The 57,671-nt window shown below is 41.8% G+C and carries 58 protein-coding genes (2 of these 58 cut by a window edge); 36 read left to right on the top strand and 22 right to left on the bottom strand.

Features of this window, described 5'->3' with window-relative positions; all coding sequences use genetic code 11:
• The 4 genes from ACOOE0_RS14010 to ACOOE0_RS13995 all read right to left on the bottom strand — a co-directional run.
• Positions 1-370: the 5' portion of a glutaredoxin family protein gene (locus ACOOE0_RS14010; RefSeq protein WP_420399526.1), read on the bottom strand. It extends 65 nt beyond the left edge of the window; the window shows 370 of its 435 coding nt (coding positions 1-370); the start codon lies at positions 368-370; the stop codon falls past the left edge of the window.
• A gap of 425 nt (positions 371-795) precedes the next feature.
• Complete coding sequence (locus ACOOE0_RS14005; protein ID WP_420399525.1) at positions 796-1,977, bottom strand: hypothetical protein; 1,182 nt, start codon at positions 1,975-1,977, stop codon at positions 796-798.
• A 34-nt stretch (positions 1,978-2,011) separates the two neighbouring features.
• Positions 2,012-3,586 carry a hypothetical protein gene (locus ACOOE0_RS14000; RefSeq protein ID WP_420399524.1) on the bottom strand — a complete coding sequence of 525 codons (1,575 nt, stop codon included), beginning with the start codon at positions 3,584-3,586 and terminating at the stop codon, positions 2,012-2,014.
• A 330-nt stretch (positions 3,587-3,916) separates the two neighbouring features.
• Positions 3,917-5,089, bottom strand: a complete 1,173-nt coding sequence (locus ACOOE0_RS13995) for a proline dehydrogenase family protein (protein WP_420399523.1) — start codon at positions 5,087-5,089, stop codon at positions 3,917-3,919.
• A gap of 92 nt (positions 5,090-5,181) precedes the next feature.
• Between ACOOE0_RS13995 and aroB the strand changes: the two genes are divergently transcribed.
• A complete protein-coding gene (gene aroB / locus ACOOE0_RS13990) occupies positions 5,182-6,246 on the top strand; it encodes a 3-dehydroquinate synthase (protein ID WP_420399522.1) in 1,065 nt (354 codons plus the stop codon).
• 93 nt (positions 6,247-6,339) lie between these two features.
• Positions 6,340-6,675, top strand: coding sequence for a hypothetical protein (locus ACOOE0_RS13985; RefSeq protein WP_420399521.1), 336 nt, complete (start codon positions 6,340-6,342; stop codon positions 6,673-6,675).
• Between the two features lie 13 nt (positions 6,676-6,688).
• Here ACOOE0_RS13985 and ACOOE0_RS13980 read toward each other — a convergent pair whose 3' ends face one another.
• The 3 genes from ACOOE0_RS13980 to ACOOE0_RS13970 all read right to left on the bottom strand — a co-directional run bounded on the left by ACOOE0_RS13980 (position 6,689) and on the right by ACOOE0_RS13970 (position 8,917).
• Positions 6,689-7,210, bottom strand: a complete 522-nt coding sequence (locus tag ACOOE0_RS13980) for a DinB family protein (protein WP_420399520.1) — start codon at positions 7,208-7,210, stop codon at positions 6,689-6,691.
• 19 nt (positions 7,211-7,229) lie between these two features.
• On the bottom strand, positions 7,230-7,709 hold the full coding sequence (locus ACOOE0_RS13975; protein ID WP_073176813.1) for an Lrp/AsnC family transcriptional regulator: 480 nt from the start codon (positions 7,707-7,709) through the stop codon (positions 7,230-7,232).
• 101 nt (positions 7,710-7,810) lie between these two features.
• Positions 7,811-8,917, bottom strand: coding sequence for a M14 family metallopeptidase (locus tag ACOOE0_RS13970; RefSeq protein WP_420399519.1), 1,107 nt, complete (start codon positions 8,915-8,917; stop codon positions 7,811-7,813).
• A 280-nt stretch (positions 8,918-9,197) separates the two neighbouring features.
• On the opposite strand from ACOOE0_RS13970, the gene ACOOE0_RS13965 reads away from it, so the two are divergent.
• The 3 genes from ACOOE0_RS13965 to ACOOE0_RS13955 are packed head-to-tail and all read left to right on the top strand — an operon-like array spanning position 9,198 to position 10,816.
• Entirely contained in the window at positions 9,198-9,581 is a 384-nt protein-coding gene (locus ACOOE0_RS13965; RefSeq protein ID WP_420402230.1) for a helix-turn-helix domain-containing protein, read from the top strand.
• 39 nt (positions 9,582-9,620) lie between these two features.
• Complete coding sequence (locus tag ACOOE0_RS13960) at positions 9,621-9,998, top strand: DNA topoisomerase IV (RefSeq protein ID WP_420399518.1); 378 nt, start codon at positions 9,621-9,623, stop codon at positions 9,996-9,998.
• 2 nt (positions 9,999-10,000) lie between these two features.
• A complete protein-coding gene (locus tag ACOOE0_RS13955) occupies positions 10,001-10,816 on the top strand; it encodes a TerC family protein (RefSeq protein WP_420399517.1) in 816 nt (271 codons plus the stop codon).
• Positions 10,817-10,822: 6 nt separating this feature from the next.
• Here the strand turns inward: ACOOE0_RS13955 and ACOOE0_RS13950 are convergent, their stop codons facing one another.
• The 6 genes from ACOOE0_RS13950 to ACOOE0_RS13925 all read right to left on the bottom strand — a co-directional run bounded on the left by ACOOE0_RS13950 (position 10,823) and on the right by ACOOE0_RS13925 (position 18,590).
• A complete protein-coding gene (locus ACOOE0_RS13950) occupies positions 10,823-11,779 on the bottom strand; it encodes a sterol desaturase family protein (protein WP_420399516.1) in 957 nt (318 codons plus the stop codon).
• Between the two features lie 64 nt (positions 11,780-11,843).
• A complete protein-coding gene (locus tag ACOOE0_RS13945) occupies positions 11,844-14,471 on the bottom strand; it encodes a DNA gyrase/topoisomerase IV subunit A (RefSeq protein ID WP_420399515.1) in 2,628 nt (875 codons plus the stop codon).
• Between the two features lie 24 nt (positions 14,472-14,495).
• Positions 14,496-16,355, bottom strand: a complete 1,860-nt coding sequence (locus ACOOE0_RS13940) for a DNA topoisomerase IV subunit B (protein WP_420399514.1) — start codon at positions 16,353-16,355, stop codon at positions 14,496-14,498.
• A 202-nt stretch (positions 16,356-16,557) separates the two neighbouring features.
• Complete coding sequence (locus ACOOE0_RS13935) at positions 16,558-17,013, bottom strand: hypothetical protein (RefSeq protein ID WP_420399513.1); 456 nt, start codon at positions 17,011-17,013, stop codon at positions 16,558-16,560.
• Between the two features lie 221 nt (positions 17,014-17,234).
• Entirely contained in the window at positions 17,235-18,329 is a 1,095-nt protein-coding gene (gene ychF, locus ACOOE0_RS13930) for a redox-regulated ATPase YchF (RefSeq protein WP_420399512.1), read from the bottom strand.
• Between the two features lie 132 nt (positions 18,330-18,461).
• A complete protein-coding gene (locus tag ACOOE0_RS13925) occupies positions 18,462-18,590 on the bottom strand; it encodes a hypothetical protein (protein ID WP_420399511.1) in 129 nt (42 codons plus the stop codon).
• 79 nt (positions 18,591-18,669) lie between these two features.
• Here ACOOE0_RS13925 and speB point away from each other — a divergent pair, with 79 nt between their 5' ends.
• A complete protein-coding gene (gene speB, locus ACOOE0_RS13920; RefSeq protein ID WP_420399510.1) occupies positions 18,670-19,446 on the top strand; it encodes an agmatinase in 777 nt (258 codons plus the stop codon).
• Between the two features lies 1 nt (position 19,447).
• Here the strand turns inward: speB and ACOOE0_RS13915 are convergent, their stop codons facing one another.
• On the bottom strand, positions 19,448-19,801 hold the full coding sequence (locus tag ACOOE0_RS13915) for a 4Fe-4S dicluster domain-containing protein (protein ID WP_420399509.1): 354 nt from the start codon (positions 19,799-19,801) through the stop codon (positions 19,448-19,450).
• 87 nt (positions 19,802-19,888) lie between these two features.
• On the opposite strand from ACOOE0_RS13915, the gene ACOOE0_RS13910 reads away from it, so the two are divergent.
• The 16 genes from ACOOE0_RS13910 to ACOOE0_RS13835 all read left to right on the top strand — a co-directional run bounded on the left by ACOOE0_RS13910 (position 19,889) and on the right by ACOOE0_RS13835 (position 37,055).
• Positions 19,889-20,935: an acyl-CoA reductase gene (locus ACOOE0_RS13910; protein WP_420399508.1), complete on the top strand. Its 1,047-nt coding sequence runs from the start codon at positions 19,889-19,891 to the stop codon at positions 20,933-20,935.
• Positions 20,936-21,017: 82 nt separating this feature from the next.
• Entirely contained in the window at positions 21,018-22,082 is a 1,065-nt protein-coding gene (gene serC / locus ACOOE0_RS13905; RefSeq protein WP_420399507.1) for a 3-phosphoserine/phosphohydroxythreonine transaminase, read from the top strand.
• An 82-nt stretch (positions 22,083-22,164) separates the two neighbouring features.
• On the top strand, positions 22,165-22,461 hold the full coding sequence (locus ACOOE0_RS13900; RefSeq protein WP_420399506.1) for a four helix bundle protein: 297 nt from the start codon (positions 22,165-22,167) through the stop codon (positions 22,459-22,461).
• Between the two features lie 26 nt (positions 22,462-22,487).
• A complete protein-coding gene (locus tag ACOOE0_RS13895; RefSeq protein ID WP_420399505.1) occupies positions 22,488-23,441 on the top strand; it encodes a D-2-hydroxyacid dehydrogenase in 954 nt (317 codons plus the stop codon).
• 72 nt (positions 23,442-23,513) lie between these two features.
• The gene (locus ACOOE0_RS13890; protein WP_420399504.1) at positions 23,514-24,155 is read left to right on the top strand and encodes a DUF937 domain-containing protein; all 642 of its coding nucleotides are present in this window, start codon (positions 23,514-23,516) and stop codon (positions 24,153-24,155) included.
• A gap of 67 nt (positions 24,156-24,222) precedes the next feature.
• Complete coding sequence (locus ACOOE0_RS13885) at positions 24,223-24,681, top strand: DUF6146 family protein (protein ID WP_420399503.1); 459 nt, start codon at positions 24,223-24,225, stop codon at positions 24,679-24,681.
• Positions 24,682-24,711: 30 nt separating this feature from the next.
• Complete coding sequence (locus tag ACOOE0_RS13880; RefSeq protein WP_420399502.1) at positions 24,712-25,227, top strand: DUF6787 family protein; 516 nt, start codon at positions 24,712-24,714, stop codon at positions 25,225-25,227.
• A 55-nt stretch (positions 25,228-25,282) separates the two neighbouring features.
• The gene (locus ACOOE0_RS13875) at positions 25,283-25,588 is read left to right on the top strand and encodes a hypothetical protein (protein WP_420399501.1); all 306 of its coding nucleotides are present in this window, start codon (positions 25,283-25,285) and stop codon (positions 25,586-25,588) included.
• 69 nt (positions 25,589-25,657) lie between these two features.
• Positions 25,658-28,057 carry a TonB-dependent receptor gene (locus ACOOE0_RS13870; protein ID WP_420399500.1) on the top strand — a complete coding sequence of 800 codons (2,400 nt, stop codon included), beginning with the start codon at positions 25,658-25,660 and terminating at the stop codon, positions 28,055-28,057.
• A gap of 12 nt (positions 28,058-28,069) precedes the next feature.
• Positions 28,070-28,663, top strand: a complete 594-nt coding sequence (locus tag ACOOE0_RS13865; protein ID WP_420399499.1) for a type 1 periplasmic binding fold superfamily protein — start codon at positions 28,070-28,072, stop codon at positions 28,661-28,663.
• A 497-nt stretch (positions 28,664-29,160) separates the two neighbouring features.
• Positions 29,161-29,877 carry an ABC transporter ATP-binding protein gene (locus ACOOE0_RS13860; RefSeq protein WP_420399498.1) on the top strand — a complete coding sequence of 239 codons (717 nt, stop codon included), beginning with the start codon at positions 29,161-29,163 and terminating at the stop codon, positions 29,875-29,877.
• The gene (locus ACOOE0_RS13855; protein WP_420399497.1) at positions 29,874-31,280 is read left to right on the top strand and encodes an ABC transporter permease; all 1,407 of its coding nucleotides are present in this window, start codon (positions 29,874-29,876) and stop codon (positions 31,278-31,280) included. Before ACOOE0_RS13860 ends, ACOOE0_RS13855 begins: the two co-directional genes overlap by 4 nt.
• Before the next feature lie 2 nt (positions 31,281-31,282).
• Positions 31,283-32,710: a DUF3526 domain-containing protein gene (locus tag ACOOE0_RS13850; protein ID WP_420399496.1), complete on the top strand. Its 1,428-nt coding sequence runs from the start codon at positions 31,283-31,285 to the stop codon at positions 32,708-32,710.
• Position 32,711: 1 nt separating this feature from the next.
• Positions 32,712-34,928 (top strand): DUF5916 domain-containing protein, encoded by a 2,217-nt coding sequence (locus tag ACOOE0_RS13845; RefSeq protein ID WP_420399495.1) that lies wholly within the window; start codon positions 32,712-32,714, stop codon positions 34,926-34,928.
• A 41-nt stretch (positions 34,929-34,969) separates the two neighbouring features.
• On the top strand, positions 34,970-36,196 hold the full coding sequence (gene alr / locus ACOOE0_RS13840) for an alanine racemase (protein ID WP_420399494.1): 1,227 nt from the start codon (positions 34,970-34,972) through the stop codon (positions 36,194-36,196).
• Complete coding sequence (locus tag ACOOE0_RS13835; protein WP_420399493.1) at positions 36,180-37,055, top strand: alpha/beta fold hydrolase; 876 nt, start codon at positions 36,180-36,182, stop codon at positions 37,053-37,055. Before alr ends, ACOOE0_RS13835 begins: the two co-directional genes overlap by 17 nt.
• Before the next feature lie 25 nt (positions 37,056-37,080).
• Here the strand turns inward: ACOOE0_RS13835 and ACOOE0_RS13830 are convergent, their stop codons facing one another.
• From ACOOE0_RS13830 to msrA, 3 genes are read right to left on the bottom strand one after another with little or no spacing between them, the layout of a single operon-like run.
• Positions 37,081-37,362: a hypothetical protein gene (locus tag ACOOE0_RS13830; protein ID WP_420399492.1), complete on the bottom strand. Its 282-nt coding sequence runs from the start codon at positions 37,360-37,362 to the stop codon at positions 37,081-37,083.
• A gap of 40 nt (positions 37,363-37,402) precedes the next feature.
• A complete protein-coding gene (gene folE / locus ACOOE0_RS13825) occupies positions 37,403-38,002 on the bottom strand; it encodes a GTP cyclohydrolase I FolE (RefSeq protein ID WP_420399491.1) in 600 nt (199 codons plus the stop codon).
• 3 nt (positions 38,003-38,005) lie between these two features.
• Entirely contained in the window at positions 38,006-38,566 is a 561-nt protein-coding gene (gene msrA / locus ACOOE0_RS13820) for a peptide-methionine (S)-S-oxide reductase MsrA (RefSeq protein ID WP_420399490.1), read from the bottom strand.
• Positions 38,567-38,723: 157 nt separating this feature from the next.
• Between msrA and ACOOE0_RS13815 the strand changes: the two genes are divergently transcribed.
• The 3 genes from ACOOE0_RS13815 to mgrA all read left to right on the top strand — a co-directional run bounded on the left by ACOOE0_RS13815 (position 38,724) and on the right by mgrA (position 41,243).
• A complete protein-coding gene (locus ACOOE0_RS13815; protein ID WP_420399489.1) occupies positions 38,724-39,389 on the top strand; it encodes an ABC transporter ATP-binding protein in 666 nt (221 codons plus the stop codon).
• 1 nt (position 39,390) lies between these two features.
• Positions 39,391-40,155, top strand: coding sequence for a TIGR02757 family protein (locus ACOOE0_RS13810; protein WP_420399488.1), 765 nt, complete (start codon positions 39,391-39,393; stop codon positions 40,153-40,155).
• Positions 40,156-40,223: 68 nt separating this feature from the next.
• Positions 40,224-41,243, top strand: coding sequence for an L-glyceraldehyde 3-phosphate reductase (gene mgrA / locus ACOOE0_RS13805; protein ID WP_420399487.1), 1,020 nt, complete (start codon positions 40,224-40,226; stop codon positions 41,241-41,243).
• Between the two features lie 13 nt (positions 41,244-41,256).
• Here the strand turns inward: mgrA and ACOOE0_RS13800 are convergent, their stop codons facing one another.
• Positions 41,257-42,387, bottom strand: a complete 1,131-nt coding sequence (locus ACOOE0_RS13800; RefSeq protein WP_420399486.1) for a Gfo/Idh/MocA family protein — start codon at positions 42,385-42,387, stop codon at positions 41,257-41,259.
• Positions 42,388-42,525: 138 nt separating this feature from the next.
• Here ACOOE0_RS13800 and ACOOE0_RS13795 point away from each other — a divergent pair, with 138 nt between their 5' ends.
• The 10 genes from ACOOE0_RS13795 (at position 42,526) to ACOOE0_RS13750 (ending at position 52,677) form a co-directional block, all read left to right on the top strand.
• Positions 42,526-44,013: a S10 family peptidase gene (locus tag ACOOE0_RS13795; protein ID WP_420399485.1), complete on the top strand. Its 1,488-nt coding sequence runs from the start codon at positions 42,526-42,528 to the stop codon at positions 44,011-44,013.
• A gap of 4 nt (positions 44,014-44,017) precedes the next feature.
• On the top strand, positions 44,018-44,596 hold the full coding sequence (locus tag ACOOE0_RS13790) for a hypothetical protein (RefSeq protein ID WP_420399484.1): 579 nt from the start codon (positions 44,018-44,020) through the stop codon (positions 44,594-44,596).
• Between the two features lie 9 nt (positions 44,597-44,605).
• Complete coding sequence (locus tag ACOOE0_RS13785) at positions 44,606-45,247, top strand: CatA-like O-acetyltransferase (RefSeq protein WP_420399483.1); 642 nt, start codon at positions 44,606-44,608, stop codon at positions 45,245-45,247.
• A gap of 378 nt (positions 45,248-45,625) precedes the next feature.
• Complete coding sequence (locus ACOOE0_RS13780) at positions 45,626-46,315, top strand: SGNH/GDSL hydrolase family protein (protein WP_420399482.1); 690 nt, start codon at positions 45,626-45,628, stop codon at positions 46,313-46,315.
• A 2-nt stretch (positions 46,316-46,317) separates the two neighbouring features.
• Entirely contained in the window at positions 46,318-47,253 is a 936-nt protein-coding gene (locus tag ACOOE0_RS13775) for a hypothetical protein (protein ID WP_420399481.1), read from the top strand.
• Positions 47,254-47,275: 22 nt separating this feature from the next.
• A complete protein-coding gene (locus ACOOE0_RS13770; protein WP_420399480.1) occupies positions 47,276-48,283 on the top strand; it encodes a glycosyltransferase family 2 protein in 1,008 nt (335 codons plus the stop codon).
• Between the two features lie 218 nt (positions 48,284-48,501).
• Positions 48,502-50,424: a BatA domain-containing protein gene (locus ACOOE0_RS13765; protein ID WP_420399479.1), complete on the top strand. Its 1,923-nt coding sequence runs from the start codon at positions 48,502-48,504 to the stop codon at positions 50,422-50,424.
• Positions 50,421-51,674 carry a dihydroorotase gene (locus ACOOE0_RS13760; RefSeq protein ID WP_420399478.1) on the top strand — a complete coding sequence of 418 codons (1,254 nt, stop codon included), beginning with the start codon at positions 50,421-50,423 and terminating at the stop codon, positions 51,672-51,674. Before ACOOE0_RS13765 ends, ACOOE0_RS13760 begins: the two co-directional genes overlap by 4 nt.
• A 4-nt stretch (positions 51,675-51,678) precedes the next feature.
• Positions 51,679-52,008, top strand: coding sequence for a hypothetical protein (locus ACOOE0_RS13755; RefSeq protein WP_420399477.1), 330 nt, complete (start codon positions 51,679-51,681; stop codon positions 52,006-52,008).
• A gap of 9 nt (positions 52,009-52,017) precedes the next feature.
• Positions 52,018-52,677, top strand: coding sequence for an alpha/beta hydrolase (locus tag ACOOE0_RS13750; protein WP_420399476.1), 660 nt, complete (start codon positions 52,018-52,020; stop codon positions 52,675-52,677).
• On the opposite strand, the gene ACOOE0_RS13745 is transcribed toward ACOOE0_RS13750, so the two are convergent.
• Positions 52,674-53,168 (bottom strand): hydrolase, encoded by a 495-nt coding sequence (locus ACOOE0_RS13745; RefSeq protein ID WP_420399475.1) that lies wholly within the window; start codon positions 53,166-53,168, stop codon positions 52,674-52,676. The two genes, ACOOE0_RS13750 and ACOOE0_RS13745, sit on opposite strands and share 4 nt — an antisense overlap.
• A gap of 5 nt (positions 53,169-53,173) precedes the next feature.
• Positions 53,174-53,938, bottom strand: a complete 765-nt coding sequence (locus tag ACOOE0_RS13740) for an MBL fold metallo-hydrolase (protein WP_420399474.1) — start codon at positions 53,936-53,938, stop codon at positions 53,174-53,176.
• A gap of 88 nt (positions 53,939-54,026) precedes the next feature.
• Between ACOOE0_RS13740 and ACOOE0_RS13735 the strand changes: the two genes are divergently transcribed.
• Positions 54,027-55,484, top strand: coding sequence for a TonB-dependent receptor (locus ACOOE0_RS13735; protein ID WP_420399473.1), 1,458 nt, complete (start codon positions 54,027-54,029; stop codon positions 55,482-55,484).
• Between the two features lie 13 nt (positions 55,485-55,497).
• Here the strand turns inward: ACOOE0_RS13735 and ACOOE0_RS13730 are convergent, their stop codons facing one another.
• Together ACOOE0_RS13730 and ACOOE0_RS13725 are read right to left on the bottom strand one after the other, a co-directional pair.
• Positions 55,498-57,174 carry a CRTAC1 family protein gene (locus ACOOE0_RS13730; RefSeq protein ID WP_420399472.1) on the bottom strand — a complete coding sequence of 559 codons (1,677 nt, stop codon included), beginning with the start codon at positions 57,172-57,174 and terminating at the stop codon, positions 55,498-55,500.
• A 2-nt stretch (positions 57,175-57,176) separates the two neighbouring features.
• Positions 57,177-57,671, bottom strand: partial view of a vanadium-dependent haloperoxidase gene (locus ACOOE0_RS13725; RefSeq protein ID WP_420399471.1) — the final stretch only. 849 nt of this gene lie beyond the right edge of the window; only the last 495 of its 1,344 coding nucleotides appear in the window; its start codon lies beyond the right edge, outside the window; it ends in the stop codon at positions 57,177-57,179.

Here is a 57,671-nt window from a genome sequence, read left to right as displayed (position 1 = left end):
GATTATCTACCATAATTACAGGATACTGTACCCGTTCAACATTTGGTTCTTTTTGTCTTATAAGTTCAAACATGACCTTTGAATAATACTCGTTAGAAGAAGCGTCCAAATATGTAAAGGGCATTTTCTTTCGTTCCAACATTTCTTTTGTATATGTAGAACGGGGACACCCTTCTCCATAAAAAACTACCAGGGTACTTTCATTCACCTTCAATGAACTTAGGAATTCTTGTTTGATGCGTTTCTTTTGTCTTATTAACTCCTCCTTTGTAGGAGCAGCCTTATAGGTATAGTTAGTTTCGTAAGACCAAGGTTTTCCCTCTGGAATAGCAAGTACAATTATTTGTTCGGAACCATTGGCGGGAATCAATTTGGTAATGGGGCCCTAATAGCCAATTAGGTTTTTAACTGTAATGTTCAATGTAAACTGATTAGTTACGTCCGTACTGTTTTTTGCAATAAAAGCCAAACTGCTATCTGATTGCTGTGTTATTAGTTCTATCTCCTCGTTTTGGGAATGCAATAATTGCAGCGACAATAACGACATTAAAAAGAAATTATAAATTATGCTAGTTTGATTATTCTTTTGCGCTTTCATCATTATATAAAGTGTTTACAGACATGCATACTCCAATTTATTAAGAATATGTTTGGGACAATAATCAACCTAAGGAATCATTACCGGGATGAAATGGGGTAAATGTTTGCTAAAGTATTACAATGATCATAAAATTTAAAAAGTAAGTAATTGGTGTCTGCTGGTATTCCAACAATTTTTATCACATCCATTTACTATTATTTGGGGTAATCAAGGGTAACCATATCCAACTTTGTTTTGTTCTTGACCTTGAATTTACCTTCTGCAATAGTAAAGGTGACCGCAACACTTTCCCAACTGAAATGACCATTATGTCGGTAATAAAAAATGAAATAATTTTCTTCATCAATAGGTACAGCAGAGGAGATTTGATAATACCCTTGCCATTCAGGGACCTTCTCAAATATATCAATCCTTTTACTTATTAGTGCAGGATTGTGATTGTCATCAACTTGTAATCTTTCGATTATAGCCTGTGTCTGCATCGCTGATAGATGAAGATGTTTTTCTATAAAGTTGTGACCCTTCAAATCCTTAGCAAGGTATTCCCGTGCTATGGAATTAGCCTTTTTTTTAATGAGCACCAACCTTTTATTTCTGATGGCCCTATAGTATCTGATGCTATCGGTCTTTGTCATCTTGCCTTTTTTCACTAAAGACTTAACCTTTCGTTGATGCAAAACAGAGATTGCAGTGTCCTGAGATACAATAAAGGCGACCAATTTATTATAGATTTCATCACTTAGCTTTTTTTGGACTGGATGTTCTGAATATCCTGTCAAAGGAACCATAAAATTCCGATGTTGATTATTCGACAGTTTATAGTGTAGTCGGAGGATTCCAGTTTTTTTTGTATAACATTCGGTACCCGTTGCATGGTATTCCAAAAACATTCCATAGGCTCTATATGTTGTGGCATCCCAAGTAAAACCAATACAATTTTCCTGACCATGTTTATAATAATATTCGATACTCTCATTCCTATTCAAAGAAATAGGTCTTTTAAGCTTACCGCGTTCCATTATTGACACCCTATCAGGAGTTCCGAAATATTCCAATACATCACTCAAAACTTTAGACCCGTTATCACCAAATTCCAACATGGTCCAAAGGATATTGTTTTCATCCGACACCCCCAATGCGAAGTCGTTTATGGGATAACCCAAAAACCACAGTTTTTCGTTTCCAGTATAGAGGTAATTGAAATAGGGAATATCAAACTTTACATTTAAATCCACATAAGTCATCTCCGTAAACATATCCTTATAATCGGCTATGCTAGTATTCAGGAGGCGAGCATATTTTTGATCATCTTGACCAATGGCCCGCATAATGACCAACATGAAAATCAAAATCATTGAAAGTCTTCTATTCCACATGTTACATACGTTTATAATTATGTATTTACAATGATCAATCACATTTTGTTCCAATAGCAAGTGGACCAAAGCCTGTTGTTTCATACTCAATCAAGTTCTCAATCGATTCCTTTACCAAAGGATCCATTAAGGTCCATGCAATGGAATCAAAAAGACCCGTCCATGCCAAGGCTTCTGCTTGGATTTCATCTATACCGTAATTTCTAGTGGTAGCAAAAGTTTGAATATAATCAGCCATAACATCAACCACACCCACCATAATTCGATGTTGAGCATAGGCCAGGTCATTAGGTGGCATTGGGCCATTTTGAATTTTGGCTACTTCAGCCGACCATTTATCCGCCAAAATAGCCATGTCAAGATTCTCCGGGTTATCAAACACGATTCCCTTCTGATCTAATTGATAAAGCATAAGGGCATGGACATTTTCATGGAGGACAGTGGCAAAAATAGATACGTCAGTTGCTAAATTTAAATAGGTGGTATTTAGATAAATGGTCATATCACTAATTCTGCTATTAGCTAGTGTAACATGTGTCTCGCCTAAAGTTAGTCGACCTTCACGATCGTCTTCCAAAACTTTGTGTTTATAGGTAATGTCAAAATCGCTGTCATCATTACCAAAAGCATCCTTCATAGTGCCCCAAACATCGAGTTCAGCAGACAATGCCTTACCAATTATGCCCTCAGTACAAGGATATCCTTCTAATAGGTCTGGGGCAATGATTATCCTTTCGGGCTGCACGCGAGGCTTTGGTATAGAGCTTACTTGCCCACTGCCATCAAGGGCTGCAAATCCCCAGCTGTTCTGGGAAGGGGGTAGCGATGTACCAGAGGGTACAAACACATATGTTCTTGTCTCTTGGGTAGTTGTATTATAATATTCATTGGCCTGTCCAACTCCGTCGCCATTTCTATCCAAGTACCAGTCAGTATAGCTGTATGAAATTTGCCATTCATAGTGGCCGCCACCGTATTTGCAACCACCAGTACCTGTCTGAGGTGGTGGACACCCATTTTGCACCGTGCACCTCGCAACAACCTTGGCATCACATCTGGCTACTTCCGGTTGAGGAAGATTCGTAGTATTTCCAATGTCTTTAACACCTTGATATGCCTCTCCTTTGCGATAAAATCTAGCCATATCTACAGTACCTTCAATATCAAACAAATATACCATACCTGTGAAATTGCCTTCCTCTAGTTCAAAATACGAATCAAAAGCCACGCCATTATGTGAATCCATTCGCACCAACCAATAAGCTGGGGACTTATCGACAATAGTAACTAGCAGACTATAAGTGATATCGGTAATCTCACCCGCTTCGAGTTCTGGTTTTATAATTTCTTCAACATTATATTCATACCAGATCCTGTCCTCAATATTAATGGTTTTATACTCATTCCAAGAAATAATAATGTTTTCTGAGTGTATACCCGAATACTCCCCAAAGTTCCTATGATTGAAATTGGACTTTATCATTCCTTGTTCTGTAAATTGAATTTCCTCCACCATGGAATCCAAATCAAAAGTTTCTGTCTCACAACTTATTATCAATAAAGCTGTCACAATACCTAAAAAGAGATATAAATTAGTTCTTTTTTTCATACGATAATTGATATTTGAGATTAACATTAATTGTCGCCATCATTTTTATTCTTGAAGAGCTTAGCATTAAAACAATGAATCGCTAATTTGCGCTCTACCTTTTAAAAAATTGACGTGGAGTAAAATTGAAAGAGAATCCTGGATTAGACAATTCAAATCCATTTCCATTTATAAATGCACCTATCCATTTATAAATTGAACTAAAAAACAGGGTAAAAATGACCTGAAAACAAAAGAATGAATGATACGATGACCCAAATAGAGTGTTATCCTCCTATCAAATGAAGTAGTTAAAAGATGTATTCTTTAAACTGAATAGAACCACACGAACTATAAGTCCAACTTCCTACGCTGCTTTTCTTTTTGCAACAGAGCCAATTCCCGTGTGGTCTGCCCTGACACGGAAGTATTCTCCTCTGCCCTTCGGATCAAATAGGGCATTACATCTTTCACCGGACCATAGGGTACATATTTGGCCACGTTGTAACCTGCTTCCGATAAGTTGAACGAGATATGATCGCTCATCCCATACAATTGTCCAAACCAAACATTGGAATTGTTTTTTTCAAGACCTTTTTGCTCCATTTGTTCCAAGAGCTTTAAAGAACTTGCCTCGTTATGGGTGCCTGCAAAAATGGAAATGGTATCCAGATGATTCATGATAAAGGACACGGCACAATCAAAGTTTTCGTCCGTGGCTTTTTTAGATACGCAAATGGGACTTTTATAGCCTAGTTCTTTGGCGCGATCATTTTCCTTCTCCATGTACGCTCCGCGAACAACCTTTAATCCAATTTTGAATCCTTGCTCTTCTGCCAATTGGTTCAGTTGCTCCAAATAGTCCATTCGATCCCAACGATACATCTGCAACGTATTAAAAACAACCGCCTTTTCCTTATTGTACTTCCGCATCATGTCCAAAGCAATATCATCCGCAGCTTGTTGCATCCAACTCTCTTCGGCATCAATCAATAACTTAACGTCCAAATCGTGCGCTTTTCTGCACACTTGCTCATAACGATTCAGTAATCGTTCCCAGGCTAGCGTTTCCTGATTATCCAGATTTCCCCCTGCGCTTACTTTTTCATACAACTCAAACTTCCCAAATCCTGTAGGTTTGAACACAGCAAAGGGGATGGCCTCTTTTTCTTTCACAAAGTCCAATACTTCCAACGTCTTTTGAAGCGCAAAATCGAATTGATCTTCAACTTCCTTGCCTTCCACAGAATAGTCCAAAATGGAACTTACTCCATTGGCAAACATTTTATCAATTATGGGGATACAATCTTCCTCATTGACTCCACCGCAGAAATGGTCAAATACCGTGGCACGTATCAACCCTTCAATAGGTAAATGCGCTTTTATGGCAAAATTGGTAACCGCAGTTCCAATTCTTACCAGAGGTTCATTCGCTATCAGTTTAAAAAGGAAATATGCACGTTCCAATTCGGAGTCGGTTTTCATTTGGAACGCTATTGCAGTATTCTCAAAATCTGGCTGCATTGTTATGAATTTATTAAAGATTCAAATATAAGTAGCCACTTTGGATCATTATCTATAAAATTAGTCTTTATTTAGCGGTGCAATTACATTTTATGGATTCCATTAAATCGCACGCTTACGAGGTATATCTGGAAGAATTGGCGGAAGCCTCTCTGAGACAACATGTTGCCAAAAGCAACTACTCCAAAATCTTTGTTTTGGTGGATGAAAACACCAAAAAATATTGTCTTCCCCTGCTCGAGGAGAAAATGAGGGGTGAGGTTCCAGTGGATGGTATTTTTGAAATTGAATCCGGAGAGGAAAACAAACACATCCAGACCTGCATGCTTGTATGGGAATGGTTATCCGACCAAGGTGCTGATCGAAAAAGTCTATTGATCAATCTTGGGGGAGGTGTACTCACTGACCTAGGTGGGTTTGTGGCTTCCACTTTTAAAAGGGGAATCGATTTTATAAACATCCCCACTACACTTCTTTCCATGGTAGATGCTTCCGTGGGTGGTAAAACCGGAGTGGATTTGGGAGTTCTCAAAAATCAAATTGGGGTAATAAACCAACCGCAAATGGTCCTTGTCATTCCTGAATTTCTCCACACGCTTGATCAGCGGCAACGAACCAGTGGATTTGCTGAAATGCTTAAACACGGTTTAATCAAGGATGAAGCCTATTGGAAATCGCTTAGGGAAACCAAAGACTATGGGAATGCAGCCACCATACAAAAATCCATCAGTATAAAGAATGAGGTGGTCACAGAGGATCCAACAGAACAGAATATAAGGAAAATCCTGAATTTTGGACACACCTTGGGGCATGCCATAGAATCCTACTTTCTGGAAAATCCAAACAAAAAGAGTTTGTTGCACGGAGAAGCCATTGCTGTGGGAATGATTCTGGAGGGCTACCTATCCCATAAATTAAAAGGGCTATCCGGATTATCACTTCAAGAAATCAAAGAAACTTTTCTGAAACATTTTGAGAAGGTGGAATTTGAACCAGAGGACATAACTGCTATTGTTGAGCTTTTAAAATACGATAAGAAAAACTCGCATGGCGATATCAATTTTGTACTGCTTCATAGTATTGGAAAAGCTGTGACCGACATCAAGGTTCCTGAAAATTTATTTGCAGAATCCTTTGCATACTACAAAGAATCTTAGGTACATATACTAAAACTTGTCATTTACAACTCTTTGGCCCGGTCAGTTTTAAAAATTTATAGCTTAGGATAGGAAACCATAAACCTATCCATAATGAAACGTGTATTAATAGATTACAAAAAGCTAGATCGCAAAGTGGCGGCGGTTTTAATCGATTCTTATCCCTACGGTTATGGGGATGAAGATATCATTACCCTTAAAAAACCCAACGGGGATATTATTGAAACCGTGGAAGTAAAAACGGAGGACACCATCTATTTGGTGAAAATCAGTAAAAGTCTCTCCAACTTCATTTCCAACTTTGAGGAGAACATGGAAAAAGAGCTTGGGAATACGGAAAAGACAGAGGCCGTACTTGGCGAAGGTGAAGAATCCGTAAATCCTGAAATAGACCCTGATCAAGAACAAGAAAACGAAGGCCTATACTAAAAACTACTTTTCACTAGTTCAAATAGCGTTCGCGTATCACGGACATGTGGTGGGCTTGGTGCCCGCAAATGATAAAACCCATGGCCCTAGTGCTCATAGCTGAACCGCTTGCCATCCCCATACGTATTAACGCTTTGTCATCAAAGGAACGGAAAAGTGCTATAGTGGAATCCCGAACAGCTTTGTATTCCGTCATAATTTCTTCTTTGGCCTTGTTCGTTGCATTGGATTCGGGAACATAAATATCCTGGTCAAATCCTGATAAGGGAGTAGCGTCGTTTCTGGCAAACCTCAGAGCACGGTATTGAAAAACTCTTTCCGCATCTATAATATGCATTAACACTTCTGCCAAGGTCCATTTTTCAGGACCATAAGCAAAGCCAAGTTTGACTGTAGGGATATCCTTGAGAAAGGAAAGAAAAACATCCCTTCCATCCACCAACTGATCCAATAGTTTTACCTCTCCTCCCAACGCCTTTATATAGGTATGATAAAAAGGATTGTATTCAGACGGGGAAAGTTCTGAACTTAGCATATCCGAAAAGTATTTAAGCTTACAGCTCGTTAAAGATGGTATGCATCAAACGCTTTTTGTCGTTGATGCTCTCTTCCAAGGAAATCATGGTCTCTGTTCGACTGATACCGTCAATATCATCAATTTTGAAGATAATGTTCTTGGCGTGTGTGGTATCCCTGGCCCGAATCTTACAGAAAATATTGAATTTTCCCGTGGTGATATGAGCAACAGTAACGTAAGGAATCTGGTTCAAACGTTCCAGAACAAATTTTGTTTGGTGTGTTTTCTCCAGAAAAATTCCGACGTATGCGATAAAGGAATATCCTAATTTGACGTAATCCAAGGTCAATGAAGATCCTTTGATGATTCCGGATTCTTCCATTTTTTTAACCCTGACATGAACAGTACCAGCAGAGATCAGTAGCTTTTTGGCAATATCCGTAAAAGGTGTACGGGTATTGTCAATTAACATATCCAGTATCTGGTGGTCGATTTCGTCTAACTTAACTTTGCTCATAGTGTGAATATTTTGATCAAAATTAGTTAATTAAGAAATTATATTTAAAAAAAAGGCATTTTTTTTAAACAAAATGTAACAAATACCTGATAATACCAAGATTAACTCTTGATATTCCGTATTAACGGAAGAAGATTCTTACGCTCTATTTGTTCTATCTGGCCCGAAATGGAACAATCCAAAGTGCTATGACCAAAACTAGCGTCCAACTCCCCTACCTCTGCCACTTCAGGGACAAAGTCAATGGCCCCGTTTTTCAAAGTCTCCACAAATCGGATACCCACTTGGTGATTTACCGGCAAGGATTCATTGATTAGATGCGCATTATGAACAAGGATATCAAAAAAGAGTTTTTCATTTTCAGGAATATCGAAATATTCTTGATGCTGAAATTCAGCTATCCGATTTTTTGAAATAACCCCTAGAACTTCCAACAGAGCCATAAAAATATATTTTCTGGTCTCCTCTCGCTGGTAGTCTTCTTGAAAATGACCGGCCTCGAACAAAATGGTGGGTACACCTAACATCTGAAAAGTGTCTCCTATGCAGTTCTCATTAAACCCGTCATCATACCTTCCCACCTGCCCTGGAATTTGATTCTGCAGCATGCGATTCATTGCAACAATAAGCTGCATAGCTATAGTCCTGGTTTGATCAACGGTTCGTTCTGGATTGTTGGATGGAGACAGAAACGAAACCGTTGCGGGTTTATCCGTGTTACCTGCACTAAAAAGGGTACGTTGGTCGTGTAGGTTAAAGCAGAAATCAGGTTGAAACCGTTCAAATAGTTCACGCAGAACAACACTCTCAGGCTGCGTTCTATCTTTGGCATCTCGATTAAGATCCACTTCATTGGCATTTACCCGGGTGTAGGCGTTTGCGCCATCCGGATTGAGAATAGGGACTATGCAAAGGGTACAGTTTTCCAAAATCGATTGACTGAGATCATCTTCAGCAATTAGGCAGTTGATCAAATCCAATACTGCTTTTGTTGTGGTGGATTCATTCCCGTGCATCTGGGACCACACGAGCACTTTTTTTGGACCCCTCCCAAGAGTTATGGAAAAAATAGCATTTCCTAAAGCCGAGCTGCCAATGGTTTCAACCAAAGAAGAATCCAGGGTGTTGAGCCATGTTTTTTGTAGGGAATCAAGAGTAACATAACGTCCCTCCACAGACTTTTCCTTATACCTTTCAAAGTGAATCATGTACAGCAATCCTAAATTAAGTTTACAAAAGTAATCCAAACATAATTTACAATTGTATACGTTTTTGTAACCATTTGTTCACTCTTGTAATCAGTTGCCTCTTCTGAGAGGCACAATTGTAACCACAAAAATCAATTTTATTTATTAATATCCATATATTACTTATTAACAGTAGTTTACATATATTTACATAAATCTAAAGTTTATATGAAGAACAACTCTTCCACTTGTTTTATGTTGACTTTAGCCAATCGTATTATTAATTTAGCCATAGAAATTTATTTTTGTGAACAACGAGATTGCCATCCGGATTAAATCGGTAATTGATCATTTTGGACTAACGGTTTCTTCCTTTGCAGATTCCATTGGAGTACAACGCTCCAGTATTTCCCATATCCTGAGCGGAAGAAATAAACCCAGCTTGGATTTTGTGATGAAGGTGGTAAAGACCTATCCGGAAGTCAACTTGTATTGGCTCTTGATTGGAAAGGGGAAATTTCCGGCTCCGTCAGAAAAGGAAACCTCCCCTGCCCAAGTTACATCTGAGATTGGCAATGAGACGCCAGCAAAAACCTCGGGGAACACAAATTCCGATCCTGTGCGTATGGTGGTTTTTTATGCCGATGGCACCTTTGAATCTTTTGACGCAAAAAAAAACGGATAGGTTCAGGCGCATTCAGTTCTTTGCATTTACTTTGCATGCATGTTTCAAAAACTGTTACCCCTTCTTGTACTTTCCCTGATACTATCGTGCCAGCAACCTCCTGAGCGTAATTGCACGAACTTTAAGGACGGACGTTTTTCATTCACCACGGAAATAAATGGTGAAAACAAAACCACCACTTTCCTTAGAAAGGGTGACCTGGAGGTGGATAATTTTGAAGGAAAACAAGATTCGTCATCCGTAAGGTGGATCAATGATTGCGAATATGTCCTTAGAAACCTGAATCCGAAAAGCAAAGCCGAGGAAAAATCTATTCACATAAAAATATTGACAACTTCAGATTCTTCTTATACATTTGAATACAACGCCATTGGCGATAAACGAAAATTTAAGGGTACCGCCCATAAAATACACTAACCATGTTTGAAATTTTTACGAGTCCAGATGCCTGGATGGCATTGCTAACCTTGACCTTTTTGGAAATAATATTGGGGATTGACAACATCATCTTCATTTCCATAGCGGCTGGCAAACTGGAGCAAAAAGATCGTCGCAAAGCCACTAATATTGGACTGGTCCTGGCGATGGGAATGCGAATTTTATTGTTGTTTGGAATTACCTGGTTGACCAATATGAAAAAACCGTTTTGGGTCTTGGACGAATCATGGATTACCGGTGGGATTAGTTGGCAGGCACTCATCTTGTTTTTTGGAGGACTCTTCTTGCTCTATAAAAGCACCAAGGAAATTCATGAGAAAATCGAAGATCGTGGACATGATGAGAGGGAAGTGAAAAAATCGCGTTCCTCTTCCTTGACCAATGCCATTGTTCAAATCACAGTAATCAATATTGTTTTTTCATTTGATTCCATTCTTACGGCCATTGGGATGACCAACGGTATTTCTCCCAACCCAACGGATGCCTTGGTTTTAATGGTTACCGCGGTAGTGATTTCGGTCGTGATTATGATGCTGTTCGCCAATCCTGTTGGTGAGTTTGTGAACAGACACCCTTCAGTTCAGGTATTGGGATTGTCCTTTCTTATCCTAATCGGTTTTATGCTAATTGCCGAAGCGGCCCACTTATCGCATTTGATTGTTTTTGACAATGAGGTTGGGGCTATTCCAAAAGGTTACTTATACTTCGCCATAGCATTTTCACTAATGGTAGAGTTCTTTGATCTTCGGATGAAGAAAAACAAGACTAAAAACAATAAGGAGGCTGTAGAGCAATAAGGTGCTTTAGTTGGGTCTTTGGTACGCCAACTTTGGGTTGAGTCTTTTGTACTCCTTGAACTTCGCCTGCTGCTGTTTAACGGTAAGCGTGCTGCCGTCATGGCTCCATCCAGGAGGGCCAAAGATGTACATCAACTTGTGGGATAATTTTTTGGATTTCTTTACATCATTCCAGATATCCTTATACTCATGAGTCAAAATCACTACGGGGTTATAGGAGTCTGGAGAATGAATCACGCCGTATTTAACATCAATATCGTCGTCCAAGGCTTTCCAAGTTCCAAATAGTTTGTCAAATATATTTAGGAATCCCCCATGGTTTTTATCTAGATATTCCACGTTTTGTGCATGATGCACCTGATGCATGGTGTGCGTATTGAAGATTTTTTCCAAAAATCCGAGTTTCGGAACATAAACCGAATGCAATTGAAACTGCCATAGCGCCTCTATACCCAAGCAAACCACTACCATTTCCGGAGGAAATCCAATGGCCGGCATCCACATATAAAATAGAGGTTTGTAAACGATGGTGAACCATCCATTGCGCACCGCAGTTCCCAAATTGTAGTTATCCGAAGAATGATGGACGATATGCGCTGCCCAAAGAAAGCGAATTTCATGGTTTGCCCTGTGGAACCAATAATAGGTAAAATCATCTGCCAACTGACACAACAACCAAACATACCAGGCATAACCAAAAGACTGGTATCCCAAAAAGTTCTGTCGAACACCATTTACCTCGGGATTGCAGAGTTCATAAACACCCTCAAAAAGAACAATGGCGAACGCCACCTTGAAAAGAGGCCCCAAAATCGCGGACCCAACACCCATGAACCCACTGGCAGCCAGATCTTTCCAATTATATAGCTCATGATCTCCATGTGCTTTACTGTACGCCAGCTCTGCCAAAATAAAAACAATAAATACGGGTACTCCGTATACTAAGGGGTTGGTGAAATCCATAAGGGGGTATTAAACTGTGGGGTTAGCTGCGTGTACAAGGTCACAAAATAGGTAGAATAACCCATTAAAACAAAGTAGTTTGCTCAGAACTTTCATCATTATCCTTTTTCTCATCATTTGAAAAACCAATTGACTCTTCATCCACCACCTCTATTTCCTCAGGAGTTGGATCCTTGGGCTCTTCAAATGGAAGTGGCTCCAGAGCATTGATATTTTTCACTTTTTCCGTGGTCAATTGGTTGCCAGTGGCTTTTATTCCCTTGACCGAAATGAAACTTTCGATATCCACTTGTTGGTTAGGTTTGGCATCCTTGCCCCTTGGCTTTACAAACTCCAGCTCAATCACTGGTCTCCAATCTGTAGATACCAATTCCAAAACAGATTTGGGATGTTCTGAAATAACCAGTTCTTCCCTGGACGAATTTTCTATGAGGAACCTCTTGATGTAATAACGCTCTTTTTCTCCTTCATAATGTACTACGGAAATGGGCTTGTTGGGATTCCATTTTTCCAGTACGATCATATCATCATTGAAACGCGTTAGCAAATCGGGTGGAATGGTCTTTACCTTTCCCTTTTGGTCAATGATCAAAAGCAGGTCATCGCCTTTAAATTCCCCTAAAAGCTCCCCGCGTCCGTCTACATTGAGACGGTTCACAATATCATCGAACCAAATCTTTCTGGGTTTTAAGGTGGATACGCCTTTTTCTTTAAGTTCAATGCGCTTCACAGGGTACTTGGTAACCAAATTCCCCTTGGATGCCCTTCCTTTTATCAGCAAATCGGCAAAATCCAAATCCCATTTCAGCTTCTTGATGCTGCCTGATTGGCGCAGCAAAACCGTAATAATTTCGGCCTCCCCGTTGGGGTTTGCAGAGAAATACAATACCTCGGCAGAAGCTTTGTCCCCTGCCAGTTGATACATTTTGTCTCGGGTAACTCCTGTAACGTTAAATCTTTTGATGTAGCTGGGCCCACCTCTACCATCCTTGTAGATCATGTTGTAGGTGGTGCGTTTGTCCTTTTTCTTAAATACCGCAACATGTATAATTCCTTTGTCAACAAAAGTCTTGGAATCCACCTTGGTGACCATCATTTCCCCTTTTTTGGTAAAAACGATGATGTCATCAATATCGCTACAGTCGGTTACATATTCATCTTTTCTAAGGGAAGTGCCAATGAAACCTTCTTCTCTATTCACATATAGCTTGGTGTTCCTGATAACCACCTTTGCCGCCTCAATGTCATCAAAAATCTTGATTTCCGATTTTCGCTCACGGCCTTTGCCATATTTTTTCTTTAGCTCTTTGAAGTAATCAATGGCGTAATCCACCAAATGCTCCAAATGGTGCTTAGTTTGGGCAATACGTTCATCCAAGCTCTCAATAAGCTGTTGTGCTTTCTCCAAATCAAACTTGGAAATTCGCTTAATTCGGATTTCGGTCAAGCGAACAATATCCTCTTCGGTTACAGCTCTTTTCAGATTTTTGGTATGAGGTTTCAAACCTTTGTCAATGGCAGCAATCACGCCTTCCCATGTTTCCTCTTCCTCAATGTCTCGATAGATTCTGTTTTCAATAAAAATCCGTTCCAAGGAAGCAAAGTGCCACTGTTCCTCCAACTCACCCAATTGGATTTCAAGTTCTGCTTTAAGCAGCTCCACCGTATAATCCGTAGAGCGCTCCAGCATTTCCTTAACACCGATGAACAAGGGCTTGTTATCCTCAATGATGCATCCCAAGGGCGAAATAGATGATTCACAGGCCGTAAAGGCGTAGAGTGCATCAATAGTCTTGTCAGGCGAAAGGCCGCTAGGCAGATGCACCAAAATTTCCACATCCGCCGCAGTGTTATCCTCAATCTTTTTAATCTTGATTTTCCCCTTATCGTTGGCTTTAAGGATGGAATCAATTAAAGAAGATGTGTTGGTGCCATAGGGTATTTCATTGATCACTAAGGTATTCTTGTCCAAGGTCGAAATCTTAGCCCTTACCCTTACTTTTCCTCCTCGCATTCCCTCATTGTAGTTCGTCACATCAATGATTCCTGCTGTGGGAAAATCAGGGAAAAGTTTAAATCGCTGTCCTCTCAAATGTTTGATGGACGCATCAATAAGTTCATTAAAGTTATGCGGAAGGATTTTGGTTGATAAGCCAACTGCAATCCCTTCGGCTCCTTGAGCCAATAACAAAGGGAATTTGACAGGTAGGTTGACAGGTTCCTTTTTTCGTCCATCATAGGACAACTGCCATTCTGTAATCTTTGGACTGTACACTACGTCCAACGCAAATTTGGAAAGGCGGGCTTCTATATATCTCGATGCCGCCGCACTATCGCCCGTAAGAATGTTTCCCCAATTCCCTTGGGTATCAATAAGTAGGTCTTTTTGACCTATCTGCACCATGGCATCCGCAATACTGGCATCCCCATGAGGGTGATATTGCATAGTATGCCCCACCACATTGGCCACTTTGTTATAGCGACCATCGTCCAATTCCTTAAGAGAGTGCATAATCCTACGCTGTACGGGCTTAAAGCCATCCTCAATGGCCGGAACCGCACGTTCCAAGATTACATAGGAGGCATAATCCAAGAACCAGTCCTTGTACATGCCGGTTACGCGGGTAAGACTGTCTTGGGGCTTTTCCTGGCTTTCTAAACCTTCATCATTCAGTGCTTCATTCTCTTCCATTTAGAAGGAGGTCATTTAATTGGTTTATAGTTGGTTTTCTTCTATTAAGTCAAGTTCTACTTTAAGATTGTTGATGATGAATTCCTGGCGATCTGGTGTATTCTTTCCCATATAGAATTTCAGCAACGTATCTATGCTCATGGCCTTGTCCAGCATTACGGGCTCCAATCGGATATCATCCCCTATAAAATGTTTGAACTCATCTGGAGAAATCTCACCCAACCCCTTAAATCGTGTAATTTCAGGTTTGCCAGTTAGCTTTTCAATGGCATTTCGTTTTTCTTCCTCGCTATAGCAATAGATGGTTTCCTTTTTATTTCGAACCCGGAACAAGGGAGTTTGCAAAATGTATAGATGCCCTTCCTTGATCAGTTCTGGGAAAAATTGCAGAAAGAAGGTAATCAAGAGCAATCGAATGTGCATCCCATCCACATCGGCATCCGTAGCGATTACAATATTATTGTATCTCAAGTCCTCCATGGACTCCTCAATATTCAACGCTGCCTGTAAAAGGTTGAATTCCTCATTCTCATACACAATCTTTTTGGACATGCCATAGGAATTCAATGGCTTTCCTCTAAGACTAAAAACCGCTTGGGTATTTACGTCCCTGGATTTGGTAATGGAACCTGAGGCCGAATCCCCCTCCGTAATGAAGAGGGTGGTCTCCAACCTACGATCCTTTTTCATATCCTGGAGATGCACACGGCAATCGCGTAGTTTTTTGTTGTGAAGACTAGCCTTTTTGGCTCGTTCCCTGGCCAGTTTACGAATCCCTGAGAGTTCCTTGCGTTCCTTTTCGGCTTGCACAATTTTTCGCTGCAGGGCATCAGCCGTTTCTTGATTTTTGTGCAGGTAGTTATCCAGGTACTTTCCTATAAAATCGTTCACATAGGTGCGGACCGTGGGTAGGTTCCCGCCCATATCGGTAGAACCCAATTTGGTCTTGGTCTGACTCTCAAAAACCGGCTCCATCACTTTTATGGACACTGCCGAGATAATCGACTTACGAATATCCGAAGCATCATAATTTTTGCCGTAGTAATCCCTGACAGTCTTTACAATGGCTTCCCTAAACGCCGCCTGATGGGTACCTCCCTGGGTAGTGTGCTGCCCGTTGACAAAGGAGTGATACTCCTCACTGTACTGTGTCTTGCTGTGGGTAATGGCCACTTCTATGTCATTCCCTTTCAGGTGAATGATGGGATATAAGAAATCCTCTTGATTATTATTGTCCTCCAGTAAATCCTTAAGCCCATTTTCCGAATGGAATTTTTCCCCGTTAAAGACAATGGTGAGGCCAGGATTTAGATAAACGTAATTCTTGAGCATGCGTTCCACATACTCATTGCGATATTTATAATTTTTGAAAATGGATTCATCGGGAACAAAGCTAACTTTGGTTCCCCTTCTTCTAGAGGTTTCCTCCAGCATTTCCTCGTTAATGAGGTTTCCGGTTTCAAATTCGGCTGTCTTGGATTTTCCGTCCCTGGTGGATTCAACCTTGAAGGAAGCGGACAAAGCATTTACCGCCTTGGTTCCTACCCCGTTCAATCCCACGGATTTTTTAAAGGCACGGGTGTCGTATTTTCCCCCAGTGTTCATTTTGGAAACCACATCCACTACCTTGCCCAAGGGAATTCCACGACCGTAGTCCCGAACATGAACGGTGTTTTCCTTGATGTTGATTTCAATGGTCTTCCCTGCTCCCATGACAAATTCGTCAATACAGTTGTCTATCACCTCCTTAAGGAGAATGTAGATACCATCATCGGCTGAGGAGCCGTCACCAAGTTTACCAATATACATTCCGGGACGCATACGGATATGCTCCTTCCAATCCAGTGAACGAATGTTATCCTCTGTATACTGGGTCTGTGCCATAAACTAGGGTTAATCCTTGCTAATATAAAATTTAGGCACAAAAATACTAGGGCAGCGGCTAGAAAGTAATCAACAAGGGATGTTGATAGGGAATTTTATTGGGGTTTAGCATAAACCTGTACACCTGCAGGCGGGGTTAGATGAGTTGGCCACAACAGTTGGACACGAATTTGCACCAAAGCTTCATTCTTAACCTACAGTTTTATCCATTCAACAATTTATGGGCTTTTTGCACATGGTTTCCTTCTGGGAAATACTCCAGGTATTTTTTAATATCCATTTTGTTATATGTGTTGTTATATTGGGTTTCACAGGTTTCCCAAACGTTATCGTCTATCAGGGCTGCGTCCATCCCAACTTGTTTAGCTTCCAAATAATAGGCTATAGCTTTGTCAAATTCCGTTAGAAAATAGTACCCAGCGCCCACTTGGCTCAGGTAAAGTCCTTTGTTCCATGGAAATTTGATGGCCAATTCCAAATAGCGCTGTACGGCTTCTTCAAATTCTCCGCTTGTTAAGGCATTGGAAGCTTGCCACTCCAAGATTTCTTCCTCTTCGGCGGTTTTTGCTTTTGAAAGGTATTCCTGATTTTTTTGGCAGGCCTCCTCAAGGGATACAGTTTGTTTCCCCTTGAACAAATTGCTGAAAAAACCCCTCATTTAATTCATTTTTAGCTTGTTATACTAAAATGGGGATTCTACAGATAGGAATTATGGGCTAATGGATGGATTGGGCTTTTGAGTTGATGGATGGCCCGTTGGGATTGATGGATAGCTGTTGGATGCTAGATGTTGAAGCAAGTGCAATTTTGAATTGTAAATTCTTAATGTTGAATGAACTTCAAACAGAACATTTAGCATTCAACATTTAAAACTTAACCTTAAACATTGAACCTAAAATGCATCACGTCTCCGTCCTGTACCACATACTCCTTGCCTTCTACACGCATACGGCCCGCCTCTTTTACTTTGGCTTCGCTACCGTGTTGTACGTAATCGGCATAGGAAATGACCTCGGCGCGAATAAAGCCCTTTTCAAAATCGGTATGGATTACCCCAGCAGCTTGCGGTGCGGTAGCACCTACTGGGATAGTCCAGGCACGTACCTCTTTTTGCCCCGCGGTGAAGTATGTTTCTAGATCAAGCAATCGGTAGGCTCCTCGTATGAGTTTTGCTGAACCAGGTTCTGAGAGTCCCAAATCTTCCAAGAACATCTGGCGCTCCTCATAGGTTTCCAGTTCGGTAATGTCAGCTTCGGTGCCAACGGCCAGGAAAATTACTTCGGCATTTTCATTGGCCACGGCTTCCTTTACTTTTTTCACATAGTCATTCCCGTCCACCGCTGCACCTTCGTCCACATTGCATACATACATTACGGGTTTGTCCGTGATCAGTTGCAAAGGTTTTACATAATCCCAATGATCATCTTCAGAAATGGAAATGGCCCTTACCGAGGTGCCGGCCTCCAAAGCTTCTTTTATCTTGTTTAACACCTCCGCTTCTTTCTGGGCATCTTTGTTCCCAGTCTTGGCAGCACGCTTTACCTTATCCAATTTCTTTTCCACACTTTCCAAATCCCGAAGCTGTAGTTCCATATCAATGGTCTCCTTATCCCGAATGGGATCCACGGAACCATCCACGTGGACAATGTTGTCGTTGTCAAAACATCTAAGCACGTGCAAGATGGCATCGGTTTCCCTGATGTTGCCCAAGAATTGGTTGCCCAGACCCTCACCTTTACTGGCTCCTTTTACCAATCCAGCAATATCCACAATTTCCACAGTAGCAGGAATCACTTTTTCAGGATTCACCATATCCTCTAATTTCTCCAGACGAGGATCAGGTACATTGACTACTCCTATATTGGGTTCAATGGTACAAAAAGGGAAATTGGCACTCTGGGCCTTGGCATTGGACAGGCAATTGAACAAGGTTGATTTTCCTACGTTGGGCAATCCTACAATTCCGGCTTTCATCAGGTAGAAATTAGATTTTAGACGTTAGATTTAAGACAAATGACAATTGCTAATTGTTCATTGCAAATTGTCAATTGATTTAAGCGTGCAAATATAGTCTGAAGTTTTGGAAAGAAAGCAATCCTGCATGGATTAGAAGCCATTTACAAAAAGATAGATACCAAGCCCCATTACGGTAAGTATTCCAAGAATGACAATTACAGAAAGAATACAACCCAATTGTTTCCAAAAACCATTATAATCCTTTTCCTTTTGCTGCATTGTTGCTTCTGTTTTAGTCCTGCAAAAATAGCAAGAAATGCTTTTGATAAAAGCCATTCAATGTTACTACCTTTAGTCCATGGCACAGATTACACTACAAGGAATATTGTTTGATGCAAAGTCCTCTTTTCTAAAGGGCCCCGCATTGGCCCCACCATTGATCCGTAAGGCTTACCACAGTCATTCCGCCAATTATTATGCTGAAGATGGCAAAAAAATCGCTCCTGAAATGTTTGATGACAAAGGCGATTTTGAAATTGATTCCTATTTCGATATTGAAAACACAACCGTCAAAAATCTAAAAAAAGGAACACCCTTGCTCACCTTTGGCGGGGATCACTCCATTACTTTTCCACTGATTAAGGCATTTCATTCTGTCTATGGAAAGCTGGATATACTGCATATTGATGCGCATGGCGATCTGTATTCCAGTTTTGAAGGGGATAAGTATTCCCATGCTTGTCCGTTCTACAATATCATGGAAAATGGTTTGACAGAAAACTTGGTACAAGTAGGGATTCGAACCTTAAATGAGGAACAACGACAGCATGCCCAACGGTTTGGGGTCAAAATCAATGAAATGAAGGATTTTGCCTCCTTTATGATGCCCCAATTTACAAACCCGCTATACCTTTCAGTGGACATGGATGCGCTGGATCCAGCATTTGCACCAGGGGTATCGCACCATGAGCCAGGAGGGTTGAGCACGCGTCAGGTCATACAATTGATTCAGGATATCCAAGTGCCGTTGGTGGGTGCGGATATTGTCGAGTACAATCCTACCAGGGATGTAAATGATATGACCGCAATGGTCTGTGCTAAACTTTTTAGGGAAATTGTGGCTAAAATGATGTAGCCTATCCGTCCGGGTGCATAAATTTCTGCTTGCCCAAAAGTACATCTTCGGACTCTACCCGATCCTCATCGGGCACACAGCAGTCTACTGGACACACAGCGGCACATTGGGGTTCCTCATGAAAGCCCATGCACTCGGTACATTTATCAGGAGCTATATAATAGATTTCGTCGCTGATAGGTTCTTGCACTTCATCAGCATTTACAGCCTTTCCGTCTGGCAACACAACATCGCCAATCAACGAAGTACCGTCACTATAGCGCCATTCATCAGCACCCTCATAAATTGCGGTGTTTGGGCATTCCGGCTCACAAGCCCCGCAGTTGATACATTCGTCTGTTATAATAATCGCCATAATTTTCTTTTTCCAATATGCTGAGTTTATTTCAGCATGCGTACTTTTGCGCAAAAATAAACCCTACCAATTTAGTGTACAAATATAATGACGGCCCATAACCCAATAGTGCAAGCTTTTGTTAAACTTGGAGGTTTTATCCAGGATTTTTGTGAATCCCACAATTCTGGAGCCAATATTGCTAACGCGGATTTTAAAGAAGTATTGGCAAAGGCTGAACAACAAAATGGTTGGTTTACCCAAGAAAACATGCTTTACAGCCTTGGACACTGGGCCCATTTGTTGACGGAGGAAAATATGGCCACTTGGTTGTCTCAATATGCATTTGAAAAAGGAAAAAATGCCAAAGTTGTCGGGATTGTTATGGCCGGAAACATTCCCTTGGTTGGTTTTCACGATTTTATTTGCGTACTACTGTCAGGAAATAAGGTTCAGGCAAAATTATCTTCCAATGATACCGCGCTCCTGCCCTATCTTGCCGAACAGTTGGTTGGGTTTGAAGGTTCCCTTAAGGACTCCATCCAGTTCGTTGATGGTAAGTTTAACCATTTTGATGCTGTAATCGCCACGGGCAGCAACAATACAAGTCGTTATTTTGAATACTACTTTGGGAAAAAGCCCAACATCATTAGAAAAAATCGGAATGCTGTTGCCGTTCTTACGGGAAAGGAAACTAAAGAAGAATTGATAGCACTTGGTGAGGACATTTTTAGGTACTATGGTTTAGGTTGCCGGAATGTCTCCAAAATCTATGTGCCAAAAGATTACAGTTTTGAACTCCTTTTCAACTCCTTATTTGAATATAAGGACATCATCCATCAACATAAATATGCCAACAATTACGACTACAACAAAGCGGTGTATTTAATGAGTGAGTTCAAAATACTGGACAACGGGTTCTTGGTTTTGAAGGAAGATGAGGGTTTTGCTTCTCCCATCGCTTCTTTATTTTATGAGCATTATGATTCCCTGGATGCAATCAAGAGCTTTCTTGAAGATCGGAAGGAGGACATCCAATGTGTGGTATCCAAAGGTTTTTTGGCTTCCGAGATAGGTTTTGGGGAAACCCAAAAACCAGGTCTTAAAGATTATGCCGATGGGATTGACACCTTGGATTTTTTACAGCAGCTCTAGATAAGACCATCCGATTTTTAGATCCAAGTTTTTTTAAGACCTTTGACGCTTAATTAATCGGATTGCAACTAACCTCTATCAAATGAAAAAGCACAATTTTAGCGCAGGCCCATGTATTTTGCCACAGGAAGTAATGCAGAAAGCGGCAGAAGCCGTTGTGGAATTGGATGGCATTGGGTTATCCCTCATCGAAATTTCCCATAGGAGTAAAGAATTTGTGGCCATTATGGAAAAGGCCCGCTCCCTGGCTTTGGAATTGTTGGGGTTGGAAGGCAAAGGTTATCAAGCGCTTTTTTTGCAAGGCGGGGCCAGCACCCAATTTTTAATGTCCGCATATAATCTTCTGGATAAAAAAGCGGGGTACATCAATACAGGGACTTGGAGCTTAAAAGCCATCAAGGAAGCTCGCTTGATGGGTGAAATTGTGGAAGTCGCCTCTTCCCAAGATCAAAACTTCAATTACATCCCAAAGGGTTACAAGGTTCCAAAAGACTTGGATTATTTACATTTGACTTCAAACAATACCATTTTCGGTACCCAGATCAAGGAGTTTCCCAAAACTGATGTACCATTGGTTTGCGATATGAGTTCGGATATTTTCTCCCGACAAATGGATTTCTCCAAATTTGATTTGATCTATGCCGGGGCACAAAAAAACATGGGGCCGGCCGGTACTACCTTGGTCGTTGTTAAGGAAGATGTTTTGGGCAAGGTATCCCGAAAAATCCCTTCTATGTTGGACTATTCCGTGCATGCCAGTAAGGATAGTATGTTCAATACTCCCCCAGTTTTTGCGGTTTATGTTTCCATGCTCACCCTGCAATGGTTAAAAGATTTGGGAGGAATTGCTGCCATTGAGGAAATCAATGAGCGTAAGGCCAATCTAATTTATTCGGAAATAGAATTGAATCCCGTTTTCTCTGGATTTGCGGCCAAGGAGGATCGTTCCATTATGAACGCAACTTTCAACATCACCGATGAGACCCTAAAGGAAATCTTTGATCAAAAATGTCTGGAAGCTGGAATAAGCGGTATAAACGGCCACCGTTCCGTAGGCGGATATCGTGCATCCATGTACAACGCTATGCCCTTGGAAAGTGTTGGTGTTTTGGTGGATATTATGAGTGATTTGGAAAAAAGAGGATGATTTTGGTTTTAAGCGGAACAATGTTAAGTGTTAAGTATTGATTGAGGAGAGGAGTAGCAAATTTGCATTGTCCATTATTAAATTGGTTAAGGAACTCAGGAATGCAAAGGAGTTTGTTTTTGCCGACCAAATACTAAGATCTGCAACAAGTATCGGAGCCAATGTGGCTGAGGCGGGTGCAGGACAAAGTAAAAAAGATTTCATACATAAAATGGCAATTGCTTCCAAGGAAGCAAGAGAAACAAGGTATTGGCTCAGATTGTTAAATGAGAGTAAATTGGTACTTATAGATTTTTCAGATTATCTCGAAGAAATTGATCAAATCATAAAAATTCTGACCAAGATTGTCAAAACAAGTCAACAGCAATTCAAAACTTAGCATTAAAAATTCAACACTTTTAATTTATGAAGGTGATACTAGCAAATGACGGACTTTCCCAGTCCGGAATAGAACTCCTGGAAAAAGAAGGCTTTAAAGTCCTAACAACCAAAGTGGCACAGGAACAGTTATCCAACTACATCAACGACAAACAAGTACAGGCGCTATTGGTGCGAAGTGCTACCCAGGTGGACAAATCCTTGATTGATGCCTGTCCCAATTTGGAACTGGTAGGCCGTGGGGGTGTTGGAATGGACAATATCGATATTCCTTATGCCAAATCGAAGGGAATCCATGTGATCAATACACCAGCTGCGTCCTCAGCCTCTGTAGCCGAACTTGTTTTTGCCCATTTGTTCAGTGGGGCCAGATTTTTACACGATTCCAATAGAAACATGCCCTTGGAAGGAGATAGCAAATTCAAGCAATTGAAAAAGAGCTACACCAATGGAATGGAACTTAGGGGAAAGACCTTGGGCATCATTGGTTTTGGACGAATTGGTCAAGCTACCGCCCGTATTGGGCTTGCCATGGGAATGAAGGTACTCTATGCAGACCATAATGTGGAGGACTGCACCTTGAGTGTTTCTTTCTTTGATGGACAGTCCCTTACCTTTTCCATGAAAGCAAATTCCTTCGAGGAAGTTTTGCAAGCATCCGATTTCATTACAATTCATGTACCAGCGCAAAACGGATATATCCTGGGGAAAAAAGAGTTCGAAATGATGAAGACCGGTGCCGGAGTTGTAAATGCGGCTCGTGGTGGCGTTTTGGATGAAGTTGCGCTGATTGATGCCCTGGAAAAAGAAAAACTGTCATTTGCCGGTTTGGACGTCTTCGAATCCGAGCCCACTCCCGAAATCAAAATCCTGATGCATCCCAAAATTTCCTTGACACCCCATATTGGGGCATCCACCAAGGCCGCCCAAGACCGGATAGGTTTGGAACTGGCCAATCAGGTGGTTAGCTTACTGGGCTAAGTTTTTTTAATCAAACCCAGATTCGATACCTTCAATTTTGTACATTGTGGGTCTTAACTAAACACTAAAGGAATGTCAGGATTATTAGATTTATTAAACAGCCCAATGGGCAAACAATTAATTAGCGGAGTAGCTGGGCAAACAGGTCAGCCAGAAAACAAGACCGCAGATGTGCTCAGTATGGCCATGCCTTTACTTATGGGTGCCATGAAAAGAAATGTCTCTACCCAAAGTGGTGCAGAAGGATTGATGAACGCGCTTTCATCAAAGCACGATGGAAGTATTTTGGATGATCTTGGTGGACTCTTCGGCGGCGGTGTGGACCAAAGTGTAATGAATGATGGAGCAGGGATATTGGGACATATCTTCGGAGCAAAGCAACCTCAGGTGGAAAGTGCTTTGAGCAGCAAGTCGGGGATGGATGCCGGTTCCATAGCTCAAATTTTGAAAATAGCAGCGCCCATTCTATTAGGATTTTTGGGCAAACAGACCCGTCAGCAAAACGTAAGCAGACCTGATGCCCTTGGTGGCCTTTTGGGAGGTCTTATGGGTGGAGGAAGCTCTGCCAACAAACAACAATCCCTTATTGAGACCTTCCTGGATTCGGATGGCGATGGTAGCGTTATTGACGATTTGGCCGGAATGGTACTTAGTGGCGGCAATCAAAAGAAAAGTGGACTTGGAGGGCTCTTGGGAGGGCTCTTCGGGAAATAATCCAAGAATTAACGTTATTTAACAAGGCCATTTGAAATTTCAAATGGCTTTTTCGTACCTTAATATTATGAAAAAGAACATTTTACAAAAGGTATTTGGGGCTATAATGATGCTAGGATTGATTCTTTCCTGTACGGCCCAAAAAGAAACGGTAGCCATATCTGAAGAGGAAAAAGCGGTTTTTACCTCGGAAGATGATGCACAGGTTGAAATTAAGGATGAAGAAACAGAGTACGAAATCATTATCATTGAACCCGGTTTTTATCAATGGCTGCAAAGCATAGCCAGACCAGAAGGTTATTATTCCCAACACTTCCTGGAAAACCGAAATCAATTGTTGGTCATCAATTGGAATCAACGGGTACTTCAGCCCCAAAGATTCAATCCCAATCTGTATCAGCTTCAGATTGATTATGACCCGAATATTGACTATGGGTACGATGTAAACTACAAGCTCTACAACTATTTTATTTATTTCCAACGCAAATACAATCAGCGATTGGGCCCCTTCCTTCCAAGGATATAAAATGTTATTTTTGCCATCGATAATTATTCGATGAAAAAAATTCAAGAGCGCTGGGATATTACCCAGAACTGGCAGTACCTTTTTCCTTTTCTTGGTGTAGCCTTGCTATTGCTTACCGCCTACATGATTGCAAGAAGGTTTTTGCACCTTTTTGAATTGAATAACAGCATTTGGGAATGGCCATTCACACTTGGGCTATTAGTCCTTTTGTATTATGTAATGCTGCGCTTTTTTTTATGGTGCTTCAAGAAATTATCCAATAAATGGATTGTGGAACAGCGGTGGGAGATGATTGCCATATTTATTGTTTTTGCCGTTACAGGCAGTCTCTCCGGTAAATTGGCAGGACCCTTGACTGAACTTGTTGGGTTAAAGAAAGAACTGGTAAGCGGGTGGTTGCATTGGACGGCCAGAATCCTACTTATCTTTCCCATTTATCAAGTGTTATTGGTTTGCTTCGGATGGCTTTTTGGGCAGTTTAAGTTCTTTTGGAACTTTGAAAAGAAGATGCTCAAGCGCATGGGACTGGGATTCCTTATCCCCTAGTTTAAGGTTTTGTTAACATAATTCCTACCATTAATTTGGTTAGATTTGCCATCTAATGCAGGATTTAAAGAAGATTTCCGTATTTCTTTTATTCATCACCCTCATGTTGGTGAAGGTTTCTGCTTTACATGTTTACTCCCATCAGGATGGGGAAGCACATGACATGGAAAACTGCGATATCTGCGAAATTGCACTGGAATCACAGCAATCCAATTTTGAAATTACTGGAAATGTCACGATACCGGAAGTCAACACTTTCTTCATTACCGAAGAGGTGGAATTCCAGTATCAGATAAATGTTCCAATTCCCTGCTCCCATTTCTTCTTTTCGAGGCCTCCACCCTCTGCTGTTCAGGCCTAATGGCTTGAATCCCTCAACTGGACTTGTATATGAGTCCTAAATGTACACTAATATTTTATTGATTTAAGTATGAAAGCATTGCTTTTCATCACAATGGTGATAGCAATCCCTTTTTGGGGCCTATCGCAGAATTGTACCCATACCATTACTGGTAAAGTAACAGATTACCATAGCAAATTACCCTTGGAAAATGCAACCCTCTTGATCATAGGAACTGCTCATTCGGCAGAAACCGATGCCGATGGAAATTTTCTAATGTCCTCAGTTTGCGCTGGGAACTATGAATTGGAGGTGTCGCATCCCGAATGCAATACCATTTTAATGAATGTGGCAGTCCAAGAAGATACTAAAATTGATATCAGGTTGGAACATCATTTGGAGGAATTGGATGAAGTGGATGTGGTTGGGGAAGCCATTAACGACAAGACCAACACGGCATCCGAGGAAAAATTGAAGCTTCCGACCTTGGAACTCTATAGTTCAGGAACTTTAGGTGATGCCTTGCGGGAATTGGGAGGCGTTTCTTCCTTGAATACGGGTGCCAACATAGTAAAACCAACTATTCATGGTTTAAATGGTAGTCGAGTTTTGATTTTAAACGATGGCGTGCGCATGCAAGATATGGAATGGGGAGATGAGCACGCACCCAATATCGATATAAACACGGCAGGAGCTGTTTCTGTAATAAAGGGTGCTTCCGCGCTACAGTATGGCGGTGATGCCATTGGGGGGACCATTGTTCTTGAACAGACCAAAATTCCTGTTAAGGATACCATTTTTGGCAAAACACTGATCAGCGGCAATACCAATGGTAGAGGAGGCGCAATAACCTCCGAATTGACAAAAGCTTTCGGCTCTGGTTGGTTTGCCAAGGTTCAGGGCTCTTACAAACGACTTGGGGATTTGGAGGCTCCAGATTATGTTCTTTCCAATACTGGAATACAGGAATTTGGTACCTCTCTAAGGTTCGGGAAGCGTTTGTTCACTTGGGGTTGGGACATTCGGTATGCCTATTTTTCTTCTGAAATTGCAGTTTTGCGGGCTTCCCATATAGGTAATGTGGACGACCTGATCCGAAGCATTAACAACGGACAACCGGAGGTTATCCGTGATTTCACCTATGATCTGCAAAACCCGAAACAAGAAGTAAAACATCATTTGGCCAAGCTCCATTTTTATAAACGATTTGAAGGACTTGGTAAATGGAATTTCCAATATGATTTTCAAAGCAATCGAAGATTCGAATTTGATGTTCGACGAGGAGAACTGGATGGCCGTGCTTCCATAGATTTGGAATTGACCACCCATACCCTATCCACTGATTTTAAATGGGATGCCAAGGAAGATTATCAAATACATGTGGGACTTTTGGGTCGCTATCAGGAAAATTTCCCCAATCCTGCAACTGGAGTTCGTAGGTTGATCCCTGATTATGAGAAGTTTGACCTGGGAGCTTTTGCATTGGGTGAAATCCAAATCACGGATCAATTCTTGCTGGAAGGTGGAGTTCGCTACGATTTCACTAGAATAGATGCGCAAAAATTTTATCAAACTTCCAGATGGAACGAACGCGGATATGGCAGTGAATTCCAAGATCTGATTTTAGAGGATTTGGGAACCTCTTTATTGGTTAATCCAGTATTTGACTATCATAACATTTCGACCACGATAGGTGCAAAATATCAATGGGATACGGGAGAGACCTTAAAATTTAACTACGCATTGGCCCAGAGAGCGCCAAACCCCTCCGAATTGTTTAGCGACGGCTTGCATCATTCCGCTGCCCGAATTGAACTAGGGGATTTAAGGGTGGATAGCGAGACCTCGCACAAGTTCACAGCTTCCTTTGAACAGGATTTCGATCATTGGGGATATTCCATGGAACCCTTTGCCAACTGGGTGCAAAACTTTTTACTTCTTGAGCCCTCAGGTGTGGAGTTCACCATTAGAGGTGCTTTTCCCGTTTGGGAATACCGTCAGACCGATGCCAGGCTCCTTGGACTGGATTTCTCGGCTTATGCCAATTGGACGAACTCATGGAAAACGGACCATCGCTTTTCATTGGTTAAAGGGCAAGAAATGGACAACAACATGGCTTTAATCAATATTCCAGCAGCTAATTTGCGCAATCAAATCACGTACAGCATTCCCCAATGGAAAAATTTCAGTGTTTCCCTGGAAAGTCAATATGTGTTTAGACAAAATGAGACACCGGACAACATCATGGTATTTTCTCCTGAGCAGCAACAGGAAGTTCTGCTCCAAATAAATACAGCGCCAGATGCCTATCACCTGTTGGGCTTACGTTCTCAAATGGAATTTCCATGGGGAGGCAATAAAAAAATAACAACCTCATTGGTGGTCAACAACCTATTGAACACCAATTATAGAGACTATCTAAATCGCCAAAGGTTTTTTGCAGATGATTTAGGGAGAAACATTTTGATTCAATTAAAACTTAATTATTAAATCCTTTATTACATGAAAACAATCAAATTTTTATCAATGGCAATCCTAGCGGGAAGTATCTTGGTATCTTGCTCCAATGATGATAACTCCCCAGAGGAAATCAATGAAGAGGAAACCATCACTACCATGACGGTTACCCTTACCCCAGATGGTGGTGGAACTGCCATCGAGCTCCAATCCAGGGATTTGGATGGCGACGGTCCAAATGCGCCTGAAATCACCGTTTCAGGAAATTTGGCGGAAAACACAACCTATAACGGATCTGTTGTGCTCCTCAATGAAACTGAAACTCCCGCAGAAGAAGTCAATGAGGAAATTGAAGGTGAAGCAGCCGAGCATCAGTTCTTCTATGTTGTTGATGGAGGGTTAAATGCCACAACCGAATATACTGATGAAGAATCTGACTATGTTTCTGACGAGACAGGCACCAATTTCACAACCAATAATCCAGTGGGTATAACTTTTACGCTTACCACAACAGACGCAAGTTCAGGAACACTAACGGTAACCTTGCGACATGAGCCTAAAAAACCCAATGATGGGACTTTGGCTGATGCTGGCGGTGAAACCGATATAACACAAACCTTTAACCTAACTATAGAGTAACACCTGATTCCAAAATCAAGGTGCTGTAAATAGTATAATTATTTCATGAATAAAGAATTTAGACATACGGTCATAAGCACTTTAATGGTTGCTGTATTAGCCATACAGCAGCTGTTTGGTGCTTACCATATGTTTATTTTTCATGCAAATGATTTTGAACAGGACCTAACCCATGGTCATGAATTGGTAAGCAGCAGCGAAGATTCATGTGACCTCTGCGCAAAATTGAACCCCACACTGGTGGTTTACACCGCAGAAACTTATTCCCTAGCCCAAGGTTCCCTATGCTTTTGGGTTCCAGAATCTAAAAGCCAACTCACTTCAATTGCTGGGCAATATACACAGTATAGACGAGGTCCTCCCTCTCTGCTTATCTCCCTTATTTAAATAGGCCTTTCCGTCATCAGGGATTTGGCCCTGGTTCCTTACACTTCGAAGTCAAAAACGATTTTGAGGGTGCGACTGCATATACACTTCAAATCAAAAAACAACTCAAAATGATTACGACCAACAATCTCTCCAAGGTTTATGGTGATGCTACTGTACTGGATAATCTCAACCTAAATATCAAAGCGGGTGATCTATACTGTTTGCTAGGAGCCAATGGCGCGGGCAAAACCACCACAATCAACCTGCTACTGGGTTTTATCGAACCCACTACAGGCAGTGCTTTTATTAATGGTCTTGCTGTATCTGAAGACTCAAAGGAGACTAAAAAACACCTTGCTTACATACCTGAAAATCTTATGCTGTACCCCAACTTATCCGCAGTTGAGAACCTGGATTACTTCACCGGGATTGGGGGAAATCAGCTAAATAAAGCCCAATTGGAGGCATTTTTGGAAGAGGCCGGACTTCAAAGCAGTGCATTCCACCAACGAATTTCAACCTTTTCCAAAGGAATGCGACAAAAAGTGGGAATAGCCCTGGCTCTGGCCAAAAACGCCAGCGTGTTGTTGCTCGACGAGCCCACCTCGGGCTTGGACCCAAAAGCCAGCAACGAATTCGGTTTGTTGCTCCAAAAGTTACGAAGCAAAGGAGTCGCCATTCTTATGGCCACCCATGACCTTTTTAGGGCAAAGGAAATTGCCACTCATATAGGTATTATGAAAAACGGCCAATTGAAGCAGGAATTTGTTGCCGATGAGATTTCCCTAAGTGATTTGGAACATGCGTACTTGGAAACTATGGATTATAAAGAGGCGGTGCTATGATACGCAGTACATTTCTAAAAGAACTTAAAGAGCTGTCCCGGGACGGAAGGGTCAGAATTAGTTTTCTGATCGTAGTCCTATTGATGGCAGCAGCCACTTGGATCAGTAAAAGTCAATACACAACCATCAACGAACAATATCAGGAAGCGGAAACCGCTGAGCGCCACATTTGGGAAGCGCAGGGAGAAAAAAACCCACATTCCGCGGCCCACTATGGCACCTATGCCTTTAAGCCCAAGTATCCGCTTTCCCTTGTGGATCATGGGGTTGATAAATTTACTGGAACCTCCATTTTCTTGGAGGCCCATAAACGTAACGAAGCCCAATTTAGCAAAGCCGCCGATCAAACTGGTTTGGCCCGATTTGGCGACTTGACGCCCGATTTTGTACTCTTGTTTATTCTGCCTTTGCTGATTGTATTTCTTGGATACAACGCATTTACCAAAGAAAAGGAAATGGGGACCTTGGTCCTTTTGAAAAGCCAGGGAACTCCTGTCTGGAAACTGATTTTTGGCAAGTGGTTGGCCATTTTTGCCCCTATTTTCATCGCTGTAGCAGTACTTTTTGTGGTAGCTGGAATCGTCCTGTCCAATCTTAAGGATTTTGGTGTCTTCAGTTGGGAATCTTTGGGGGTTATGTTCCTTGTTTATATGGCCTATTATGTGATTTTCATCAATTTGGTCCTGTTTATTTCCTCTAAAGTGAAGAAATCGGGAATCTCTCTAGTATTATCCTTGGGAGCTTGGATTTTAGCCTGTTTGGCAGTTCCAAAAGCTGCTAGTAATGTGGCAGAGTCCCAATACCCGTACCCTACCCGACAAGAATTTGCGGCTAATATTACCGAGGATAAAAAAAATGGGATTGATGGTCATGACCCTTGGAACAAACAAGCTAAAATGCTGGAAGATGAAGTGCTAAAGCAGCATAATGTGGATAGTTTGGAGCAACTTCCATTCAATTTTGATGCCTATCGGATGCAGAAAGGAGAGGAACACACCGCTGAAATCTACTTTAAGCATTACAAACATCTAAAAACGCAATTTGAACAGCAGTCCAAATTGTACCGCAACCTCGCCGTGTTATCACCTTTTTTACCAGCACGGTTTATGAGCATGGCCGTGGCCAATACAGACTATGCCACCCACTGGGACTTCGCCGATGCGGCAGAAACATATAGAGTAGACCTACAGGCCTTCCTCAATGGCAATTTTGCCGTAAATTCTTCATATGGGGACTGGAGCTATAGGGCAGATGAATCCACCTGGAAAGAAATGCCTGCATTTGACTATGACCCGCCTGAACTTTCCGAAACCCTTTCAAGGAACTCTTCCAACTCGGCCATTTTATCCGCTTGGATATTGGGTTCATTTTCCCTTCTATTTCTCACCACTAAAAAATTATAGCGATGTACAAGTTTAACTTTATATACGAGCTAAAAGGACTTCTTAGAAATGGTTGGATCCAATTGTTGAGCCTCCTCCTTTTTGCACTCTTCTTTTTTGCCTTTTACAACGGTCATGAAAAAGTGGACAAGAGAAAATCGGATATTCAGGCGGCCCATCAGGAGGTACAGGAATCCGATCAGGTAATGCTAATATTATTGGACTCCATAGAACGTGGTATGGAGGTCTCTGCTTCGCCTTGGACCATACCATCCAAACCGATGGCGGTAGGTAACTATCATCCACGTGTAGCTGCTATGGACCCTTCCAATTTAGCTTATATCTCCACAGGGCAAAGTGATTTATTTACGCACTATGTAAAACCAAAAACCTCTGGTGATGATCTAGCCCTTAATTTTACAGAAATCACTAATCCTGTTCAGCAATTGTTTGGCAGTTTTGATCCAGCATTTGTCATTATTTTCTTGTTGCCCTTGATCATCATTGCATTTACTTATAATGTCCTTTCGTCTGAACGGGAAAGCGGTACATTGAGGCTTTTGGCTTCCCAGCCCATTTCGTTGGCGTCATGGGTACTGCAAAAAATGGTCATACGTCTGTTTTGGATCATTGTAATGATTGGTGTTATACTCACAATTGTATTCTATATCAATGGCAATGATAGCAGCTTAACTAATCTTTTACCCGTATTTGGTGTGACCGTGGGATACGTTCTGTTTTGGTTTGCTCTGGCATTCGTAGTCAACCTTTGGGTAGGAAGTTCAGCGAAAAACGCCATAGCTCTTATAGGCTTATGGCTGCTATTTGTTCTGCTGATCCCATCCACACTGAATCAGATGGGCAGCACACTATATCCTATGCCCTCCCGAACGCTGATGATCAATCAGTTAAGAAATGCCAAGGCGGAAGCCACCAAGAAACAAGATGAAATCCTGGATAACTTTTTAAGGGATCATCCCGAATATGCCATCAACGATCCCAATCAGGGACGAAGTTTCTATCATCGGTATATGGCATCCCAACAATTGGTTCGGGAAGAGCTACAACCCGTTATTCAAAAGTTTGAAGGGCAATTACAGAATCAGCAGCAATGGATTTCCCAACTCAAATGGGTGTCCCCTGCCATTATTGTTCAGCAGGAACTCAACACTTTGGCAGGAACTTCCACTAGGGACTATGAAAATTATAGAAAACAAGTAACGGCCTTTGCAGAAACTTGGCGTCAGCATTTATTGCCTTTCCTCTATAACAATCAAGTCTTTTCCAGTGAGGATTACAAAAATCTACCTGTATTTGAGTATGTATCATTGGAATCCAATAGCACCACAAAAAGCATATTCGTCCTTGTTGTGATTGCCTTGGGATTGGTAACGCTGGGGTTTGCAAAAGGAATGGGGTATCAGTCCAGTAAAAACATAATTACCCCATAGCATGAGAGCGCATCTAATTTTGATTTTTTCTTGGCTCCTATGTGTACATGGTATCCAAGCCCAGGAAGAGAATGCAGAGAATTTTCCTCCACTGGAGGTGCCCTTGGAAATTTCGGTTTCAAGGGCTGCGTCCCCTATCCAGGTTGATGGTCGTTTGGATGAACCCTCATGGGATAAGGCTGAACTGGTTGATGATTTTTTCCGCAGGGAACCCAGACAGGGAGGCAAGATCACCTACAAAACCTTGGTGAAATTCCTTTACGATGACAAAAATCTTTACATATCAGCATTTTGTAAGGATTCCTTGGGAATTCCAGGAATTCGGATTCAGGATTTGCGTCGGGATTTTAGCTGGGGTGAGAACGATATCTTTGGAGTTGCCCTAGATCCCCAAAACCTGAAACAATATGCCCAAGGGTTTCAGACCACACCTTATGGGAACCAAAGGGACTTCCAGAATTTCAATGGGAACAATTTTGATACAGGCTGGAATACCCTTTGGAGGGTTCGCACCCAGCGATCTGACCAAGGATTTACAGTGGAAATGGCCATTCCGTTTAAATCCCTTCGATACAACCTTCCCGAAAATGGGAATACCATCGAGTTGGGAATGACCATGGTTCGCTATGCCCGTAGAGAAGTGGAAGTATCCACTTTTCCGGCTATCCCACAGTCATTCACGCCCTATAGAATGACCTATGCCGCTAAATTGACGGATATTGAAGTGCCACCTCCCTCCGCCAATATTAGGGTGGAGCCCTATACCTTGTACCAGTATGATGAGAATAAAGAAGGAGATATTCTAACTTCAAAAGCCAGTGATCCCAAGTTGGGTTTTGATGTCAAATGGGCCATGAATCCCAAAACGGTATTGGATTTAACGGTAAATACCGATTTTGCCCAAGCCGATGTGGATCGAGCCGTAAACAACTTGGAACGTTTCAATATCTTTTTTCCAGAACGACGACAGTTCTTTTTGGAAAATTCTGGAATCTGGGCGGGTGGATTGCAACAATCCATTAGGCCTTTTTTTAGCAGACGTATTGGACTTCAGGGGAACTTTAATGCCATCCCGGCACCAATTGATGTTGGTGCACGTTTTACCCAACGTACCGAAAAAAATGCTTTGGCCGGATTGTTCGTACGTCAAAGAGAAACGGATGGTTCTGCAGGAGCAAATTTTGGAGTATTCCGTTATCTCAGGAATTACGGTAGGGAAAACAATGTTGGGGTTATGGTCACGCATCGCTTGGATAACGAGCATGATGACCTGAATTTGGATAGCAACAATAACACTACCATTACTATAGACGGGCAAATACGCCCCACAAGTCAATGGGATATTCAGTATATCCTATCCACTTCCATAGATGAGGAAACTGGGGAAACTGGCTTTGCTGGGCGTTTTTTTGCAGGCAATGACTCCAATAAATTCTATTATGGATGGGTAACAGAATATACGGATGCCAATTACAATCCAAGAATGGGTTTTGTTCGTCAAACCAATGTGATCAGACATAATCCAGGTGGGTATTTAGTGGTCAGACCTAAAAAAATGGACTGGATCAGGCGGTGGGATCCCGGAATGTTTGTCAATTATTTGCATGATGCCTCAGACCCTACGCAGTTCCAACAGGCTAGTTTGTACATCTTCCCAATTTTTACTTGGTTCAAGGACAATAGTTTTTTTGAGGTTTCGGCGACACCAACTTGGCAAAACATCAACTTTGATTTTGCTCCATTGGGTCTCCAGATTGCACAGGACAACTATTATTACACACGTTATTTGGTTCAATATAATACCGACCAATCCAAAAAATGGTCAGGTGACCTAGGTTATAATTTTGGAAGTTTTTACAATGGAACCCGGAATACCATCAATGCTGCAGCCCGCTTTGCTCCCATTCCCCATGCCGCACTGGCATTGGAATACGAGCATAATACCATCAAAGATGTGGGGATTGGTGACTCCAATTTAACCACGAATCTGTATTCCGCTAATTTACGGTTGGCGTTAAATCCCAGGGTACAACTCTCCACTTTTTACCAGTATAATAGTTTTAACGAACAGGGAAGGTGGAATGCGCGTTTGAGCTGGGAATATATGCCGCTTTCTTTTGTGTATCTCGTATTCAACGACACTCAAACGGACATTTTTGATCCGATGCAAAGTACCAGACAATTTATAGGCAAGATCACCCTCCTAAAGCAATTTTAAGCGGCTGGGAGGGTACTAATGCCTTCAATAAAATCAATAGCATGAATACCCGAAGGAAATTTTTAAAAGATACTGCCTTCGCTACTTTAGGTATTGGTCTTTCGCATCATCTTTCACTTGCGCAAACCTTCAATCCTAGCGGGACTAATTTGGTAAGCCAAACCGCCAATCCTTGGATCGAGCTTTCTGCGAATGCTTATTTGAAAAATGTTCAATTGATTTCCAAAATGGCACAAAACAAGCCCATTATGGCTGTTTTGAAAAACAATGCCTACGGCTTGGGTGATGTACAAGTGGCTCAAATTTTAGATCAAAGTGCGCACATTGCAGGTTTTGCACTGGTAAAGGATGAACGCTGTCTTGCGCTGCGCGGAAATGGGGTTAGCAAACCTATATTGTTAATGGGGGATTTTAATGAGGACTTGGGAATGGATTTGGTCAATAATGCTATTGCCTTAAGTGCATTTTCCCTAGAATCCAGCAACAAAATAAAAAAGCTGGCATCCGAAAGTAATAAAGAGGTTCTTGTAGAACTATATGTTGATACAGGCTTGGGTAGAATGGGAATGCCCTATTCCAAGGGTATAGGTTGGATCAAGGAATTGGTCGCTACACCCAATGTTAAAATTACGGGCCTATTTAGTACATTAACAACGCCAGAGGACTTTGCCCGGACGCAAATTCAACGCTTCTCCAACATTATTGGTCAATTAAAGGACAATGGAATCTTACCATCAAGATTGCATATGGCACCTTCCCTATCACTACTTGATCTACCGGAATCCCATTTTAATACGGTAAGACCCGGCATTTTGTTACACGGCACCTATCCCCTTTCCAAAATGGATCAAGCCAAAAATGTGCCGTTGCAACCTACCTATCGGTTGAAAGCAACCGTAATTCGAATGGAAAAACTACGCAAAGGAGATACCATTGGTTTTTCGAGATTTTATAAAGTAGAGGCTGATGAGTGGATTGCTACCTTGCCCATTGGATGGGCCGATGGATATTACAGCGGAGCCGAAAACGGAGCCAAAGTACTGATCAACGATACACTTTACAAGGTGGTCAACGTGAATGCCAGCCATTGCAATCTATCAATAGGCCCAGAAAAATCTGTTGTTGTGGGAGACACAGCAACGCTAATTGGGCCTGACCGACCTGAAATAACACCAGAGGGATTTGGTAAATTAGCAGGTGGGCACAACTATCTTCAAATTCAGTATAAAGAATCCATTCCTAAATTCGTTCATGATGAATTCCTATAAACACCTGGTTATTGTCCTCTTTAGCTTGGTTTCTTCTTGGCTTTTTGCACAAGAAAGTTTCATTAAGCTACCAGCGGAGGATTTGAATTTATTCGTGGAAGACGTTGGAAATGGTCAGCCCATCATTTTTATTCCTGGTTGGACCATGACCACAGAATTTTTTAAGCACCAGAAGGACCATTATGCTAAAGACTACCGATATGTTTCCTATGATCCCAGGAGTCAGGGCAAGTCCACTAAAACTGAAAATGGGAATACGTATGAAATCCATGCCCAGGATCTACATCATTTGATTACTGAACTGAAACTTGAAAATGCCATATTAGTTGGCTGGTCTAGTGGGTGCGCAACTGTTTTTGAGTATGTTCAGCAATATGGAACGAAGAATCTTGATCGACTGGTTTTGATTGACGAGCCACCCAAGTGGATTGGTGATTCAGAATCAGAATGGGTCTATGGAACTTTTGATGGTTACAGGGGGAGTCTAAAAAATCTATTGAGTGATCCCGAAGGCTATGCCAAAGCTGTTGTGGATTGGATGCTGGAAACTGAAATTTCCCAAACCGAAGAAGACTGGATGATCGCCGAAACCCTTCAAACTCCCAAATATGCGGCATTGAGTCTGTACATTGACGGACTTGTAAGTGATTATAATGAAATCGTTAAAAACATTAATGGTAAAATCCCAGCCCTCTACATGGTAAGGAATGGTTGGTACAACGAAGCTTCCCATTGGTTACAAAATCAAGCCCCGAAAGCTAAATGTGTTCCCATTACCAGTCATGCCATGTTTTGGGAAAGCCCAGAGGAATTCAATGGATTATTGGACGGGTTTTTGAACTCCAATACCACCAAATGATGCTGAATCCCAGATTAATCTGTGGTTACTTTTTTAGCCTGGCAAAAACATAGGTGTAAAGCCACATCAAGGTAAAGGAAGGGACAATATCCAAGCCTGGTATAAGTTCTTCGACAAATGTTACGACACCTGCCACCTGACCAATTTTTCCTTTGTACATGCGAGTCATAAGCCAACCTGCCACGGGAGCCCATATGACATCTGAAAATTCCCCGATGCCCGGAATGGCGAAGGACAGCATTCCAATACCGTCAAACAATAATCCCAAAAGTAAATGCTGATATTTTTGGTCTTCCACCTTTGCCATTGCGGAAAAATAGCAATTCCAAATGAAATGGGGAAATCCCCTAGGACAAATCCGAGCTGATGAGTTTCAAGAACTCATTGCGGGTCTCAATCTTTTCAAATTGTCCCCGGAACCCTGAAGTTGTGGTCACCGAATTCTGTTTTTGAACCCCTCGCATCATCATGCACATATGCGCTGCTTCTATGACCACAGCAACACCTTTTGGCTTTAAGGTGTTGTTTAGGCACTCCAATATATCATGGGTCAAGCGCTCCTGTACTTGTAGTCTTCGGGCAAAGACATCCACAACCCTTGGTATTTTGCTCAATCCCACTATATGCCCGTTTGGAATGTAGGCCACATGGGCTTTTCCAAAGAAAGGAAGCATGTGATGCTCACAAAGGGAATACACTTCAATATCCTTGATGATCACCATGTCGTCATAATCCTCCTCAAACATGGCGCTACGCAATATTTCAGCTGCATCCTGGCCATATCCTTGGGTTAAAAACAGCATGGCCTTGGCCGCTCGTTCAGGCGTTTTTTGGAGGCCGTCCCGTTGTACATCCTCCCCAATCTCGTCAATGATTTTGGCAAAACGATCCTTGACCTCGTTGGTAATTTCGATATTGTATTCTTCCAGATTCTGATAGGGCGCCATGGGCTATGTTGCGGTATTTAGCTTGTTAGAAAAATGCTTGTTCAATTTCTTGATTTTTGGATCAATGATAAACTGACAATACGGTTGATTGGAGTGATCATTGTAATAATTCTGATGCTCCTGTTCCGCAATATAAAAAGGTTTTGCTTCTGAAACGGCCGTTACAATGGGATTTGTGAACACTTTTTCCCTTTCCAACAGCGCAATAAACTCCTCGGCCTCCTTCTTTTGATTCGGGGAAGTATAAAAGATTTCACTCCGGTATTGGCTGCCCACATCATTCCCCTGCCTATTTAATGTTGTGGGGTCATGGGTGGCAAAGAACACTTCCAATAGCTCAACAAAGGAGACTTTGGTTGAGTCATACTTGATTTGAATGGCCTCTGCATGCCCTGTTCTACCCGTACAAATTTCCCGATAGGCTGGATTCTTGATAGCTCCACCCGTGTAGCCCGAGATTACCTCAATTACTCCATTCAATCTTTGAAAAACCGCTTCCGTGCACCAAAAACAACCTCCGGCAAAAATTGCCAATTCCAAATTTTTGTTCCCTTGTATGTCCATATTTGTCAAACCTTAAAATAAACTTATCCATTCCAGCATTCATCCCCAAATGGATCTGCATTTTATTGTCGTAATTCTTAAGAAAAACTTTATTTAAAACTCAATTTTTGTTCGCTCAACAGTAATTGTTACTTTCACTCCCCGAAGCAAGGATTTTATGATCATAGCCACAAACATTAAAAAATCTTTTGGGCACCTGGAGGTTTTAAAAGGTGTTGACCTGACCATCAACAAGGGTGAAGTTGTTTCGATTGTGGGCGCTTCCGGGGCTGGCAAAACTACCCTTTTGCAAATATTGGGGACCTTGGATGAGCCTTCAAACAAAACCGATAGTACTTTGCTGATCAATGACACCCCAGTGAATCAATTGAACGATAAAGGATTGGCTCGGTTTCGGAATGAGCATATCGGGTTCATATTTCAATTTCATCAACTTTTGCCCGAGTTTACGGCATTGGAAAATGTATGCATACCTGCTTTTATTAAAAAAACACCCAGGGTCGAGGCAGAAAAGAGGGCCAAGGAGTTGTTGGACTTTCTAGGGCTTTCTGACCGTTATGACCATAAGCCCAATGCGCTTTCGGGGGGCGAACAGCAAAGGGTTGCCGTAGCCCGTTCACTTATCAATAATCCATCTGTAATCCTTGCCGATGAACCTAGCGGAAACCTGGATTCTGAAAGTGCGGACAACCTCCATCAATTGTTTTTTAAACTACGTGATGAATTTGGTCAGACTTTCGTTTTGGTAACCCATAACACGGAATTGGCCAATATGGCCGATAGAAAACTAACCATGGTGGATGGTGTGATTGTCTCAAGATAGCATGACAAAGGGCGAGCTTAAGGAATTCTTGGATGCCAAAGTGGAGCAGTACAATCATCCCAGTTTTTTGGAGGATGACCCCCTTCAGATTCCCCATCGTTTCTCCATGAAAGAAGATATTGAAATCAGCGGCTTTTTAACAGCTACCATTGCCTGGGGCAATCGGAAGAGCATCATAAAAAATGCCTCTTCCCTAATGGAGCTGATGAATCAATCTCCCTATGATTTTATTTACAACCATTCCGAGGCAGAATTGGAAAAGCTTGGCTCATTTGTACACCGCACCTTTAACGCCCTGGATTTGACCTATTTTATCAAAAGTCTTCAAAACATCTACACCAAACATGGGGGATTGGAAGCTGTGTTTACCAAATTTCAACAAAAGGAAACCCTGCAGCCTGCCATTTCCGAATTCAAGAAGGTGTTTTTTGAATTACCCCATCAACAACGCACCACCAAACATGTTTCCGATCCAGCAAAGGGTTCTGCTGCCAAACGGATCAATATGTTTTTACGCTGGATGGTTCGTGACAATGACACTGGGGTGGATTTTGGACTCTGGAAAAATCTAAACCCATCACAACTTTCCTGCCCTTTGGATGTACATTCGGGAAATGTGGCCCGAAAACTAAAACTGCTCAAACGGAAGCAAAATGATGCCAAGGCTCTTGCCGAATTGGACAACAATCTAAGAAGGTTGGATGCATCAGATCCAGTTAAATACGATTTTGCGCTTTTTGGTTTAGGCGTTTTTGAAAAATTTTAGCACTATTTTGTTAGGTGATTGTATGTTATTTTTGGGTTGAACGTCTAACACCAAAATCCAAACAACCAATGAGCATAAATGACAGTTTTGGCATACCCTCCTATGTCGCTTCCGAAGATCGGTACGAAAAGATGAAATACCGCAGATGCGGAAATAGTGGACTCCTTTTGCCCATGATTTCCCTTGGACTATGGCACAACTTTGGGCATACGGACGATTTTAACAAAGCACGACAGATTTTGCGAACAGCCTTTGATCATGGGATCACCCATTTTGATTTGGCCAATAACTATGGTCCACCCTATGGTGCTGCCGAGGATAACTTTGGACGTATATTCCAAAAAGATTTCAAAGCCTATCGTGATGAGTTGATTATATCTTCCAAAGCTGGATGGGATATGTGGCCAGGGCCGTATGGAAATTTTGGGTCCAAAAAATATCTGATTGCAAGTTTAGATCAAAGCTTGCAGCGTATGGGTCTGGATTATGTTGACATATTTTACCACCACAGACCCGATCCAGACACCCCTTTGGAAGAAACTATGGGCGCCCTGCATCAAATAGTCAAGCAAGGTAAAGCACTTTACGTTGGAATTTCCCAATACCATGCGGAGGACACGGCCAGAGCATATGATATTCTTAAAGAACTTGGAACTCCCTTACTTATACATCAACCTCGATACAATATGTTTGATCGCTGGATAGAGGATGGGCTTTTGGACGTTTTAGGTCAAAAAGGAATCGGTTCCATTGCTTTTTCCCCGTTGGAACAGGGTATACTGACCAACAAATACCTCAAAGGACTTCCTAAGGATTCCAGAGCGGTTAAGGACGCCCGCTATTTGAAGTCCGATCAGATTACACCAGAGGTTTTGGACAAGGTCGCAAAGCTTAATGCCATTGCTGAAGGTAGAAACCAAAGTTTGGCCCAAATGGCCTTGGCCTGGGTATTACGTGATGAGAAAATTACAACCGTGCTGGTTGGGGTTAGCAGGGCAAGTCAACTACTGGATAACATCCAAGCTTTGGAGAATTTAGATTTCAGCGCTGATGAATTGCAACAAATTGAAACCATTTTAAAAGGCTAAACCACGGCTCATGTCAGAGACCGTAACCATTCGGAATATCAAGCTGGATTTTCTGGCCTCCCTGGGCAATGGATTTGTAAATGGTCTCCACAATAATCATGTCACGGCGTCCCATTTCGCCTGGAGCCACATTGGGTTCGCCAAATAATATATGCTTGGCAAAGTCATCCATTTGCAATTTCTGCTGACTTTCCTGTGGAAAGTTTAAATCTCCACGGGAAGTACGTCCGGCCAAAGGAATATAAGTGCTGGCAGGATCCAATTCATACCAACCTTGATCACAGGAGGCAAACAAGCGGTTGGCCCTGATGTTGTGTGAGGTCATGATATTTCCAACCGCCCCACTTTCAAACTCAAATTGAGCGGTTATGGTTTCATCCGTATCCTTGAAATAGTCAGGATCGGTGCTGTATTCCTGGGCGGATACAGATACGGGATTCTCTCCGGTTCCATAGATCACACTTTGAATGGCATAAACTCCCATGTTCATCAATGCCCCTCCGCCAGATAAGGCTTTGTTCAATCGCCACTGTCCTGGGTTGGACCTGGAACGGTATCCAGCATCTGCAGTTATATAATGAACATTTCCAAAGGTTTTCTCCCGAACATATTTTTTGATTTCTTGGGTATAGGGTTCTGAATGAAGCCGATAACCCATACCCAGTTTAACCCCAGCATCTTTACATGCTTTTATTATGGCATCACACTCCACTACGGATACTGCCATGGGTTTTTCACAGATTACATGTTTACCTGCTTTTGCCGCCCTTATACAAAAGTCGGCATGCATGCTATTGGGCAGGACCACATATACTACATCTATGGCAGAATTGTTTTTGATGGTGTCAAAATTTTGGTAATTGTATATATTCGCTTTGGGAATGCCATATTTGGATGCCCATACTTCTTCTTTTTCAGGAGTTCCAGTGACAATTCCAGCCAGATAACAATGCTCTGTGTCCTGCAATGCAGGGGCCAATTGGTACGTGCTGTAACTTCCCAATCCTACCAGTGCAATTCCCAATCTCTTCTTGTTTTGTGATGTGGCGTTGGCAGCGATAAAAGCTGAGGAGCCCAGTAGTGCGGTAGCTCCAATACCTTTGCCCAAAGTGGAATTAAATGTTCTTCTGGAAATGGTTTTCATACCTCTTAGTTTTGAGTTCTTTAAAGTTAGAAATAAACAAGAAGAAAAGAAGCTGGTTTGTGTTAATCTATATGAACTTATTTCTTTCAAATCCACTCAAAATCCCTACTTTTAGAACTAGACTAATTTTAACACAAAATGAAACAAAACTTCCTAGTTCTTTGCACCCTTCTGTGCACTGTTTTAACCTTTGCCCAAAGTCGGAAAATCCCTATTGACACTACCATCACCACGCAACATAGTGTTACTATCAATGGGGCCAATATTAGCTATACGGCCACAACGGGCACACAACCTGTATGGGATGATATGGGAGAGCCGATTGCCTCCCTTCACTATACCTATTATACGAGGAACAATGTACGTAACAGGGCAGAGCGCCCCTTGTTGATTTCCTTCAACGGCGGACCAGGTTCCGGATCTGTTTGGATGCACTTGGCTTACACCGGACCAAGGGTACTTAAGATTGATGATGAGGGATATCCTGTACAGCCCTATGGGGTTAAGCAAAATCCCTTTTCGGTTTTGGACGTTACCGATATTGTTTATGTGAATCCAGCCAATACCGGATATTCCAGAACCATTCCAGAAACAGGTGAAAAGGTGGACCGGGACAAGTTTTTTGGCATCAATGCGGATGTGACATATTTGGCCGAATGGTTAAACACCTTCGTAACCCGAAATAACAGATGGCGTTCCCCTAAATATATCATTGGTGAAAGTTATGGGGGAACCCGCGTTATGGGATTGTCACTGGCCTTACAAAACCAGCAATGGATGTATCTCAACGGGGTAATCATGGTTTCCCCTGCAGATTATAAAGTCATCAGGGTTGGTGGGCCGGTTTCAAGCGCGCTGAACCTCCCCTATTATACTGCCGCTGCTTGGCATCATAAGGCGTTACCATCAGAACTTCAAAGTAAAGATTTGCTGGAGGTATTGCCCGAGGCAGAAAACTACACGATCAATACTTTGATCCCAGCCATCGCCAAAGGTGGATTTATTTCCGACTCGGAACGAAATGCGGTTGCCAAAAAAATGGCCTTTTATTCAGGCTTAAAAGAAAAGGATATCCTAGATCACAATTTGGATGTGCCTACCCAATTCTTTTGGAAAAATCTACTGAAAGAAGATGGTGGTTATAACGTTGGAAGGTTGGACAGTCGCTATTTAGGAATTGATCGACAACTGTTCGGAGAAGGACCTGATTATTCTGCAGAGCTGACCTCTTGGCTGCATAGCTTTACCCCGGCAATCAACTATTATCTTCAGGAAGAACTTAAATTCAAAACGGATATCAAGTATAATATGTTTGGCCCCGTACATCCTTGGAACAATGAAGATGACAATACACGGGATAATCTGAGACAGGCCATGGCGCAGAATCCATATTTGAACGTTTTGGTTCAATCCGGGTACTATGATGGTGCCACTACCTATTTCAATGCCAAGTACACCATGTGGCAGGTTGACCCAAGTGGGCGGATGAAAGATAGGTTTGAATTTAAAGGGTACCGATCAGGGCATATGATGTATTTAAGAAGGGAAGACTTGAAAAAAGCCAATGATGACCTCAGAAACTTTATAGTAAGAACAACGGCCAATGGAAAAAGTGCCAAATATTAAAATCATGAGTAAAATAGCAATCTTGTCCGTGATATTCGGACTCACTGCCCAATGTATCATCTCCCAAACCATACCTCCAAAAGAATGGCAAATCAAAACTGCCCTAATGGCCGTACCAGCGGATTATAAAGACGGGGCCAAAGTATATGGCTATGATGCTTCGGGGAATTTTGTTACACTGCGAGAAGGAAGCAATGATTATATCGCATTGGCAGATGACCCCAAAAAGGAAAAGTTTTCCACCGCTGCATATCATAAGGAACTGGAACCCTTTATGGCTCGTGGAAGGGAGTTGAAAGCCCAAGGTAAAGATGGGAAGGAAATCTTTGATATTCGCGAGGAGGAAGTTAAGGCTGGAAAGTTGAAAATGCCGGACAAGACCACCTTATGTGTCTTTACGGGAGATGTAAACACGGAAACCCAGGAAATTGAAAATCCCTATGTGCGCTATGTTTTTTACATCCCCTTTGCAACAGGGGAAACCACAGGATTACCCACCACCCCTACTCCTCCTGGGCACGCTTGGATTATGAACCCAGGAACCCATAGGGCCCACATTATGATAACGCCACCGAAGAATTAGAAAGGTTCAATGAAAAAAATTGTCTTTGACAATCCCCATCGGAAAAAGCATTTTGCTTTTTTCAATCACATGAACCATCCGCATTTTAACATTACGGCCAATGTAGACGTTGGCTCGTTCTTACCTTATGTAAAGTCAATGGAATTGCCATTAACCTTTAGTTTGGTTTATTTGTTATCCAAAGCAGCCAATGATATCAATGAGTTTCGATGGAGAATTAGAGAAAATGAAGTAGTTGAGCATGAGAGTGTGCATCCCTCTTTTACGGTTCCCACCAACGAAACTGACGTTTTTAGTTTTTGCACGGTTCCATTTAAAACAAGCGCCCAGGATTTTATCCATGATGCTAAACGGATCAATGAGGCCATGAAAACAAACCCTTCCATTGAAGATGAACCTGGAAGGGACGATTACTTGTTTATGTCGGCTATCCCTTGGGTAAGTTTCACCAGTATTCAGCATGCCATGCACTATCACCCGCATGATTCGGTGCCCAGAATAAGCTGGGGGAAATTCTTCAGCCAAAATAACACACATTTAATGCCTTTGTCCGTCCAAGCGCACCATGCTTTGGTTGATGGTAGACATATGGGACGGTATTTCGAGAATGTTCAGGAATTACTCTATAATCCTGAATTATTATCAGATTAAATACTTATTTAATAAAAATATTGTAACAAATCAACAATTTTACCTACTTATAATGAAAATACATCATTATGGGTTTCAGTTCGCATGCCAGCAAAGTAGTTAAAATCAATAGGGCCTTATTAAAGAAAAGAAAAATAAGGACTAAAGCGGATGTTTATGGCAATCCAGTTGAAACTACCTTGGAATTTAAACCAGAATCACCACATTCAAGGCGCCGAGTAAAAGAAATGATCCAAGACAATAGGAAAACTAATTTGGCCGCGGGTTTAATGGCATTCCTAATTGTACTGCTCTTTTTGATTTCGATAGTCCTTTACCTGAGGTAAGCGAACAATTTTTATGAGAGAATTTGTTTATTTTTAGCAAACACCTTCAATCATGTCAAAACACAGAATCCTAGTTATTGCCTTGCTGTCTTTCCTTTCATTTTTTAAAAATACCCATGCCCAGGATTGGCCCAATCTAGCCAAATATCAAGAGGCAAATCAAAAGATATTAACCGCTCCAATGGATGAAAATCGCGTGGTTTTTATGGGTAATTCCATTACCGAAGGGTGGACCAATGGCATGCCTTCTTTCTTTGAAAATCCTTCTTATGTAAATCGGGGGATTAGTGGTCAGACCACGCCTCAAATGCTATTGCGATTTAGGCAGGATGTTATTGATCTAAAACCTAAGGTGGTTCTTATTTTGGCCGGCACCAACGATATTGCAGGTAATACCGGACCAATGACCTTGGAGCAGATAAGGGATAACATTCAATCCATGGTGGAATTGGCGCAAGCAAGCAGTATTACACCCGTAATCTGTTCAGTGCTCCCAGCTTTTGACTACCCATGGAAACCAAAAATGGCCCCGAATATAAAAATCCCCCAATTGAACAATATGCTGCAGCGACTGGCCAGGGATAAGAATATATTTTATCTGGACTATTTTTCCGCCATGTCGGATAACAGGAATGGGCTTCCCAAGGAACTGGCTAATGATGGGGTTCACCCAACTACCGCGGGCTATGAAATCATGGCCGAACTTGCCAACAAAACCATTCAAATGGCTATTAAGAGTTAGATATGAAATTTTCCATTCCGCTTTTGGCCTTATTTTTCGGATGGTATGCGAGTGCCCAAAACAACATTCAAGTCCAACCCCTACTGGAACATTTGCCCATGTTTGATAAAATCAGGGATTTTACCATGGATGCAAATGGGAAAGAATCCTACTTCACTGTTCAATCCCCTAACGAGGAGGTGTCCGTAATCGTGAAATCCGTTAATGGGGAAGATGGTTGGGACATGCCAACAATTGCCTCTTTTTCTGGAAAATACAAAGATCTGGAACCATTTCTGTCCCCAGATGGGTTGCGCCTATATTTTGTGTCCAATAGACCTGTGGAGCCGGCGTCAACAACTCCAAAGGATTTTGATATTTGGTACGTGGAAAGGGCTAATGCGACCTCTAAATGGTCTACACCCATTAATATAGGTGCTCCAATCAATACCGAACACAATGAATTTTATCCTGCTGTGGCGCAAAACGGGAATTTATATTATACCTGTGATTGTCCTGGGGCGCTAGGAAGGGATGATATCTTTTTCAGTTCGTATGATGATGGGAGTTATGCCGAACCCATTTCCTTGAGCGGGAACATTAACACGGAAGGCTTTGAATACAATAGTTACATTTCCCCTGATGATTCTTACTTGATTTTTGGAGGATACAACCGCGAGGACGGTCAAGGGAGTGGTGATCTCTATGTCAGTTTCAAAGACGATTCCGGGAATTGGACCAAAGCCATACCCCTACCCGCTCCTATTAATTCGAAATACATGGACTACTGCCCATTTGTGGACCCAGCAAACAATGTTTTGTACTTCACCAGTCGTAGAAGTCAAGAACCTGGCTCCAACATGGTTTCCATGGATGATCTCTTGGATTATCTGAAAAGCTATCAAAATGGTGGTAGCCGATTGTACAAAGCTCAGTTTGATATCTTATCACTGAAATGATTCAGGAATTCTTCGCAATTTCATGCAAAATCCTACCGTCAGCCTTTTTATGCCATTTAAAAATACCCAGGAATACCTTCCCGCATGTTTGGATTCCATTCTAGCTGAGACCTATCCCCATTGGGAGGTCTTGGCAGTTGATGATCATTCTGAAGACAATAGCAGGAAAGTTCTGGAAGCTTACGCCAAGAAGGATAACCGAATAAAAGTTTATCCCAATTTTGGTAATGGAATTATTCCAGCTTTACAAACGGCCTATGAACATAGTTCTGGAGAATTGGTTTCCCGTATGGATTCTGACGACATCATGAAGCCCAATCGCCTGGAAGTCATGGCAGGATCGTTGGGTAGTCATGGAAAAGGTCATGTGGCCGTGGGGCAAGTACAGTATTTTTCCCATCGAGGTATCAGCGATGGGTATGCACGATATGAAACATGGTTGAATGCCCTGACTGCAATCGGGAACAACTATAATGAAATCTACAAGGAATGTGTAATCCCTTCCCCTTGCTGGATGGTGCACAGGGATGATTTTGAATTGAGCGGTGCTTTCCGCCCCGATCGGTATCCCGAGGATTATGATCTCACCTTTCGATTTTATGAAAATCAATTAAAAATAATCCCCTGTAATGAAGTGCTTCATTTATGGAGGGATTATGATACCCGGACATCCAGAACCCATGAACATTATGCACAGAATTATTTTTTAGATATCAAGCTTCATTACTTTTTAAAACTGGATCATGACCCAACCCGTCCTTTGGTAGTTTGGGGAGCAGGTTTTAAGGGCAAGTCCATTGCAAAAAGTTTGGTAAATCAAGAATTGGACTTTGTGTGGTTATGTGACAATCCCGCAAAAATTGGCAAAAAAATATACGGACAGGAATTGGTGCATTTTGAAACGCTGAAAAAACTGAAAAATCCCCAGAGCGTGATAACAGTGGCCAATGAGACTGCCCAGAAGGAAATCCGTGAATTCTTCTCCACGCTGGGACAACAGGCCATGAAAGACTATTTTTTCTTCTGCTAGGTTTTGCAATGAGCAATGAGCAATGAGCAATGAGCAATGAGCAATGAGCAATGAGCAATGAGCAATGAGCAATGAGCAATGAGCAATGAGCAATGAGCAATGAGCAATAAAAATGAAAAATTGAAAATTGAAAATTGATAATTGACAATTGAATCTAACAAACCCTTAACACCGCCATTAGCTAAGTATCACCTATATTTGCTTAATCAAAGTTGGGAATGCAGTTTAAACATCCGGAAATCCTTTGGGCCCTATTACTTCTCCTGATTCCCATTTTTATTCATCTTTTTCAATTACGAAGGTTTAAAAAAACTCCATTTACCAATGTAGCCATGCTACAAAAGGTAGTTTCGGAATCCAGAAAAAGTAACCAGCTCAAAAAATGGTTGCTCCTCATCACAAGATTGTTGTTGATTGCTGCTCTGGTGGTCGCCTTTGCCCAACCCTTTAGCGCCTCCCAGACCGCAACCACCACAAAGGAGACGGTTATTTACTTGGATAATTCCTTCAGCATGCAGGCCAAAGACAATGGACTTTCCATTTTGGAACAGGCCGTTCAGGATTTGATCAAAAATGTTGGAGAGGATAATGTGTTCACCCTGTTCACCAATGAAAATATCTTCAGAAAGGTTACCGTAAATGAAATAAAAAACGAACTGTTGTCCTTACCATATACCCATAAGCAACTGGACGTTGATGCCATTTCTTTGCGTGCCAACAGCCTGTTCCCAAATTCGGAAGGCGCCATTAAACAATTGGTATTGATTTCGGATTTTCAACAAAACATGGGACAATCCATTGGAACACAGGACACCACCCTACAAACCTATTTGGTTCCTTTACGTTCTTCGCTATATAGAAATGTTTCCATAGATTCCATAAGCCTGGAAGAACATCCTGCCGATCAGTCAAAACTTACGGTGAGGCTGTCAGGCGGTATCAATGAGGAAAGCCTACCGATATCCTTGCATAATGGAGAGCAGTTGATTGCCAAAACTTCTGCAAACTTCACTTCAAACGGAAATGCAAAAGTGGAACTTTCCATTCCCGCAGATACCGAAATTCTTGGAACAATCAGTATTCAGGACAATGGACTTTCTTTTGACAATCAGTTTTACTTCAATATTGATGAAAAGGAGAAAATAAAAGTGCTTGCAATCAGTGAATCGGACAATAACTATTTGCAACGTCTATTTCCGCCAGAAGAATTTCAACTTCAGCTATTTGGGTTAAACCAGTTGGATTACAGTGCCCTGGGGGATCAGCATGTGGTAGTCCTCAACGAACTGAAATCCATCCCCAACGGATTGCAGCAAGTGCTCCGAAGTTTCAATGAAAATGGCGGAACGGTGATACTGGTGCCTTCTGTAGATTGCGACTTGAACACGTACAACCCATTGTTGTCCAATTTCTTTGCCACCAAATTTCTGGAAACACAGGTTTTGGAAAAGAACATCACAGGAATTTCTTTTGATCATCCCGTGTACCAAAACGTTTTTAATAAACGTGTACAAAACTTTCAATATCCCAAGGTAAACCAGTCTTACAAACTGGTGACCCGGGCCCCAAGCCTGCTTACTTTTGAGGGAGGGGATCCTTTCTTATCTGGAATCAATGGGTTCTATTTCTTTACGGCAGCTCTGAGTTTGGAAAATTCCAATTTTAAAAACTCCCCATTAATTGTACCTACCTTTTATAATATGGCAGCTTTCAGTTTAAAGGCGCCTGCCATACAGCACATGCTGGGGCAACCCACACGGATAGACATTGCAACGGAACTAGGAAACGATAACATAATGAAGGTTGCCAAAATGGATTATGAATTCATTCCAAGGCAACAATCGTTTACCAACAGGGTACGTTTGGATTTCGATGAAAACCCGTCAGAGGATGGCATTTATAAGATTCAGAAATCCGAAGAAACAATCAAACGCATCAGTTTTAACTACCCCAGAACGGAAAGTTTGTTAAGATATACGGAAGTAGAAGGAACAGAGCATGTTAGCGTCCAAGATTCCGTAGCTGGACTTTTTGAACATCTGAAAGCATCAAATACCATTACTGCTTATTGGAAATGGTTTGTTATTTTAGCACTGTTTTTGGCCCTCTTGGAAGTCCTCATTCAAAAATTTATTAGATGAACATTCTGCTGAAGTCCGCAAAGATCGTATGCCCACAAAACAAGGCACTTCATTTAAAAAAGCGGGATATTCTCATTAAAAAAGGAGTAATCGAAAAAATTGCGGCTTCCATTCCTTCGGTTACAAACATCAAGGAATTTACCGCCAAAAATCTTCATGTATCCTTAGGTTGGTTTGATAGTAGCGTAAGCTTTGGGGAACCCGGTTATGAAGAACGCGAAACCATATCCAACGGATTGAAGGTGGCGGCAGCCAGCGGATTTACCGATATTTTGTTGAATCCCAACACCAAACCAGTACCGGATACCAGCTCAGATATTGTTTTCCTAAAAGAACGAGGTAATGGCTCCGCCACCAATCTATATCCTATTGGGAGTTTAACAGCGAATGCTGAAGGCAGGGATCTGGCGGAACTATTTGACATGAAAAATGCGGGAGCGATTGCTTTTTATGATTTTAAAAAGCAGCTGTCCAATCCCAATCTTTTAAAAATAGCCCTTCTCTACGCCCAAAATTTTGACGGATTGGTCATGTCTTTTCCCCAAGATGGACAAATTAAAGGAAAAGGTATAGTGCACGAAGGCGAAATCTCCACCACTCTAGGGTTGAAAGGAATTCCAGCCTTAGCGGAAGAACTACAGATTTCAAGAGACCTGTTTATTCTGGAATACACAGGAGGCAAATTGCATATTCCCACCATTTCCACGGCCAATTCCGTTAAACTTATCGCCAATGCCAAGCGTAGAGGTATGGACGTAAGCTGTAGCGTTGCGGTGCATAATCTGGCCTTTACAGATGATTCGTTAACTGAGTTTGATACCAACTTTAAAGTTTCACCTCCCCTACGCGAAAAATCGGATTGTAAAGCCTTGATCAAAGGAATCAAAGACGGGGTTATCGATTTTGTAACTTCCGATCATTTGCCTTTGGATATAGAGGAAAAAAGGGTGGAGTTTGACAATGCGGCCTATGGAACCATAGGATTGGAAACGGCCTTTGGCACACTGAACCCTATTTTTAAATTGGAAGAGACTATCTCCATTTTAACCCAGGGACGTGAACGTTTTGGACTTCAAAGCCCGAAACTGAAGGAGGGAGAAAACGCATGCCTGACATTGTTTGATCCCGACATGGAATGGGAATTTAAAGAAGACTTAAGCCAGTCCACCTCCAAAAACAGCATGTTTTTAGGTACACGATTGAGGGGCAAGGCTTTGGGAGTCATCAACAATAACCAATTCACTGTTTAATATTTTGAGTAGTTCCAAACCAGGCAGGTCTACTGCCATTGTAAGCTATATTACTATTCTAGGCTGCTTGATTGCCATCACCATGAACATGGAACCCAAGCAAGCTTTTGCCAGATTTCATGCCAAACAAGCTTTTGGAACACATCTGATCTACCATTCGTTGGCGACTTATCTGAATTTGACAAACGTGGACATTGTCATGGTTTGGGGAGTTCTTTGGGTAGTATACCTTGTTGCCATTATATATGGTTTCATTGGAGCAATCAACAACCGTGAAGGTTTACTACCAGGGCTGGGCGCAAAGTTTCAAAAATGGTTTACCTTTATTCCTTAAACTAATTTCATGTCCCCCACTGCATTATCCCTTGAATACCTACTGAGACCTTCCAGTCTTACCTCTGGCAAAATACCCGCAATTTTTATGTTCCACGGTTACGGTAGCAATGAAGAAGACCTTTTCTCCTTTGCTTCGGAACTACCAGAGGAACCCATGGTAATTTCGGTGCAGGCTCCCTATTCGCTGGAACCCTTTGGTCATGCTTGGTACGCAATAAATTTTGATGCCGAATACGGGAAGTGGAGCGATGATGAACAGGCAAAATCCAGTCGGGATAAAATTGTTGCCTTTATTGATGAAGCCTGCGAAGCTTACAACTTGGATACAGAAAACATTACGCTTTTAGGATTCAGCCAGGGTACTATTCTCAGTTATTCCGTGGCTTTGTCTTATCCCGAGAAAATCAAAAATGTGGTGGCCCTTAGCGGTTATATCAACGAAAAAATCCTGCTGGACGGTTATACCGACAAAGACCACGGTCAATTGAACATTTATGCATCCCATGGTCAGGTAGACCAGGTTATACCGCTGGAATGGGCCCAAAAAACCCCAGAATTTCTAACCCAAATGGGCATTGCCCATGTTTACGAGGAGTTTCCCGTGGGGCATGGTGTTAGTCAACAGAACTTTTATTCCTTTCGGGATTGGTTGACCAAGCATCTTTAGTGGCTGCGCGTATAGAGCAGGTGGTCCAATAGGGTAAAATCTACGGAGAGGTCATCCTTAAGTTCATATTTGATCACCAAATCTCCCCAATATTTACCATCAGAAAAATCAGCCAATAACCATTTATGGTTAAGTACCTTTATTTTATTGATTTTGAAATCGCTCTCCATTCCGTCATAGGGAACTAAGGGGTTATTTCCCTTCCTTTCATTGGTCTCCAAAAGTTTATCCTCTATATACCTTACTGGATCTTTCAAATCAAGGTGTTCATAATAAGCCAATGCATCGTCATTATTTTCCAAGGAGAAATATTGAATATCCAAAATCTTGAGTTGGGATTTTTGCAGGGAATCCTTCAATTCTGAAATTTCGCTTTGTAACCCATCCAAATCCGAATTCATAGCCTTTTGGTAATTGTTGGCACTTACAAATTGGTAAAGAACAATCAAGGCGGCAAAAACAAATAGGTACAGGAAAATTTTACTCTTCATAATATTTAAATCTTCAGTTTTAAATTATCGTAGGCCAAATGTACATGCTTTGGCAATTTTTTTTCCACTTCATCATGAAAGCCCAACATATGGCTTATGTGGGTAAGATAGGTTTCCTCCGCCCCTACTTCTTCTGCAAATGCCAAGGCCTCTTCCAAATTAAAATGGGAATGATGGGCCTCCTCCCTTAAGGCATTGACCACTAAAACCTTGGCCCCTTTCATTTTGTCCACTTCGCTTGGTTCCACACGCTTGACATCCGTTAAATACACAAAATCCCCAAAGCGATAGCCAAAAACCTCCAGCCTATTGTGAAAGGCGCGAATGGGAAGTACCTCAATACCACCCAAAGGTATCGGCTTGTTACTTTCAACCTCGGTCACACTCACTGCTGGAGCGCCAGGGTATCTATTTTCATCCGCAAATATGTAATCGAACCTAATTTTTAGGGATTCCACTACCCTTTTATGTGCAAAAATGGGAATATCCCCTTGTCTAAAGAAAAATGGGCGAATATCATCAATTCCCGCGGTATGGTCGGCATGCTCATGGGTAAAAAGGATACCATCCAGCGTAGTCACCGAATGTGTGAGCATTTGCTGTCTAAAATCCGGGCCACAATCCACTACATAATTGAAATTGTTCCAAGAAACCAAGACTGAAACCCTTAATCGCTTGTCCTTCGGATTGGGACTTAGGCACACTGGATGATTGCTGCCAATAACCGGAATACCCTGGGAGGTTCCCGTGCCCAAAAAAGTAATGGTCATCGCATCATCCATTAAATCCAAAATTATAACTTATTTATTTAATAGATTTGGGGAAGAGTGTAACTTTGTTTTCCATAAACCATTGGTTATGTCCACTGTCAAGAATTCTACAAACGCCTTTGAAAATATCCCTTCAATCAAGGCAAAAACACTGCGAATAAATTTGAATCCCAACATTTATGGAACCTTTGCTGAAATAGGTGCAGGTCAGGAAACTGCGCGGCAGTTTTTCCGGGCTGGAGGTGCTTCCGGAACCATAGCAAAGGCCATGAGTGCTTATGATAAGGCCTTTAGTGATGCCATCTATGGTGTGGAGAACGATGGGCGGTACGTCACCCAGTCCCGTTTAAAAAGGATGTTGGCGCATGAAATGCGATTGGTGGAAGAGCGGATCAGTCGTGAGAACAACCCTGATTATTTGTTCTTTTCCTTTGCAAATACGGTGGCCACAATCGATTTTTCCAAACGTTACAAGGGACACGGATGGGTAGGTATTCGATTTCAATTGGATCCAAAACAAAAAGAATATGATGAGATTGTTTTGCACATACGTTTTCAACAAAATGAAGCGAGACTGCAGCAAGAAACACTGGGTACTCTTGGGGTTAATCTTATATATGGTGCCTTTTTTAAATACCACAAGCCCAAAAAATTGCTCAAGTACCTCTATGATCATATAGATAGAGATACCATAGAAATTGACATGGTCAACTTTACAGGACCACACTTTAAGGATGTAGATAACCGCTTGATGAGTCTTCAGCTTATACGAAATGATATGACCGATGCGGTTATGTTTGGTCCTGATGGCAACAACTTGCTACCCGCAGCTGTGCTATACAAAAAGAACATTTTGGCCCTTAGAGGGAGTTTTAGGCCAGTGACCAAGGTAAATATGGACATGTTCCAAAAATCCTATGATATTTTCATTCGTGAACAAACGGTTGAATACGAAAATACCATAGTGGTTTTCGAGATAACGCTGTCCAACCTGAAAGCATCGGGTGAAATTGATGAACAGGATTTTATGGATCGGGCAGAATTGCTTTGTTCCCTTGGACATACTGTACTGATTTCCAACTTTAAGGAATACTATAAATTGGTTGAATACTTTAACAACTACACCAAGGCCAAAATTGGTATTACCATGGGTGTCAACAACTTGGTGGATGTATTTGACGAAAAATATTACCGTCACTTAAGTGGTGGGATCTTGGAAGCCTTTGGAAAACTGTTCTTCAAGGATTTAAAGGTGTATCTGTATCCGATGAAGGATCCCGAAACAGGGCAGATCATGACCAGCAACAACGTGAAGGTTCACCCTCGTATGAAAGAACTTTACAAATTCTTCAAGTACAATGGTAAGGTGATGGATATTATTGATTATGATCCTGATATCATGCATATCTTCTCCCAAGAAGTTCTACGTCGCATTACCAGCGGAGAGGATGGCTGGGAGGAAATGCTTCCTGAAGGTATTGCAGAGGTAATCCAGGAGAAACAACTTTTTACCAGAAAACTGATCGCTGAGGATAAAAGCTCTTAAGCTGTAAGGTTGCTCATCGCTTTTTATACTTTAGAAATAGCCAGGTTGTAATTATGACTGCCAATCCGATAGTAGCATAAATCCAGAAAGAAGTTTTGTTTTCGGGGTTTTCCATAATTAAAATGGAGGTGTTGGCTTTTTGGTTGGTAAGTTCCTGTTTTTTACCCCCTGCCCAGGTCACCACAATCCTGTCTACCGTATTGGCCGTTCCCAGACCAAAATGGGCTATTGCGGAATTTTGGGACATGTGACTGGAATTACCGCCATCAATTTCCCTAATCATATGCTTCCCATCCGAGAACACCTCTACCCTAGCACCAATGCCATTGGCTTCAGATGCTGTGCCCTTAAGGGCTACTTTAAACCAGTTCCCGTTGGCACCATCGTTTCGGAATAACTTGGTAACGGAAGGCACTCGGTAGTTATCATGGATAGGCTTTTGGTTGACCACCAAAATATCCAAATCCCCATCATTGTCCATATCAAATACCACAGAACCCCTACCCACTCCTGGGTCATTGATTCCCTTTAAACTGGCATTTTCAACAAAACTTCCATCTTGGTTGTCGTAGTAAAAATTGGCCATGGGATTACAATTGGGATTTAAATCCCCATTGGAAACATAGATATCCAAGTCCATGTCATGGTCAAAATCGGCAAAATTCGCTCCCCAGCTAATGGCAAAACTGTAGGCGCCCGTTTCCTTGGCCACATTCACAAAGGGTTTGTTGCCGCCTTGGTTTTGCATCAAATAGTTGAACTTGATATTGGTCACAAAATAATCCAGTAGGCCATCCTCATTATAGTCGCCTACCGCCGCTCCCATGGCATTGATCTTAAGATCCATTTCTTTGTCTTCACTGACATCCTTGAAACCCTTCCAAGGTGATCTATTTTTATATAGGAAGTTGGGCACAGCCTTATAACCAAAATCGTTATGGACAAAAATGTCCTGATCGCCATCATTGTCATAATCCGTAAAAACACTTCCAAAACCAAAACCTTTATGGCCTAGATTGTATTCCTCGTACTGGTTTTCGAAATGCTCTCCTTCTTTATTGATGAACAGATAGTCCTTGGAAGTCTGATGGGCACTGGCGATAGTGGCATCCTTCAGTATTCCCAGTTTTCCCGTGAACTCCACAAAATAGTTGCCCACGTATAAATCTGGGTACCCATCCGCATTTACATCCCCAAATGAAGCGCCCGTACTGAAGGAGTTAAACTCCTCTAAACCATAGACAGTGGTAGCATCCGTGAAGGTCCCATCCCCATTATTGATAAAAAGTAGATTTTTTGCCCTTGGAATTACGGTAGTGTTATCCTCGGAATTTATGGTGGTTATAAACAGGTCGCGCCATCCATCTTTGTTTACATCTGCACTGGCCACTCCTTGCGTAACATAATCCGCGGTTATTTCCAAACCAGATCCCTCAAATACGTTTTTGAACTTCCCTTCCCCTTGGTTAAGATATAATACGTCCGATGCTGTGCCCCCAGTAATGTAGAGATCCTCTAGTCCATCGTTATTTATATCGAAAGCTACTACCCCACCTCCAAAGGTTCCCTCGTAGACCAGAAACTGATGATCAATTCCAGCATCCTCAGTAACATCGGTGAACATTTTCTGTGCTTGAAGAAGGAAAGGACATAAAAGGACCAAGTGGACGGCCAGGGAAAGTTTGCGCATAATCAGTCTGATTTCCTCCAGTTTAAGTTGATTACATTTTTAGCAATTTTCACTCCTTCTTCCAAGCCCACATTATTGTCCTGGGGAGTGTGAATTCCCCCATAAAACCGAGAATCCGCGGTTTCTTGGGCCGCTTCCCAAAAGGAGTTGAAAGATCGTACCACAAAATCCGTATCCCTAACTTCGTCCCTCTCCCTTCCTTCATGGGCCCTGTCCGTAATCTGGACTTCCTTTCCAAACTCGTGTTCCAAGACTGTGGCCATTGCACCAGCATTGATGGCATGACCTGATGGAAACGCTGGAAAAGGAGGGTCAGGCCAAAAGGACTCCCATTCTTGATCAATAAACTTGGGAATAAAGGTGTTGGGCCGTTCAGAGAAAAAGTGATACTTCCATTCCCAACAATTGATAAAGGCATCTGCCACTGCAATACTCGTTTTGGCATAAGCTTCCGTTGCCTCAATCATACTGGGAAGTTTCTTCTCTACGGCCAAGGT

Origin of the sequence: Flagellimonas sp., assembly GCF_965215805.1 — a bacterium.
Lineage (GTDB): Bacteria > Bacteroidota > Bacteroidia > Flavobacteriales > Flavobacteriaceae > Flagellimonas.
This window is presented reverse-complemented; position numbering and strand designations above follow the sequence as displayed.

Bases quoted from the DNA above. Each gene is read 5' to 3' on its own strand.
- ACOOE0_RS14005 (WP_420399525.1), bottom strand. From the start codon at position 1,977: ATGTGGAATAGAAGACTTTCAATGATTTTGATTTTCATGTTGGTCATT.
- ACOOE0_RS14000 (WP_420399524.1), bottom strand. From the start codon at position 3,586: ATGAAAAAAAGAACTAATTTATATCTCTTTTTAGGTATTGTGACAGCT.
- ACOOE0_RS13995 (WP_420399523.1), bottom strand. From the start codon at position 5,089: ATGCAGCCAGATTTTGAGAATACTGCAATAGCGTTCCAAATGAAAACC.
- aroB (WP_420399522.1), top strand. From the start codon at position 5,182: ATGGATTCCATTAAATCGCACGCTTACGAGGTATATCTGGAAGAATTG.
- ACOOE0_RS13985 (WP_420399521.1), top strand. From the start codon at position 6,340: ATGAAACGTGTATTAATAGATTACAAAAAGCTAGATCGCAAAGTGGCG.
- ACOOE0_RS13980 (WP_420399520.1), bottom strand. From the start codon at position 7,210: ATGCTAAGTTCAGAACTTTCCCCGTCTGAATACAATCCTTTTTATCAT.
- ACOOE0_RS13975 (WP_073176813.1), bottom strand. From the start codon at position 7,709: ATGAGCAAAGTTAAGTTAGACGAAATCGACCACCAGATACTGGATATG.
- ACOOE0_RS13970 (WP_420399519.1), bottom strand. From the start codon at position 8,917: ATGATTCACTTTGAAAGGTATAAGGAAAAGTCTGTGGAGGGACGTTAT.
- ACOOE0_RS13960 (WP_420399518.1), top strand. From the start codon at position 9,621: ATGTTTCAAAAACTGTTACCCCTTCTTGTACTTTCCCTGATACTATCG.
- ACOOE0_RS13955 (WP_420399517.1), top strand. From the start codon at position 10,001: ATGTTTGAAATTTTTACGAGTCCAGATGCCTGGATGGCATTGCTAACC.
- ACOOE0_RS13950 (WP_420399516.1), bottom strand. From the start codon at position 11,779: ATGGATTTCACCAACCCCTTAGTATACGGAGTACCCGTATTTATTGTT.
- ACOOE0_RS13945 (WP_420399515.1), bottom strand. From the start codon at position 14,471: ATGGAAGAGAATGAAGCACTGAATGATGAAGGTTTAGAAAGCCAGGAA.
- ACOOE0_RS13940 (WP_420399514.1), bottom strand. From the start codon at position 16,355: ATGGCACAGACCCAGTATACAGAGGATAACATTCGTTCACTGGATTGG.
- ACOOE0_RS13935 (WP_420399513.1), bottom strand. From the start codon at position 17,013: ATGAGGGGTTTTTTCAGCAATTTGTTCAAGGGGAAACAAACTGTATCC.
- ychF (WP_420399512.1), bottom strand. From the start codon at position 18,329: ATGAAAGCCGGAATTGTAGGATTGCCCAACGTAGGAAAATCAACCTTG.
- ACOOE0_RS13925 (WP_420399511.1), bottom strand. From the start codon at position 18,590: ATGCAGCAAAAGGAAAAGGATTATAATGGTTTTTGGAAACAATTGGGT.
- speB (WP_420399510.1), top strand. From the start codon at position 18,670: ATGGCACAGATTACACTACAAGGAATATTGTTTGATGCAAAGTCCTCT.
- ACOOE0_RS13915 (WP_420399509.1), bottom strand. From the start codon at position 19,801: ATGGCGATTATTATAACAGACGAATGTATCAACTGCGGGGCTTGTGAG.
- ACOOE0_RS13910 (WP_420399508.1), top strand. From the start codon at position 19,889: ATGACGGCCCATAACCCAATAGTGCAAGCTTTTGTTAAACTTGGAGGT.
- serC (WP_420399507.1), top strand. From the start codon at position 21,018: ATGAAAAAGCACAATTTTAGCGCAGGCCCATGTATTTTGCCACAGGAA.
- ACOOE0_RS13895 (WP_420399505.1), top strand. From the start codon at position 22,488: ATGAAGGTGATACTAGCAAATGACGGACTTTCCCAGTCCGGAATAGAA.
- ACOOE0_RS13890 (WP_420399504.1), top strand. From the start codon at position 23,514: ATGTCAGGATTATTAGATTTATTAAACAGCCCAATGGGCAAACAATTA.
- ACOOE0_RS13885 (WP_420399503.1), top strand. From the start codon at position 24,223: ATGAAAAAGAACATTTTACAAAAGGTATTTGGGGCTATAATGATGCTA.
- ACOOE0_RS13880 (WP_420399502.1), top strand. From the start codon at position 24,712: ATGAAAAAAATTCAAGAGCGCTGGGATATTACCCAGAACTGGCAGTAC.
- ACOOE0_RS13875 (WP_420399501.1), top strand. From the start codon at position 25,283: ATGCAGGATTTAAAGAAGATTTCCGTATTTCTTTTATTCATCACCCTC.
- ACOOE0_RS13870 (WP_420399500.1), top strand. From the start codon at position 25,658: ATGAAAGCATTGCTTTTCATCACAATGGTGATAGCAATCCCTTTTTGG.
- ACOOE0_RS13865 (WP_420399499.1), top strand. From the start codon at position 28,070: ATGAAAACAATCAAATTTTTATCAATGGCAATCCTAGCGGGAAGTATC.
- ACOOE0_RS13860 (WP_420399498.1), top strand. From the start codon at position 29,161: ATGATTACGACCAACAATCTCTCCAAGGTTTATGGTGATGCTACTGTA.
- ACOOE0_RS13855 (WP_420399497.1), top strand. From the start codon at position 29,874: ATGATACGCAGTACATTTCTAAAAGAACTTAAAGAGCTGTCCCGGGAC.
- ACOOE0_RS13850 (WP_420399496.1), top strand. From the start codon at position 31,283: ATGTACAAGTTTAACTTTATATACGAGCTAAAAGGACTTCTTAGAAAT.
- ACOOE0_RS13845 (WP_420399495.1), top strand. From the start codon at position 32,712: ATGAGAGCGCATCTAATTTTGATTTTTTCTTGGCTCCTATGTGTACAT.
- alr (WP_420399494.1), top strand. From the start codon at position 34,970: ATGAATACCCGAAGGAAATTTTTAAAAGATACTGCCTTCGCTACTTTA.
- ACOOE0_RS13835 (WP_420399493.1), top strand. From the start codon at position 36,180: ATGATGAATTCCTATAAACACCTGGTTATTGTCCTCTTTAGCTTGGTT.
- ACOOE0_RS13830 (WP_420399492.1), bottom strand. From the start codon at position 37,362: ATGGCAAAGGTGGAAGACCAAAAATATCAGCATTTACTTTTGGGATTA.
- folE (WP_420399491.1), bottom strand. From the start codon at position 38,002: ATGGCGCCCTATCAGAATCTGGAAGAATACAATATCGAAATTACCAAC.
- msrA (WP_420399490.1), bottom strand. From the start codon at position 38,566: ATGGACATACAAGGGAACAAAAATTTGGAATTGGCAATTTTTGCCGGA.
- ACOOE0_RS13815 (WP_420399489.1), top strand. From the start codon at position 38,724: ATGATCATAGCCACAAACATTAAAAAATCTTTTGGGCACCTGGAGGTT.
- ACOOE0_RS13810 (WP_420399488.1), top strand. From the start codon at position 39,391: ATGACAAAGGGCGAGCTTAAGGAATTCTTGGATGCCAAAGTGGAGCAG.
- mgrA (WP_420399487.1), top strand. From the start codon at position 40,224: ATGAGCATAAATGACAGTTTTGGCATACCCTCCTATGTCGCTTCCGAA.
- ACOOE0_RS13800 (WP_420399486.1), bottom strand. From the start codon at position 42,387: ATGAAAACCATTTCCAGAAGAACATTTAATTCCACTTTGGGCAAAGGT.
- ACOOE0_RS13795 (WP_420399485.1), top strand. From the start codon at position 42,526: ATGAAACAAAACTTCCTAGTTCTTTGCACCCTTCTGTGCACTGTTTTA.
- ACOOE0_RS13790 (WP_420399484.1), top strand. From the start codon at position 44,018: ATGAGTAAAATAGCAATCTTGTCCGTGATATTCGGACTCACTGCCCAA.
- ACOOE0_RS13785 (WP_420399483.1), top strand. From the start codon at position 44,606: ATGAAAAAAATTGTCTTTGACAATCCCCATCGGAAAAAGCATTTTGCT.
- ACOOE0_RS13780 (WP_420399482.1), top strand. From the start codon at position 45,626: ATGTCAAAACACAGAATCCTAGTTATTGCCTTGCTGTCTTTCCTTTCA.
- ACOOE0_RS13775 (WP_420399481.1), top strand. From the start codon at position 46,318: ATGAAATTTTCCATTCCGCTTTTGGCCTTATTTTTCGGATGGTATGCG.
- ACOOE0_RS13770 (WP_420399480.1), top strand. From the start codon at position 47,276: ATGCAAAATCCTACCGTCAGCCTTTTTATGCCATTTAAAAATACCCAG.
- ACOOE0_RS13765 (WP_420399479.1), top strand. From the start codon at position 48,502: ATGCAGTTTAAACATCCGGAAATCCTTTGGGCCCTATTACTTCTCCTG.
- ACOOE0_RS13760 (WP_420399478.1), top strand. From the start codon at position 50,421: ATGAACATTCTGCTGAAGTCCGCAAAGATCGTATGCCCACAAAACAAG.
- ACOOE0_RS13750 (WP_420399476.1), top strand. From the start codon at position 52,018: ATGTCCCCCACTGCATTATCCCTTGAATACCTACTGAGACCTTCCAGT.
- ACOOE0_RS13745 (WP_420399475.1), bottom strand. From the start codon at position 53,168: ATGAAGAGTAAAATTTTCCTGTACCTATTTGTTTTTGCCGCCTTGATT.
- ACOOE0_RS13740 (WP_420399474.1), bottom strand. From the start codon at position 53,938: ATGACCATTACTTTTTTGGGCACGGGAACCTCCCAGGGTATTCCGGTT.
- ACOOE0_RS13735 (WP_420399473.1), top strand. From the start codon at position 54,027: ATGTCCACTGTCAAGAATTCTACAAACGCCTTTGAAAATATCCCTTCA.
- ACOOE0_RS13730 (WP_420399472.1), bottom strand. From the start codon at position 57,174: ATGCGCAAACTTTCCCTGGCCGTCCACTTGGTCCTTTTATGTCCTTTC.